The organism is Enterobacter sp. UNJFSC 003 (genome assembly GCF_036903355.1).
Taxonomy (GTDB): Bacteria; Pseudomonadota; Gammaproteobacteria; order Enterobacterales; family Enterobacteriaceae; genus Enterobacter.
Genome location: NZ_JBAKHK010000009.1, coordinates 1 through 56,410 on the forward strand (window position 1 = coordinate 1; position 56,410 = coordinate 56,410).

Here is a 56,410-nt window from a genome sequence, read left to right on the forward strand (position 1 = left end):
GGAATAGCTCAGTTGGTAGAGCACGACCTTGCCAAGGTCGGGGTCGCGAGTTCGAGTCTCGTTTCCCGCTCCAAATTCTTCTCATATCTAAAATATCCACAGCGAAATCATTCGTTGGGGACGTTTTTTGTTGCATGTTAAACACCACTGTAAACAGACTTATCCACAGATTCTGTTGTTTCATCGTATCCGATAGAAACTTCGCAGGGTGAATAATATCTCCGTAATCATTTGAATTTAATTAATAAAATTTGATTTCAAAATGTTATTGAGATCACTTGACCTGTTTGCCAGGCCTTATGGCGCTTGAGTTTTGATTTTTATACACAGGCTGTGAATAATTTAGGCGTCCCGGGTAAGTCCCTTTTCAATCACCCGCACCAGACGCTGTTTCTTTGGTAACTGCACCTCGACCACGCAGGCATTACGCTTCTCGATTTGCTGCGCAATCGCCCACTCTATGTGCTCATCAAGAAGTGGGTGCTCACCTCTACGACTTTCCAGGGCCTGAATATTGGCTTCATCCCATGGCGCATTCCCCAGCGCAACGGCGACATTTCGCAACCAGCGCAGATGGCCGATACGACGAATGGCCGATCCTTCCGTTACCTTCAGGAACCAGGCTTCGGTCCAGGCGAACAGTTCGATAAGCGGAGGCGCGTGTAGCGCTTTACGTGGGCTGAAATCCTCTTCTTCTGTGAGCTGTGAATAGCGATTCCACGGACAAATCAGCTGGCAGTCATCGCAGCCGTAGATTCGGTTGCCGATAAGAGGGCGAAACTCTTCTGGAATTGCCCCTTCCAGCTCAATCGTGAGGTAGGAAATACAGCGGCGCGCATCAACGGTATAAGGTTCAACGATAGCGCCCGTCGGGCAGATGGTCATACAGGCCACGCAGCGGCCGCAGCCTTCCTCGACCGGGCCGTCGACCGGCAACGGTAAATCAATCAGCAGTTCACCGAGGAAAAAGAATGATCCGGCATCGCGGCTCAGGATAAGTGAGTGCTTACCAGTCCAGCCAAGCCCGGCTTTTTCAGCGATCGGGCGCTCAAGAATAGGCGCAGAGTCAACAAAGGGTCTAAAATTCAGCGAAACACAGTGTTGCTGAATAGTTTCCCCGAGTTTTTTTAAGCGGTTACGCAGAAGCTTGTGATAGTCACGCCCCAGGGCATACCGGCTGACGTAACCCAGAGAAGGATTTTTGAGCGTACGCGCAAATGCCGCGTTAGCGGGCAGGTAGTTCATGCGCACGCTGATGACACGCAGTGTACCCGGCAAAAGCTCATGCGGGCGGGCACGCATCATGCCATGACGCGCCATCCACTCCATTTCGCCGTGGTATTGTTTGTCCAGCCACGCCTGCAGTTTAGGCTCGCTGGCGGAGAGGTCGGTGTCGGTTATCCCCACCTTCTGGAAGCCAAGCTCAGCACCCCACTGTTTAATATTTTGCGCTAACTGATTGAGATCGAGGGGCTGTGACATGACGGACCATACAGTGAAGAAAAACCCCACCAGTATACCACATTCCATCTGGCATGCGGATGACCTCCGGCGCGCCGAAAAAGAGGCCGCAGATAGCCTGGGCATTACTCTTTTTGAACTGATGCAGCGCGCGGGTGAAGCCGCGTTCAACGTGGCCCGTATGGCATACCCAACCGCTTCACACTGGCTGATTTTGTGCGGGTACGGCAATAACGGCGGAGACGGCTATGTTATCGCCCGTCTGGCCGCCGCGGCAGGATTGCGCGTCACGCTGCTTGCGCTTGAGGGCGATAAGCCACTGCCGGAAGAAGCCAGAGCGGCGCGCGAAGCCTGGCTAAATGCCGGTGGCGTGATTCACGCTTCAGATATCCCCTGGCCGGAAAATATCGATGTCATTATTGACGGTCTGCTGGGCACCGGGTTACGCAGTGCGCCGCGCGAGAATATTGCCGCACTCATTGAGCGCGCCAACACGCATACCGCACCGATTGTGGCGCTGGATATCCCTTCAGGCCTGATGGCACAGACCGGCACAACGCCGGGAGCCGTGATTCAGGCGTCACACACCGTGACCTTTGTCGCCCTGACGCCGGGACTCCTGACCGGGAAAGCACGGGATGTGGTCGGGACTTTGCACCATAGCGCGCTGGGCCTGGAAAGCTGGCTGGCGGGGCAGGAGACGTCACTCTCGCGTTTTGACGCCTCACAGCTTGCCCTGTGGCTGCCGCCGCGTCGTCCGACATCCCATAAAGGCGATCACGGCAAATTAGCGATCGTAGGCGGCGACCACGGCACGGCGGGTGCCATCCGCATGACGGGGGAGGCGGCGTTGCGAAGCGGTGCCGGGTTAGTGCGGGTGCTGACGCGCAGCGAAAATAGGGCACCGATTCTTACCGCCCGCCCGGAGCTGATGGTCGACGAACTTACGCCACACACGTTAGAAGAGTGCCTCGAATGGGCGGATGTGGTGGTGATTGGCCCGGGGCTTGGGCAGCAAGCCTGGGGTAAACAGGCGCTGCAAAAGGTCGAGAACTTTCGTAAACCCATGCTATGGGATGCCGACGCGCTTAACATTCTGGCAATCAACCCGGATAAGCGTCACAATCGCATTTTGACGCCACACCCCGGCGAGGCCGCGCGGCTGCTTAATTGCAGCGTGGCAGAAATTGAAAGCGATCGCTTACTTTCTGCCCAGCGTCTGGTAAAACGTTACGGAGGTGTTGTCGTTCTTAAAGGGGCGGGGACCATCATCGCTAGCGATGATGCACAAGGCATTATTGATGCCGGTAACGCGGGCATGGCGAGCGGTGGAATGGGCGATGTGCTTTCTGGCATCATCGGCGCATTGCTTGGACAGAAACTTCCCCTTTATGATGCAGCCTGTGCGGGCTGTGTAGCCCACGGAACAGCGGCTGATAAGCTTGCTGCCCGTTATGGTACACGCGGTATGCTGGCCACCGATCTTTTTTGCACGCTGCGGCGTGTTGTTAACCCGGATGTGATTGACGTAGAAAATGACTAATCGAGCGATTTCTTTACCTGATGAACAAGCTACTTTAGATTTCGGCAAGCGCGTGGCGCAGGCCTGTCAGGGGGCAACCGTCATTTATCTGTATGGTGATTTAGGTGCGGGTAAAACAACCTTTAGCCGTGGATTTCTGCAGGCGTTAGGGCATAACGGGAACGTAAAAAGCCCAACGTATACGTTGGTAGAACCCTACACCCTCGATAATTTGATGGTGTATCACTTCGATTTATACCGCCTTGCGGACCCTGAGGAGCTGGAGTTTATGGGGATCCGTGATTATTTCGCCAATGATGCCATCTGCCTGGTAGAGTGGCCGCAACAAGGTGCGGGTGTGTTGCCTGACCCGGATGTCGAAATTCACTTAGATTACCAGGCTCAAGGGCGTGAGGCACGCATCAGTGCTGTTTCCTCATCAGGGTGTTCGTTACTGTCGCGTCTGACAGATTAAGCGTGGGGATGACGGGATGATAAATCGCGTTAAAGGTTGGTTATTAGCGGCCACGGTACTGCTGTGCGCGCAGGCCGGGGCGGCAAGCCTCTCGGATATTCAGGTGTCGAACGGTGACAGCCAGGCCCGGATTACGTTCAGCTTTATGGGCGATCCTGAGTATGCATTTTCACAACCCGACAGCCACAGCGTGGCGCTGGATATCAAGCAAACGGGTGTTATCCAGGGATTGCCGCTGCAGTTTAGCGGAAATAACCTGGTGAAAAGTATTCGTTCGGGGACGCCGAAGGATGCCCAGTCGCTGCGGCTGGTGGTCGATCTGACTGAAAAAGGCAAAACCCAGGCCGTGAAGCAGCAAAACGGTGCGAATTACACGGTGGTCTTTACCATCAAAGCCGATGCGCCGCCTCCACCTCCGCCGCCGGTTGTGGCAAAACGCGTTGAGGAGCCGGTCTATACCCCGCGCCCTTCTGAACCTGCGCGTAATCCGTTTAAAACACAGAACGATCGCATAACTGCGGCAACCAGCAGTAATACGGTGACGCGCCCGGCAGCCAGCGCGCGGCGTGCGAGCAGCGATGATAAAGTGATTATCGCCATTGATGCCGGCCACGGCGGGCAAGATCCGGGTGCGATTGGCCCGGGTGGCACGCGCGAGAAAAACGTCACCATCGCGATTGCCCGTAAGCTGCGGACGTTGTTAAACGACGACCCGATGTTTAAAGGTGTGCTGACTCGCGACGGGGATTATTTTATCTCGGTTATGGGGCGTTCCGATGTTGCACGTAAGCAAAATGCCAACTTCCTGGTGTCGATTCATGCGGATGCGGCACCAAACCGTAACGCAACGGGCGCCTCTGTGTGGGTGCTCTCGAACCGTCGCGCCAACAGCGAAATGGCGAACTGGCTTGAAGAGCATGAGAAGCAATCTGAGCTGTTAGGCGGGGCGGGTGACGTGCTGGCAAACAGCCAGTCAGATCCTTACCTCAGTCAGGCGGTTCTCGATTTACAATTCGGTCATTCTCAACGCGTCGGGTATGATGTGGCCACTAACGTGCTGAGCCAGTTGCAAAGCATTGGTGTACTGCACAAACGTCGCCCTGAACATGCCAGCCTGGGCGTTCTGCGTTCGCCGGATATTCCGTCCATCCTTGTTGAGACGGGCTTTATCAGTAATAACGGTGAAGAACGTTTACTGGGAAGCGACAGCTACCAGCAGCAAATTGCCGAAGCGATTTATAACGGTCTGCGTAAATATTTTGATGCGCATCCGCTGCAGTCCGCGCCTCAGGGCGGGGCGGGCCAGACGGCAAGTGCCGCGCTGCCGGGCGAGATGACCGCAACCAATTAAGGAGAATTCATGCCGATTCAGGTTCTACCGCCGCAGCTCGCGAACCAAATCGCCGCCGGTGAGGTGGTGGAACGCCCTGCATCGGTCGTGAAAGAGCTGGTAGAAAACAGCCTCGATGCGGGGGCCACCCGCATCGATATTGATATCGAACGCGGTGGCGCAAAGCTTATTCGCATTCGTGACAATGGCTGTGGCATTAAAAAAGACGAACTGGCGTTAGCGCTGGCCCGTCACGCCACCAGTAAAATTGCCTCGCTGGACGATCTGGAAGCCATTATTAGCCTCGGATTTCGCGGTGAGGCGCTGGCCAGTATCAGCTCCGTTTCCCGATTAACGCTTACCTCGCGCACCGCTGAACAGCAGGAAGCCTGGCAGGCCTATGCCGAAGGGCGCGATATGGACGTCACGGTGAAACCCGCGGCGCACCCTGTCGGCACCACGCTGGAAGTGCTGGATCTGTTTTATAACACCCCCGCCCGACGCAAGTTTATGCGTACCGAAAAGACCGAGTTCGGTCATATCGATGAGATTATCCGCCGTATCGCGCTGGCGCGTTTCGATGTCACCATCAACCTCAGCCATAACGGCAAGGTGATGCGCCAGTATCGTGCGGTGGCTGAAGGGGGGCAGAAGGAACGTCGTCTCGGCGCCATCTGTGGGACACCGTTTCTGGAACAGGCGCTGGCGATTGAGTGGCAGCATGGCGATCTGGCCCTGCGCGGATGGGTTGCCGATCCGAACGCGAGCAGTGCCGCATTCGCAGAGATCCAGTATTGCTACGTAAATGGTCGTATGATGCGTGACCGCCTGATTAACCACGCTATTCGGCAGGCCTGCGAAGATAAGCTCGGCGCAGACCAGCAGCCTGCATTCGTGCTGTACCTGGAGATCGACCCGCATCAGGTCGATGTTAACGTCCATCCAGCCAAGCATGAAGTGCGCTTCCATCAGTCCCGGCTGGTGCACGATTTTATCTACCAGGGCGTGGTCAGCGTCTTACAGCAGCAAGCTGAGCCGACGTTGCCGCTGGAAAACGACGTGCCTGCGCCGCGCCCCCTACCCGAAAATCGCGTGGCTGCGGGACGCAATCACTTCGCTGAACCTGCCGTTGCGCGCGCGCCGGCAGCACCGCGCTATTCGTCGACGGGGAACGCAAACCCACCTCGCCCAACCGGCGCGAACTATCCCAACGTCCAGCCAGGCTATCAAAAGCAGCAGGGGGCGTTGTACCGCAAGTTGCTGGATACGCCTGCGGTTGAGCGTAAAGCGCATAGTGACGTGTCGTCGCCTTCACTGGACGGGCATAGTCAGAGCTTTGGTCGGGTACTGACGATTGTTGCACCCGATATGGCGTTACTGGAGCGCGAGGGCAAGCTGATGCTGCTGGCATTGTCAGTGGCGGAGCGCTGGCTCAAACAGGCACAGCTGACGCCGGGGGAAAATGCCGCCTGTGCGCAGCCATTGCTGATCCCGGTTCGCCTGAAGATATCCCCTCAAGAAACAAGGGTTTTGCAGCGCGCGACGCCGTTGCTGGCGGAAATGGGTATAGAAATTGTGCTGGAAGCTCAGCATGTGACAATTCGCGCAGTGCCTTTACCCTTACGCCAACAAAATTTACAAAACTTGATTCCTGAACTGATAGGCTACCTGGCGCAGCAAACGTCGTTTGATGCCGCTAATACCGCGCAGTGGATCGCCCGCCATTTGGCAAGCGAACATACGCCGTGGAGTATGGCGCAGGCGATTACCGTGTTGGCAGAGGTTGAACGCCTTTGCCCGCATCTGGTGAAGTCACCGCCAGGTGGATTATTACAACCTGTTGATTTACATACGGCGATGACCGCCCTGAAACATGATTGACGTAAGCAAGGCGAGCCTGCCTAAGGCAATTTTTTTAATGGGCCCCACGGCCTCCGGCAAAACGGCGTTAGCCATTGAGTTACGTAAAGTTTTGCCCGTAGAGTTGATTAGTGTCGATTCTGCCCTCATCTATCGGGGAATGGATATCGGCACGGCGAAGCCCGACGCGGAAGAACGGCGCGCGGCACCACATCGTTTGCTGGATATTCTTGACCCGGCCGAGGCTTACTCCGCAGCGGACTTCCGCCGCGATGCGCTGGCCGAAATGGCCGAGATAACGGCGGCGGGGCGTATCCCGCTTCTGGTTGGCGGAACCATGCTCTATTTTAAGGCGTTGCTGGAAGGACTATCCCCGCTGCCATCAGCGGATCCAGGCGTCAGAGCAAAGATTGAACAGCAGGCGGCAGAGCAGGGTTGGGACGTTTTGCACAAGCAACTGGAAGAGATTGACCCGGTTGCCGCAGCACGGATTCATCCAAATGATCCGCAAAGGCTTTCCCGGGCACTGGAAGTTTTTTTCATTTCGGGTAAAACTTTAACGGAACTGACGCAAACGTCAGGAGAGGCTCTGCCGTATCAGGTGCATCAGTTCGCTATCGCCCCGGCGAGCCGTGAACTGCTCCATCAACGAATTGAGCAGCGTTTTCATCAGATGTTGGCTTCAGATTTTGAAGCAGAAGTGCGGGCGCTTTTTGCCCGTGGAGATTTGCATACGGACATGCCTTCCATTCGTTGTGTGGGATACCGCCAGATGTGGTCGTATCTTGAAGGTGAGATTTCATACGATGAAATGGTTTATCGAGGTGTTTGCGCCACGAGACAGTTAGCGAAGCGCCAAATCACCTGGTTGCGCGGTTGGGAGGGAGTTCACTGGTTAGACAGTGAAAAACCGCAACAGGCGTTAAACGAAGTGATTGAGGTTGTTGGTGATATCGCTCACTGAATGTGTACAATTGAGACGTATCGTGCGCAATTTTTCAGAATCGCAAGGTTCTAAGTACAAAACAAGCATATAAGGAAAAGATAGAATGGCTAAGGGGCAATCTTTACAAGACCCGTTCCTGAACGCATTGCGTCGGGAACGTGTTCCAGTTTCTATTTATTTGGTGAATGGTATTAAGCTGCAAGGTCAGATTGAATCTTTCGATCAGTTCGTGATCCTGTTGAAAAACACGGTCAGCCAGATGGTCTACAAGCACGCTATTTCTACTGTTGTTCCGTCCCGTCCGGTATCTCATCACAGCAATAACGCTGGCGGCGGCACTGGTAGTAATTACCATCATGGCAGTAACGCGCAGGGTTCTTCTGCTCCAGCGCAGGACAGCGAAGACACCGAATAAGGTTTCTTGCTGTTATCCACACGGGGAGCCAGGGATCCTGCGTTCCCCGCTGATTTTTTTTGAGGGTAATACAGCTTGTTTGACCGTTATGACGCCGGTGAGCAGGCGGTTCTGGTACACATCTATTTTTCGCAAGACAAAGATATGGAAGACCTCCAGGAGTTTGAAGCTCTGGTCTCTTCCGCCGGCGTCGAAGCAATGCAGGTGATTACTGGTAGCCGTAAAGCGCCGCACCCGAAGTATTTTGTTGGTGAAGGTAAAGCAGTAGAAATTGCGGATGCCGTTAAAGCAACCGGCGCATCAGTCGTGTTGTTTGATCATGCGCTTTCTCCGGCCCAGGAACGTAACCTTGAAGCCCTTTGCGAATGCCGTGTTATCGATCGCACAGGGTTGATCTTAGATATTTTTGCTCAGCGTGCACGTACCCACGAAGGGAAGCTGCAGGTTGAGCTGGCGCAGTTGCGCCATCTGGCGACGCGACTCGTGCGTGGCTGGACCCACCTGGAAAGACAAAAAGGCGGGATTGGTTTGCGCGGTCCGGGTGAAACCCAGCTCGAAACCGACCGTCGTTTACTGCGTGGCCGTATTACCCAGATCCTCTCGCGTCTGGCAAGAGTTGAGAAACAGCGTGAACAGGGACGTCGGGCGCGAACCAAAGCCGACATCCCGACGGTGTCGCTGGTGGGATATACCAACGCCGGTAAATCCACCCTGTTTAACCAGATCACTGAGGCCCAGGTTTATGCCGCAGACCAACTGTTTGCGACTCTGGACCCCACGTTGCGTCGTATTGACGTTGACGATGTTGGTGAAACGGTGCTCGCAGATACCGTAGGCTTTATCCGCCACTTGCCGCATGACCTGGTGGCCGCATTTAAAGCCACATTGCAGGAAACGCGTCAGGCGACCTTGCTGCTGCACGTTATTGATGCTGCAGATGTACGCCTGCAGGAAAACATTGACGCGGTGAATGTGGTGCTCGAAGAGATCGATGCCCACGAGATCCCAACGCTGTTGGTGATGAATAAGATCGATATGCTGGACGATTTTGAACCGCGTATCGATCGAGATGAAGAGAACAAACCGATTCGGGTCTGGCTTTCTGCCCAGACCGGGATTGGCGTGCCACTGCTTTTCCAGGCTTTAACAGAACGTCTTTCCGGCGAGGTCGCTCAGCATACGCTGCGGTTGCCGCCAGAGGAAGGCAGGCTGCGCAGCCGGTTTTATCAGCTTCAGGCGATAGAAAAAGAGTGGATGGAGGATGACGGCAGCGTGGGGATGCAGGTGCGTATGCCGATCGTTGACTGGCGTCGCCTCTGTAAACAAGAACCTGCGCTGGTCGACTATATCGTCTGATCAGAAAGGGGATGCCTGAATAATTCGCCCTTGCATAACAAATATGGAGCATATACATGGCGTGGAATCAGCCCGGTAATAACGGACAAGACCGCGACCCGTGGGGAAGCAGCAATAATCAAGGCGGCAACTCTGGGGGAAATGGCAACAAAGGTGGTCGCGAGCAGGGGCCGCCGGATCTGGATGATATCTTCCGCAAGCTAAGCAAAAAGCTTGGTGGTCTTGGCGGGGGTAAAGGTTCTGGCTCAGGTGGAAGTTCCACCCAAGGGCCACGCCCGCAAATGGGTGGTCGCATAGTGGGCATTGTTGCCGCTGCCGTGGTAATCATCTGGGCTGCCAGCGGGTTCTACACCATTAAAGAAGCAGAACGTGGCGTAGTCACCCGTTTTGGTAAATTTAGCCATCTGGTTGAGCCAGGCCTGAACTGGAAGCCGACCTTCATTGACAACGTCACCGCGGTTAACGTGGAGTCTGTCCGTGAACTGGCTGCTTCTGGCGTGATGCTGACATCGGATGAAAACGTGGTTCGCGTTGAGATGAACGTTCAGTACCGCGTGACCGATCCTGAGCGCTATCTTTTCAGCGTAACCAGCGCGGATGACAGCCTTCGTCAGGCGACCGACAGCGCCCTGCGCGGTGTGATCGGTAAATACACCATGGACCGCATTCTGACTGAAGGTCGTACCGTTATTCGTAGCGATACCCAGCGCGAACTGGAAGAGACCATTCGCCCGTACAACATGGGTGTTACCCTGCTGGACGTCAACTTCCAGGCTGCTCGTCCGCCGGAAGAGGTGAAATCCGCATTTGATGATGCCATTGCCGCCCGTGAAAACGAGCAGCAGTACATCCGTGAAGCCGAAGCGTACACCAACGAAGTACAGCCGCGTGCTAACGGTCAGGCGCAGCGTATTCTTGAAGAAGCTCGTGCGTACAGAACCCGAACCATCCTGGAAGCACAGGGTGAAGTGGCTCGCTTCGCGAAAATCCTGCCGGAATATAAAGCGGCGCCGGAAATTACCCGCGAGCGTCTCTATATCGAGACCATGGAAAAAGTGCTGAGCCATACGCGTAAAGTGCTGGTTAACGACAGCAAAGGTGGAAACCTGATGGTTCTGCCGCTGGATCAGATGCTGAAAGGCGGTTCTGCACCAGCAGCGAAAGACAACAGCGGTGCTAACAACCTGCTGCGTCTGCCGCCAGCCTCATCGGGCAGCTCCAGCGCGAACACAACGCCTTCTTCGAACGATGGTGACATTATGGACCAACGCCGTGCTAACGCGCAGCGTAACGACTACCAGCGTCAGGGGGAATAAGGATGCGTAAGTCAGTTATTGCGATCATCATCATCGCACTTGTCGTACTTTATACCTCTATCTTTGTAGTGAAAGAGGGTGAGCGCGGGATCAAGTTCCAGTTCAGCAGCGTTGTGCGTGACAGCGACAAACGTCCGGTGATCTACGAGCCAGGTCTGCACTTTAAAGTTCCTTTTATCCAGTCCGTGAAAACGCTCGATGCCCGTATCCAGACCATGGATAACCAGGCCGATCGCTTCGTGACGAAAGAGAAGAAAGACCTGATTGTCGACTCCTATATCAAATGGCGCATCAGTGATTTCAGTCGTTACTTCCTGGCAACAGGCGGTGGTGATGTTTCTCAGGCAGAAGTGCTGCTGAAACGTAAGTTCTCTGACCGTCTGCGTTCTGAAATTGGTCGTCTGGATGTGAAAGATATCGTCACCGACTCCCGTGGTCGTCTGACCCTGGAAGTCCGCGACGCGCTGAACTCCGGTACGGCGGGAACCGAAGACGAAGTAGAAACCCCAGCAGCGGACGACGCGATTGCCAAAGCGGCTGAGCGTGTTCAGGCAGAAACCAACGGTAAAGTGCCGGTGGTCAACCCGAACAGTATGGCTGCGCTGGGTATTGAAGTGGTCGACGTACGTATTAAGCAGATCAACCTGCCGGCTGAAGTGTCGGAAGCGATCTACAACCGTATGCGCGCCGAGCGTGAAGCGGTAGCACGTCGTCACCGTTCACAGGGTCAGGAAGAAGCGGAAAAACTGCGTGCCGCAGCGGACTACGAAGTGACCAAGACGCTGGCGGAATCTGAGCGTCAGGGCCGTATTCTGCGCGGTGAAGGTGATGCCGAAGCAGCGAAACTGTTTGCCGATGCATTCAGTCAGGATCCTGACTTCTACGCCTTTATCCGTAGCCTGCGTGCTTATGAGAATAGCTTCCAGAGCAACCAGGATGTAATGGTGCTCAGCCCGGACAGCGATTTCTTCCGTTATATGAAGTCGCCAGCTAACGCGACGCGATAAACTCAGCTTTGTTTGAGTTTTCAAACCACCGCTCTCAATGGAGCGGTGGTTTTCTTTTATAGGGATTAAAAATGAATTCAACGATCTGGCTGGCACTGGCGCTCGTTTTAGTCCTTGAGGGCCTTGGACCGATGCTTTACCCGCGCGCCTGGCGTCGGATGATTGCGACCATGAGTCAGCTACCGGATAATATTTTGCGTCGGTTTGGCGGGGGTCTAGTGGTTGCAGGCATCGTGATCTACTACATGTTGAGGAAAACGATTGGCTGATCAAAAACTAGCCATAATTGGCGTATTTTGGGGTCAAAAAGTGCTGTATATCTGAAAAAGCGATGGTAGAATCCATTTTTAAGCAATCGGTGATTTTGAAAAATGGGTAACAACGTAGTCGTACTGGGCACCCAATGGGGTGACGAAGGTAAAGGGAAGATCGTTGATCTTCTGACTGAACGTGCAAAATATGTTGTACGCTATCAGGGTGGTCATAACGCAGGCCATACTCTCGTAATCAACGGTGAAAAAACCGTCCTCCATCTTATTCCATCAGGCATTCTTCGTGATAACGTCACCAGCATCATCGGTAACGGCGTTGTGCTGTCTCCAGCGGCGCTGATGAAAGAGATGAAAGGCCTGGAAGACCGTGGTATCCCGGTTCGCGAGCGTCTGCTGCTCTCCGAAGCTTGTCCTCTGATCCTCGACTATCACGTTGCGCTGGATGTTGCCCGCGAAAAAGCGCGTGGCGCGAAAGCGATCGGTACTACCGGTCGTGGTATCGGCCCGGCGTACGAAGATAAAGTTGCACGTCGCGGTCTGCGCGTGGGCGATCTCTTCGACAAAGAAACCTTCGCTGAAAAACTGAAAGAAGTGATGGAGTATCACAACTTCCAGCTGGTGAATTTCTACAAGGCTGACGCTGTTGACTACCAGAAAGTGCTGGATGACGTCATGGCGATTTCTGACATTCTGACCGGTATGGTTGTTGATGTTTCCGATCTGCTGGACCAGGCGCGCAAGCGTGGCGATTTCGTCATGTTTGAAGGTGCGCAGGGTACGCTGCTGGATATCGACCACGGTACCTATCCGTACGTAACCTCCTCTAACACCACCGCAGGTGGCGTGGCAACGGGCTCTGGCCTGGGTCCACGTTATGTGGATTACGTATTGGGTATCATCAAAGCTTACTCCACTCGCGTGGGTGCGGGTCCATTCCCGACCGAGCTGTTTGACGAAACCGGCGAGTTCCTGTGCAAGCAGGGTAACGAATTTGGTGCGACCACCGGTCGTCGTCGTCGTACCGGCTGGCTGGATGCGGTTGCTGTACGTCGCGCAGTGCAGATTAACTCCCTGTCTGGCTTCTGCCTGACCAAGCTGGACGTGCTGGACGGCCTGAAAGAAGTGAAAATCTGCGTAGGCTACCGTATGCCTGATGGCCGCGAAGTGACCACTACTCCGCTGGCAGCAGACGACTGGGAAGGCATTGAGCCAATCTACGAAACCATGCCTGGCTGGTCTGACACCACGTTCGGCGTGAAAGAGCGTAGCGGCCTGCCGCAGGCGGCGCTGGATTACATCAAGCGTATTGAAGAACTAACCGACGTGCCGATCGATATTATTTCTACCGGCCCGGATCGTACTGAAACGATGATCCTGCGCGACCCGTTCGACGCATAATCTTCGTGACTGCTGGCCTGCGGGGAAACCCGTAGGCCGGATAAGCGTCGCGCCATCCGGCGAACGCTATCGGAACCCCGCTTTTTTGCCCCGTCTGTCAAATAAATTAGCCGCCAACTATCTGGCTGGTTTATCATCATTAATGAATATCTCTGCGGTTTAACCGCGTTTTCCCTTTTTCCTGAGGTTGATGTGCAGTTAACAAGTTTCACCGATTACGGCTTACGCGCGCTGATTTACATGGCGTCGTTGCCCGAAGGGAAGATGACCAGTATCTCTGAAGTGACAGAGGTCTACGGTGTGTCCCGTAATCATATGGTCAAAATAATCAATCAACTTAGTCGTGCCGGATACGTTGCTGCCGTCCGAGGGAAGAATGGTGGGATCCGTCTCGGGAAACCGGCACAGAGTATTCGTGTTGGGGATGTGGTACGTGAACTGGAGCCATTGACTCTGGTGAACTGCAGCAGCGAGTTCTGCCACATTACCCCCGCTTGCCGCCTGAAGCAGGCGCTTTCTAAGGCCGTGCAAAGTTTTCTCAAGGAACTGGATAACTACACGCTGGCCGATTTGGTTGAAGAGAATCAACCGCTTTATAAATTATTGCTGGTGGAATGAAGAAAATTTCCACCGGAGCTGACAACGGAGGAACCGACATGTCACATGATCCTTTCCAGGAACGCGAAGCCGAAAAATACGCGAATCCTATCCCCAGCCGCGAGTTCATCATTGAACATTTAACCAAGCGCGAAAAGCCCGCCAATCGTGAAGAACTTGCCGTTGAATTAAATATTGAAGGTGAAGAGCAAATTGAAGCGCTTCGCCGCCGCCTGCGCGCAATGGAGCGCGACGGGCAACTGGTGTTTACCCGCCGCCAGTGCTATGCACTGCCAGAACGCCTCGATCTGGTGAAAGGCATGGTGATTGGGCATCGCGATGGCTTCGGCTTCCTGCGCGTCGAAGGCCGCAAAGACGACCTGTACCTCTCCTCTGAACAGATGAAGATGTGTATCCACGGCGATCAGATCCTGGCGCAGCCGCTGGGGGCAGACCGTAAAGGTCGCCGTGAAGCCCGTGTGGTCCGCGTGCTGGTGCCGAAAACTAGCCAGATTGTGGGCCGCTATTTTACTGATGCAGGCGTAGGTTTCGTGGTGCCGGATGACAGCCGTCTGAGCTTCGATATCTTGATCCCGCCAGAAGCGGTGATGGGCGCACGCATGGGCTTTGTGGTGGTGGTTGAACTCACCCAGCGTCCAACCCGTCGCACAAAAGCGGTGGGTAAAATCGTCGAAGTGCTGGGCGATAATATGGGCACGACGATGGCCGTTGATATGGCGCTGCGTACCCATGAGATCCCGTACGTCTGGCCGAAAGCGGTTGAAGACCAGATTGAAAGCCTGCGTGAAGAGGTTCCTGAAGAGTCCAAAGTGGGCCGCGTGGACCTGCGCGATCTGCCGCTGGTCACGATTGATGGCGAAGACGCCCGTGACTTCGATGACGCCGTTTTCTGCGAGAAAAAGCGCGGAGGCGGCTGGCGCCTGTGGGTTGCGATCGCTGACGTAAGCTATTACGTGCGTCCAAACACCCCGCTGGATAACGAAGCGCGCAGCCGCGGTACGTCGGTGTATTTCCCGTCTCAGGTCGTCCCGATGCTGCCGGAAGTGCTCTCTAACGGCCTTTGCTCCCTAAACCCGCAGGTTGACCGTCTCTGTATGGTCTGTGAGATGACAATCTCAACCAAAGGTCGTTTAACCGGCTTCAAATTCTATGAAGCGGTAATGAGCTCCCATGCCCGTCTGACCTATACCAAAGTCTGGCATATGCTGCAGGGCGATCAGGATCTGCGTGAACAGTACGCGCCGCTGGTCAAGCACATTGAAGAGTTGCATAACCTCTACAAAACGCTGGAACAGGCGCGCGAAGAACGCGGTGGGATTTCGTTTGAGAGTGAAGAAGCGAAGTTTATCTTCAACGCGGAACGTCGCATTGAACGTATCGAACAGACCCAGCGTAACGACGCGCACAAGCTGATCGAAGAGTGTATGATCCTGGCGAATATCTCGGCGGCGCGTTTTGTTGAGAAAGCTAAGGAGCCGGCACTGTTCCGTATTCACGATAAGCCGACGACGGAAGCCATCACCTCGTTCCGCTCTGTACTGGCTGAACTGGGTCTGGAACTGCCTGGCGGTAACAAGCCGGAGCCACGTGACTACGCCGAGCTGCTGGAATCCATTAGCGGCCGTCCAGATGCTGAAATGCTGCAGACCATGCTGTTGCGCTCCATGAAGCAGGCGATTTACGATCCGGAAAACCGCGGTCACTTTGGTTTGGCGCTGCAGTCTTACGCGCACTTTACCTCGCCGATACGTCGTTATCCTGACCTTTCTCTGCACCGTGCGATCAAGTATCTGCTGGCGCAGGAGCAAGGCCACAAAGGTAAGACGACCGAAAGCGGTGGCTATCACTACTCTATGGAAGAAGTGCTGCAATTAGGCCAGCACTGTTCTATGGCCGAACGCCGTGCTGATGAAGCCACGCGCGATGTGGCTGACTGGCTGAAGTGTGACTTCATGCTGGACCAGGTGGGTAACGTGTTCAAAGGCGTGATTGCCAGCGTCACCGGATTTGGCTTCTTCGTCCGTCTGGATGAGTTGTTTATCGACGGTCTGGTGCATGTTTCCAGCCTGGATAACGACTACTACCGTTTCGACCAGGTCGGGCAACGCCTGATTGGAGAATCGGGCGGCCAGACCTATCGTCTTGGCGATCGCGTGGAAGTGAAGGTTGAAGCCGTCAATATGGACGACCGTAAAATCGACTTCAGCCTGATCTCCAGCGAACGCGCTCCGCGCAACGTCGGTAAAACCGAGCGTGAAAGAGCGAAAAAAGGCGGTAACGGCAGCGCAGGGGGGAAACGTCGCCAGGCGGGTAAGAAGGTAAACTTCGAGCCAGACAGCGCCTTCCGTGGCGAGAAGAAACAAAAGCCAAAGGCGGCGAAAAAAGACGCCCGTTCAGCGAAGAAACCGTCCACGAAGACACAAAAAATAGCGGCCGCGACCAAGGCGAAGCGTGCAGCGAAGAAACAGCAGGCGGAGTAATATTCCCCTCACCCTGACCCTCTCCTCTAAGGGGAGAGGGAAAATGCATATTATGAGAACCATCAATGAGTGAAATGATTTACGGCATCCACGCGGTGCAGGCCCTGCTGGAGCGCGCACCGGAGCGTTTTCAGGAAGTATTTATTCTGAAAGGGCGTGAAGATAAGCGTCTGATGCCGCTGATCCATGCTCTGGAAGCCCAGGGCGTGGTGATCCAGGTGGCAAATCGCCAGTTCCTGGATGAGAAAAGTGAAGGTGCGGTTCACCAGGGGATTATTGCCCGCGTGAAGCCGGGCCGTCAGTATCAGGAAAACGATCTGCCGGATCTGATTGCCGAACTGGATAACCCGTTCTTCCTGATCCTTGATGGGGTTACTGATCCACATAATCTGGGCGCGTGTTTGCGTAGCGCCGATGCTGCGGGCGTTCACGCGGTGATTGTGCCAAAAGATCGCTCTGCGCAGCTGAACGCAACCGCCAAGAAAGTGGCCTGCGGCGCGGCGGAAAACGTTCCGCTGATCCGCGTGACCAATCTGGCGCGCACGATGCGTCTGCTGCAGGAAGAGAATATCTGGATCGTTGGTACCGCTGGTGAAGCGGATCACACCCTGTACCAGAGTAAAATGACCGGCCGTCTGGCGCTGGTGATGGGGGCAGAAGGTGAAGGTATGCGTCGCCTGACGCGCGAGCACTGCGATGAGCTGATCAGCATCCCAATGGCGGGCAGCGTCTCGTCCCTGAACGTTTCTGTAGCAACGGGTATCTGCCTGTTTGAAGCGGTACGTCAGCGCGGGTAATACACAGCAAGGCCGTCCTCAGGACGGCCTGTATATTTGCTCTCTCACCTCACTCCTCGAGCGACCGTAAATGGTCATCCTTTCTCAGCGTCATCAGCGCAAATAGGCTCACCACCGCCGTGGCCATCACGTAATACGCTGGAATATCCACATTGCCCGTCTCTTTAATGAGCCCGGTAATGATCAATCCTGCACATCCCGAGAAAATGGCATTCGAAAGAGAATAAGCCAGCCCAAGCCCGGTGTAGCGCACGCGCGTAGGGAACATCTCCGAAAGCATCGCGGGGCCCGGCCCGGCGAGCATCCCCACCAAACCGCCCGCAATCAGTACCACCAGCGCCTTCACCGCTAGCGTGCTGGACTCGGCCTGCAGAATTTTCAGCAGCGGCAGGGCGAGGATCAACAACAATACGGTGGCGATAATCATCACCGTACGGCGTCCGATCCTGTCGCTCAGGAGACCCGACGGAATAATGGTGAGTGCAAAGCCGATATTCGAAATCACCGCAATCAGCAGCGCCTGGTTGAACCCGGTGTGCAGCGCCGACTGAAGATAGGTTGGCATAATCACCAGATAGGTATAACCCGCCGCAGACCAGACCATCACGCGGCCTATCCCCATGACGATCGCTTTAAGCGTCGCGGCGGTATTCGCCTGCGCAACCGCTGGTTTTTGCTGCTGCTGAACAAAGCTTGGCGTCTCTTCCATGCTCACCCGCAGCCACAGCGCGACCACACCCATCGGCAGAGCGAGAAAGAACGGAATGCGCCAGCCCCAGGCGTGAAGGTCTTCCGGCGTGAGCAGTGCGGAGAGAAACGCCACGATGCCTGCACCTGCTAATAACCCCAGCGCGACGGTAAAGGATTGCCACGCGCCGTAAAGCCCGCGCTTGCCGCGGGGGGCAAACTCCGTCATCAATGAAACCGCGCCGCCGTACTCGCCACCGGCGAACAGCCCCTGCAGAATACGAAGCAGCGTGACGATCAGCGGTGCGGCAATCCCGATGCTGGCGTAGACCGGCACGAGGCCGATGGCGGCTGTTGCCAGCGTCATCAGCACCAGCACGACGATCAGCGTTGGTTTACGGCCAATGCGGTCGCCAATGCGGCCAAACATCACTGCACCCAGGGGACGGAAGAAGAAGGCGATCGCAAACGACGCGTAGGTGAGGATCAGGCTAGTCAGCCCTGACTCGCCGTCAAGCTGGAAGAAGTTTTTCGCAATTACGGTCGCCATAAAACCGTATACCGCGAACTCATACCACTCGATGAAATTACCGATGGAGCCTGCAATTAATGCACGCTTGTGCGCATCCTGTTGCATAACGATCCTCACTGAAAGGGATAAGAATAAATTATTCAATAAAACCTCCTGCACGAAATAGTTTATTCTTATGTTCTGTGAGCCATTTCACGAATGAGAAGGGCGGGATCGCCATCGTGTGACCTCACTCCCATGCAGCGTGCGCGCAGTCTGTCCATACTTATCTTCATTGCCACTGAAGGAGGGACACAGCATGCACTGGCAGACTCATACTGTTTTTAATCAACCTTCAACGCTCTCTAACAGCAACCTATTCCTCTCTGATTGTGCCCTGCGCGATGCGGTTGTCCGGGAAGGGGCCGAGTGGGATAGCGATCTTCTCGCCAGCATCGGCCAGCAGCTGGGAACGGCTGAATCACTGGAGTTGGGCAGGCTGGCGAACGTGAACCCGCCCGAGCTATTGCGTTATGACGCCAAAGGTGAGCGGCTGGATGACGTCCGTTTTCACCCGGCGTGGCACCTGCTGATGCAGGGGCTTTGCGCTAATCGCGTACACAACCTTGCGTGGGAAGATGAGGCGCGTAAGGGCTCCTTTGTTGCCCGGGCTGCACGTTTTGTTCTGCATGCTCAGGTAGAAGCGGGCACGCTGTGCCCCGTCACCATGACGTTTGCTGCCACACCGCTGCTACAGCAGGCGCTCCCGAAATCATTTCATGACTGGCTGACGCCGCTGCTAAGCGACCGCTACGATCCGCACCTGGTGCCCGGAGAGCAGAAGCGCGGCCTGTTGATTGGCATGGGGATGACGGAAAAACAGGGGGGCTCTGATGTACTGAGCAATACCACCAAAGCGGAAAAGTGCAGCGACGGCAGCTACCGCCTGGTGGGGCATAAATGGTTTTTCTCTGTGCCGCAAAGTGATGCACACCTGGTGCTGGCGCAGGCGAAAGGTGGCTTATCCTGCTTTTTTGTCCCGCGTTTCTTGCCTGATGGACAACGCAACGCCGTACGCCTGGAGCGTCTCAAAGACAAGCTGGGGAACCGTTCCAACGCCAGCAGTGAAGCGGAGTTTCTTGATGCTTCTGGCTGGCTGTTGGGGGAAGAGGGGGAAGGCGTACGGCAAATCCTTAGAATGGGCGGACTGACGCGTTTTGACTGCGCGCTGGGCAGCCATGGCCTGATGCGTCGGGCGTTATCCGTGGCGCTATATCACGCCCATCAGCGCCAGACTTTTGGCAAGAATCTCATCGATCAGCCCTTGATGCGCGATGTGCTAAGCCGGATGGCGCTGGTGCTGGAGGGGCAAACCGCGCTGCTGTTCCGCCTTGCCCGCGCGTGGGGTAACCAGACAGACCCGCATGAGGCCGCCTGGGCGCGGCTGTTTACGCCAGCAGCAAAATTTAGCGTCTGTAAAGCAGGCATTCCGTTTGTGGCGGAAGCAATGGAGGTATTGGGCGGTATGGGGTACTGCGAAGAGAATGAGCTACCCCGCTTGTATCGTGAGATGCCCGTTAACAGCATCTGGGAAGGCTCAGGCAATATTATGTGCCTGGATGTCCTGCGCGTCCTGACGAAGCAGCCCGGAATTCTTGATGTGCTCGTCGATGATTTTGCGCAGGTGAAAGGGCAAGACAGACATTTCGATCGTAGCTGGCGACAGCTTCAGCAAAAACTACGTAAACCGCAGGAGGCGCAGGGCAGGGAAATCGCTCAGCAATTGTATTTGTTGGGCGTCGGAAGTCAGATGCTGCGGCATGCTTCTCCGCCCGTGGCACAGGCGTGGTGCCGCATGATGCTGGATACCCGTGGCGGAACGCTTCTGCGCGAGCAGGTACAAAATGACCTGCTGCTGCGCGCCACGGGCAGAGTAGTTTAGCCTTTTAACTGAAACAGACTCACCAGATGAGTGAGGTGTGAACCTTTCTCGCGCAGCGTTTGTGCGGTCTGCTCGCTGCGTGAGACGCGGTCGGCGTTGATATGCGACGCTTCGCCAATGTGGGTCATCGCCAGATTAACCTGGCCGATCCCTGCGGATTGTTCCCGGGAGGCGTGGTTAATCTCTGTGACCAGCTGGCTGATGTTATCGATATGAACGATGATGGAATCCATCGCCAGACGCGTTTGTTCTGACAGCGCGTGGCCTTCACTCACTTTGTTCAGCGTATCGCCAATCAACTGCTCAATTTCTTTCACCGCGTTGGCGCTGCGCGCCGCCAGAGCGCGAACCTCTTGCGCTACCACGGCGAAGCCTTTGCCATGCTCGCCTGCCCGCGCTGCTTCAACGGCCGCATTCAGGGCCAGGATGTTGGTCTGAAAGGCGATGGATTCAATCACACGGGTGATGTCTTCGATGCGCTTCGATGCGTCACGAATATCGTCCATGGTCGATACCGCATTTGTCACCGTCTCGCCGCCCTGATGCACCGCGCGGGACGTTTCACCGACCAGCTGCTGCGTCTGTTCCATATTGGCCGCGTTTTGCTGCACGGTGGCCGCCAGTTGCTCCATGCTGGCTGACGTCTCTTCCACGCTGCTGGCCTGCTTGTTGATCTGCTCGGAAATTTCCCCGCTATCGGACGCCAGCGCGTTAGTGCCCATATGGATCTCGCCTGCGGTTTCACGAACTTGCAGAACAATTTTTTGCAGCCCGCCACCAATACCGTTGATGGCGTCAATGAGTTGGCCGACCTCATCCTGGCGCGTAACGGGTAGGCTGGCGCGGAGATCGCCAGCCGCATACTGTCGGGCAAGGTGAATGACATTGCGCAGTGGGCGCGTCAACATACGACGAATGATGACCACAAACAGGCCGGCGAAAAGGGCAGAAAGCACCACGCCAGCCAGAAGGAAACGGTCACGAAGGGTATTGACGCTGGAGAGCAGTATCGATTTATCCACTTCTCCCACAATCGTCCAGTTCCAGCCAGGTAGCGGAGTATAGGCCATTTTGAGCGTACGCCCGTCGGAACTGACGCGCTCCAGGGTGCCGGATTTATCGCTCAAAAGCTGCTGTTGGATACGGCTATCCCAGTCGGGCAGTTGCCCTTCGGCACTGGAATGGAACAGGTATTGCCCGCGGTTTTTACCGTTGCTGCGATCCAGAACAAAGAAATGCCCGCTTTCACCCAAGCGTCGGTTGAGGACTTTCTCGCGCATCACGTTCCATGAATGGGTGATATCAATGCCCACAAAAATAATCCCGATAATCTGCCCTTCCGCGTCTTTTACCGGCTGGTACTGGGTGATGTAGCGCTTGCCGAACAGCAGGGCCAGGCCACGGTATACCTCGCCTTTGGTCACCGCAGCAAAGGCCGGACTGGACATATCCAGAACGGTGCCCATGGCTCGCTCGCCATTCTCTTTGCGCAGGGAGGTCGCAACACGCACAAAGTCGTTGCCGCTGCGGACAAACAGGGTAGAGATCGCTCCGGTGCGGGTCATAAAGTCGTCAGAGAGCGCATTGTTTTCATGCAGCCCCGTTTCACCCCCTTTCAGGAAAGGGACGTTCAGACCGTTAATCGTCCGGATTTGGCTGTTATCGACGTTCAGGGGCTGAGGTAAGAAGGTGGTGAACAGTCGGGTGTAGCTTTCGACCTCTTCACTCAGGCTGGTATTAAACATCTGCACCATGTCGACCATGCCGGTGGACTGGCTGTGCAGGTCTTCTACAGCGAGGGCTTCAAGCTGCTGGCTGGCTTTATGGCTGAGTAGAAAAGTGAAAAGCAAAAACAGCGTGGCGACACTTATGCCGGTAAGCAGCGATAGCTTAGTGCCCAGGCCCGCGCGGCGAAAAACAGTGTTCATAAATTGCTCATTATTGAAAAGGTATGGCTCTTCAACGGCAACGCGGGAATAACATTTATTGAATTAATGTAACTAAATGTTATTTAATTGTTCTGAAAGGATTTATTTGGAGATAAAAGATTTGCAAAAACGAAAAGCCACTAAAAATAAGTGGCTTTTATCTTGCGCTATTATGCATAAAGAATGGCCTGTACCCGCCAGTGATTGACATGGTTATCTTCCTGCATCTGAATAATGCGATACCAGGACGCGCCCTGTTCATCAGCCTTTAACGCTACGACACGCTCAACGTCTTGCGGGCTCCCCGAAATATTATTAACGGAGATCTGGCCGATTTCATTCAGGCCGGTTACACAATCCGCGCTGGCGAATTCAGCTGACTGTGCGGTTGTGCTCAAAAGGCCTGCTGAGAGCAACAGAGAGGTCAAAGCAAGAGTTCGTTTCATCGTCAGCTCCATTTCACATGTCTCCGGTATCCGCCGGGCAATCCTTCGCGAATAAACTCACTTCCATTGGTGCGGGCAAGGAGTTTATTGTGGACAGGAAAATGTCTATGGACGCAAAGCAGTGTAAATGTCGTTCAAATGATGACCATTACTGACGATACAAAATGGCCTGCGAGTACCATTGTCCCGTAATGATAGTTTCGTCGATCATAATAATGACGTAATAATCTGCTTTGGCGGCGCTGGCTTGAGCCTTGATTGCGTCTTCCGCATCATCCGGGGAACCGCGAACCATCGCGGAGACGGTACCCATTCGCTGTAATCCTTCCGTCTGATTACGTCGAATCTCCTGCGGGTGATCGGCAACCGGCGGTGCGGGTTCCGGCGTTCCCTGTAGCGCACTACAGCCACCGAGCAGAAACACCAGCAATAAAGCAGCAAACCTGCGCATAACCATATCTCGTTTCCTGATAGCCATAGTGTAGTTATCTGTGAATTTAGTTTTGGGGGAATGTTCCCGAAGTGTTATCTGGGGCGTAAATTTCGAATGAAAATATCGCGAAACCGTAACCCAGTTCTCAACATTATGAATCATTCATTAGCATGGGATCGACAATGATTGAACTTGAAACACGGCGCCTTGGCGACCATGAAATTCTACATGCATTTCCTGCGGGGAAAGGTGAGCAACCGCTACCTGTCGTGGTTTTTTATCATGGGTTTACGTCATCAAAGCTGGTCTACAGTTATTTTTCCGTGGCGCTGGCACAGGCCGGATTCCGCGTCGTCATGCCAGATGCCCCAGACCACGGAGCACGATTTACCGGCAACGAGCAGGCGCGACTTGGCCAGTTCTGGCACATCCTGCACGCGAGTCTGACAGAGTTTGCCGGGCTTCGCGCCGCACTTTATCAGGCCGGGCTGGTGGCTGACGATCGTCTGGCGGTGGCCGGGGCATCCATGGGCGGCATGACGGCGCTGGGGATCATGACGCATCACCCAGAGGTGAAGTCCGTGGCCTGTCTTATGGGCTCGGGCTACTTTACGTCACTGTCGCAGACGCTGTTTCCACCTCAGGAATCAACGGGTATTGAAGCGTTGCTCGCCGACTGGGAGGTCACCCGGGCGTTACCGCACCTGGCAGATCGCCCGCTGCTGTTGTGGCATGGCGAAGCGGACGATGTGGTTCCTGCTGCCGAAACCTTCCGGCTACAACAGGCCCTTCAACGTGAAGGGCTGGATGGCAATCTGACCTGCCTGTGGGAAGCGGGTGTGCGGCATCGGATCACGCCGACGGCGCTAGAGGCCACGGTTGCGTTTTTCCGCCAGCACCTTTAAACGAGCCGGATTTTTACACCCTGAGCTTCCAGCTTCTGGAGGATCTCCGGGTTTGCGTGTTTACCGGTTATCACCATGTCGATCTGCTCGGCACGGCTGAACAACATGCCTGCGCGCTCGCCGACTTTGCTACTGTCGACTAGCACAACCAGCTTGCCCACGACGTTAAGCATGTTCTGTTCCGCCATTGCGGTCAGCATATCGGTTTTATAGAGACCTTCAGCGGTAAGGCCTTTGCCGCTGGTAAACATCCAGTGTCCGGCGTAGAGGCTATTTTCGCTGTCTTGCGGGCTGAGGGTGATGGACTGGCTCTTGTTGTACTGGCCGCCCATGATCACCACGCTTTCATGCTCCTGGTCGATCAGGTAATTGGCAAGTGGCAAATAGTTAGTGATGATTTGCACCGGCTTGCCGCACATCTCCCGACCCAGAAGAAATGCCGTAGAGCCGCAGTTAATCACTACGCTCTCACCTGCGTTCACCAGCTGCGATGCGGCTCGGGCAATTCGTACTTTTTCATCGTGGTTGAGCGCTTCATGGATGTTCATCGGCGTCCAGCGCGGGCGCTGCTGGCTAATGGCTTCCGCACCGTTGCGGACTTTTTTCAGTTTGCCACTTTCATCCAGCTTATTGATATCTCGCCGTGCGGTCGCCGGAGAAATCCCTAAACGTTCGATCACTTTTTCGACGGTGACAAAGCCTGATTGCGCCAGGAGTTCCAATAAAATTTGATGCCGTTGCGCTTCCGTCATGAGCTATTCCGATAAGAATTGATTTGAAAAGATGATATTTGAAATAGCATGAAATTACTAAAATAAATATGAAATCGCCAGACACATCGGCCTGGCGATTTGTCTGCGCTATCAGAGGAATGATTTGAACGGCAAATCTGGCTCAATGGTGAAACAATCATCAAAGCCGCGCGGGTAGTGGTACTCGAAAGTATCTTTATCCAGTGGCCAGGTGAACTTGCCGCCCACCTGCCAGATAAATGGCTTGAAGCCGTATTTCAGACGGTCTTTTTTCATCTCCCACAGGACGCGGATTTCCTGGGGATCGGCCTGAAAGTTAGACCAGATATCATGGTGGAATGGGATCACCACTTTGGTGTTCAGCGCTTCCGCCATGCGCAGCATATCGGCGCTGGTCATTTTGTCGGTAATGCCGCGCGGGTTTTCGCCATAGGAGCCGAGCGCCACGTCAATCTTATGTTCGTTACCGTGCTTCGCGTAATAGTTGGAGTAGTGAGAGTCACCGCTGTGATACAGAGAACCACCCGGCGTTTTGAACAGGTAGTTCACCGCACGCTCGTCCATACCGTCGGGCAGCACGCCCGCCGCTTTCTGATCTGCTGGCAGGGTAATCAACGCGGTACGGTCAAAGGCATCAAGCGCGTGGATTTCAACATCTTTGATTTTCACCACGTCACCGGGTTTCATTACAATGCAGCGCTCTTTTGGCACGCCCCAGCCGATCCATAAATCCACGCAGGTCTGCGGCCCAATGAACGGCACATCGTCAGCACAGTTTTGCATAACCGCTGCTGCTACGTTTACGTCGATATGATCGTTGTGATCGTGGGTGGACAGTACGGCGTCGATCTGACGAATAGCAAAGGGATCAAGCACAAACGGGGTGGTACGCAGGTTTGGTTGAAGTTTCTCAACGCCTGCCATACGCTGCATCTGATGGCCTTTTTTCATCAGCGGATTACCGTGGCTCTGTTTGCCGGTGCCACACCAGAAATCGACGCAGATATTTGCCCCGCCTTCTGATTTTAGCCAAATACCCGTACAGCCCAGCCACCACATTGCAAACGTGCCAGGAGCAACCTGTTCCTGCTCAATTTCTTCATTCAGCCAGCAACCCCATTCCGGGAAAGTGCTCAGAATCCATGATTCACGGGTGATGGTGTTCACTTTACTCATCGTTTTGACTCCTGGTTTTAATCAAAAGTAATCACATTGTGATTTGTTGTGATTAATGCTGGCACTATTTAATGCGCTTTGCAATGGCTAAATTGCACGGATTTACTCGATTTTCTTCACGTCAAATCCATGTTTCCGCTGTTAAGCGTTCCGCTAATTATGATTAATTCACTGAATTATATAAGTAATTTATTTTTTGTGGTGCAAGGGTGAAAATCATTACTGATAACAGGGAAATAATTTGCGGGATACATCACAAATAATCAAATTCAATCTTGTGGTGATTATTTGTGATTACTAGAGTGATGGCACCAACCACACAGGGATTGCCCCTCGTGTTCTCATTCTGGAGAGAGTTATGGAGATCCTCTACAACATCTTTACCGTGTTCTTTAATCAGGTAATGACCAACGCCCCGCTGCTGCTGGGTATCGTGACGTGTCTGGGTTACATCCTTCTGCGCAAAAGCGTCAGCGTCATAATCAAAGGCACCATCAAAACCATTATCGGCTTCATGCTGCTACAGGCAGGTTCAGGCATTCTGACCAGTACCTTTAAGCCCGTGGTCGCCAAAATGTCGGAAGTGTATGGTATCAACGGTGCGATCTCTGACACCTATGCCTCCATGATGGCTACCATCGATCGCATGGGGGATGCCTATAGTTGGGTGGGGTACGCGGTGCTGCTCGCGCTGGCGCTGAACATTATTTACGTTCTGTTGCGCCGGATCACCGGCATCCGCACGATCATGCTGACGGGACATATTATGTTCCAGCAGGCTGGGCTGATTGCAGTTTCTCTCTTTATCTTCGGTTACCCAATGTGGACCACGATTATCTGCACCGCCGTGCTGGTCTCGCTCTACTGGGGAATCACCTCCAATATGATGTACAAGCCGACGCAGGAAGTGACCGACGGCTGTGGTTTCTCTATCGGTCACCAGCAGCAGTTCGCCTCCTGGATCGCCTATAAAGTCGCCCCCTTTTTGGGTAAAAAAGAGGAGAGCGTTGAAGACCTTAAGCTGCCGGGTTGGCTGAATATCTTCCACGACAATATCGTCTCCACGGCGATTGTGATGACCATTTTCTTTGGTGCCATTTTGCTCTCCTTCGGCATTGACGTTGTCCAGGCGATGGCGGGTAAAACCCACTGGACGGTCTATATCCTGCAAACCGGTTTCTCCTTCGCGGTGGCGATTTTCATCATCACCCAGGGCGTGCGTATGTTCGTTGCCGAACTGTCCGAAGCTTTCAACGGAATCTCCCAGCGGCTCATTCCTGGCGCGGTGTTGGCGATTGACTGTGCGGCTATCTATAGCTTTGCGCCAAACGCCGTGGTCTGGGGCTTTATGTGGGGCACCATCGGTCAGCTGATTGCGGTTGGCATCCTGGTGGCCTGCGGCTCGTCCATTCTGATTATTCCTGGCTTTATCCCGATGTTCTTCTCCAACGCCACCATTGGCGTCTTTGCGAACCACTTTGGCGGCTGGCGCGCGGCGCTCAAAATTTGCCTGGTGATGGGCATGATTGAAATCTTTGGCTGCGTGTGGGCGGTCAAGCTTACCGGGATGAGCGCATGGATGGGGATGGCGGACTGGTCAATCCTGGCACCGCCAATGATGCAGGGCTTCGCCTCCGTCGGGCTGGTATTTATGGCCGTCATCATCCTGATTGCACTGGCTTATATGTTCTTCGCGGGTCGCACGCTGCGCGCTGAAGAAGATGCGGAAAAACAAACAGCAGAACTGTCTGCTCATTAAGGAGTATCGATTATGACCGTACGTATCCTGGCTGTATGTGGCAATGGGCAAGGCAGCTCCATGATCATGAAGATGAAAGTGGACCAGTTTTTAACCCAGTCAAACATCGACCACACGGTGAACAGCTGCGCGGTGGGTGAATACAAAAGTGAATTGAGCGGCGCGGATATCATCATTGCATCTACCCATATCGCCGGTGAGATCACCGTGACGGGGAATAAATACGTGGTGGGCGTCCGTAACATGCTGTCACCCGCGGATTTCGGGCCAAAACTGCTGGAAGTGATCAAAGAACATTTCCCACAAGACGTGAAGTAAGGACGCCATATGAAATTACGTGATTCGCTGGCGGACAATAACGCCATCCTTTTACAGGCCGAGGCCAGCACCTGGCAGGAAGCGGTAAAGCTGAGTGTAGATCTGCTGGTTAAGGCCGATGTCGTTGAGCCGCGTTATTACCAGGCCATTCTGGATGGCGTTGCGCAGCACGGCCCTTACTTTGTGATTGCTCCGGGGCTGGCTATGCCGCATGGCCGTCCGGAAGAAGGGGTCAAAAAAACCGGTTTTGCTCTGGTGACGCTGAAAACGCCCCTGGTGTTTAACCACGAAGATAACGATCCGGTCGATATTCTGATCACCATGGCCGCTGTTGATGCCAACACCCATCAGGAAGTCGGCATCATGCAGATCGTTAACCTGTTTGATGATGAAGCCAATTTTGACCGTTTACGTGCCTGCCGCACCGAGCAGGACGTGCTGGATTTAATTGATAACGCCACTGCGGCGGCAGTTTAAGAGGGATTTGAAAATGTCATTACCAATGTTGCAGGTCGCGCTGGATAACCAGACTTTATCTCACGCTTACGAAACCACCCGCCTGATTGCTGAAGAGGTAGATATCATCGAAGTCGGCACCATTCTGTGCGTGGGTGAAGGCGTTCGCGCTGTTCGTGACCTGAAAGCGCTCTACCCGCATAAAATCGTACTGGCGGATGCCAAAATCGCCGACGCAGGCAAAATCCTCTCCCGCATGTGTTTTGAAGCCAATGCCGACTGGGTCACCGTAATTTGCTGTGCAGATATCAATACCGCGAAAGGTGCGCTGGACGTGGCAAAAGAGTTTAACGGCGACGTGCAAATTGAACTGACCGGCTTCTGGACCTGGGAGCAGGCACAGGAGTGGCGTGACGCGGGCATTCAGCAGGTGGTTTATCACCGTAGTCGCGATGCTCAGGCTGCAGGTGTGGCGTGGGGAGAGGCGGATATCAGCGCTATCAAGCGTCTTGCCGATATGGGCTTTAAAGTCACCGTAACGGGTGGGCTGGCGCTGGACGATCTGCCGCTGTTTAAAGGCATTCCCATCCACGTCTTTATTGCCGGTCGCAGCATTCGTGATGCGGCATCTCCGGTGGAAGCGGCGCGTCAGTTCAAACGCTCAATTGCTCAGCTTTGGGGCTAAGGAGCGGGTATGTTGTCAAAACAGGTCCCGCTTGGCATCTACGAAAAGGCGCTCCCTGCGGGGGAGTGCTGGCTTGAGCGGTTACAGCGGGCAAAGCAGCTGGGTTTTGATTTTGTCGAAATGTCAGTGGATGAGACGGACGAGCGCCTTTCCCGACTCGACTGGAGCCAGGAGCAGCGCCTGGGGTTAGTGAGCGCGGTTGCAGAAACGGGCGTACGCGTGCCGTCAATGTGCCTGAGCGCCCACCGACGTTTTCCGCTCGGGAGCGAAGATGATGCCGTACGCGCGCAGGGGCTGGAGATTATGCGTAAAGCCATTCGCTTTGCGCAGGATGTGGGTATCCGGGTTATCCAGCTCGCCGGGTACGACGTTTATTATCAGGAGGCCAACGACGAGACGCGCCGCCGTTTTCGTGACGGTCTGAAAGAGAGCGTCGACATGGCAAGCCGCGCCCAGGTGACGCTGGCGATGGAGATCATGGATTATCCGTTAATGAACTCTATCAGTAAGGCGCTGGGCTATGCGCACTACCTGAATAACCCGTGGTTCCAGCTCTATCCCGATATCGGCAATCTGTCGGCCTGGGATAACGACGTACAAATGGAGCTGCAGGCGGGGAGGGGGCATATCGTGGCGGTACACGTCAAAGACACCCGCCCTGGCGTATTCAAAAACGTGGCGTTCGGCACCGGGGTGGTGGATTTCGAACGCTGCTTCCGGACGCTCAAGCAGACGGGGTATTGCGGACCGTATCTTATTGAGATGTGGAGCGAAACGTCAGATGACCCGGCAGGGGAAGTGGCAAAAGCACGCGACTGGGTGCGTGAGCGCATGGTGCGAGCAGGATTGCTGGAGGCTGAACATGCGTAAACTCAAGCAACAGGTCTTTGAGGCCAATATGGATCTCCCGCGCTATGGTCTGGTGACCTTCACTTGGGGTAACGTCAGTGCTATCGATCGTGCGCAGGGACTCGTGGTGATTAAACCCAGCGGTGTGGCGTATGACACCATGACCGTTGACGATATGGTGGTGGTCGATCTCGACGGAAACGTGGTGGATGGAAAATGGCGACCTTCTTCAGATACCGCGACACATCTTGCGCTATACCGGCGGTTTCCTTCACTCGGCGGGGTAGTGCATACGCACTCAACTCATGCGACGGCCTGGGCGCAGGCGGGGCGGGCGATTCCTGCGCTGGGAACGACCCATGCCGACTACTTCTTTGGCGACATTCCCTGCACGCGTGCGCTAACCCAGGCGGAAGTGGAAGGCGAATACGAGCTGAACACCGGCAAGGTGATTATCGACACGTTGGGTGAACGCGAGCCGCTGCATACGCCGGGCATTGTGGTGTATCAGCATGGCCCATTTGCCTGGGGAAAAGATGCTCACGACGCGGTGCATAACGCGGTGGTTATGGAAGAAGTGGCTCGAATGGCGTGGATTGCCCGCGAAATTAACCCGCATCTTCAGGGAATGGATGACTACCTGATGAACAAGCATTTCATGCGTAAGCATGGCCCAGACGCGTATTACGGCCAAAAGTAGTGGTTAAAAAAAGCCCCCGGGCAGGGGGCAAGTCAAACGATGGCTATATTCTCTTTGTTGGCTTTCCTGGTGCTAGCGTTATCGGTAAATATCTGCACTGGCGTGCATATTTCCGTTGCTGCCGGGCTCACGCATCAGTATGACGTGATAGTACTTTGCGCCCTGCGCGTCCGTTTCTTCATTAAGTGCCTGATCTGCTTCACTCTCGGTGGCGAAATTGTGATTGATGTAGATTACGCCCAAGCTTTGCACATCATCCATGTTTCTGGCCTGTCGGCCTTCTATCTTAATGGCTGCCAACGCGTTTGCACTAAGCAAAAGCGCAGCCAGTATGATGAATGCGGTTTTTTTCATGATATACGCTCCACGACTGCGTGCTGTGTGACGGTCTAAATTTCTCCTTTGGTTTTTCGATGGGTTCTGATTAAAGTTTAATCCCTTATCTGATGGGCATTGGTGACCATTTCTGATGCAGTTGTTCAAAAAAACAACGCTTCCCAATGCGATTAATTTTAAATCACCCACTTAGACCAGCTTGGCGCTTTGTGCGAATTATTTGCGCAATCAGCTTGAGTTTCCTGGGGGGGGCAAGTATTATGGCGCGTCAATTTTTCAGCCGACCTTTAACACGTTCCTTGCCTCCCCGGGCCTCGGCTGACCCAGACAGGAGGCTGAATAATCCGTAAGGAGCAATTCGATGCGTCATTACGAAATCGTTTTTATGGTCCATCCTGACCAGAGCGAACAGGTTCCGGGTATGATCGAGCGCTACACTGGTGCAATCACTGCAGCAGAAGGCACGATCCACCGTCTGGAAGACTGGGGCCGCCGTCAGCTGGCTTATCCGATCAACAAACTGCACAAAGCTCACTACGTTCTGCTGAACGTTGAAGCTCCGCAGGAAGCGATCGATGAGCTGGAAACTAACTTCCGCTTCAACGATGCCGTTATCCGCAGCATGGTTATGCGTACTAAGCACGCAGTTACCGAAGCATCTCCGATGGTTAAAGCGAAAGACGAGCGCCGTGAGCGTCGCGATGATTTCGCTAGCGAAACCGCAGATGATTCTGATGCTGGGGATTCTGAAGAGTAATTTCTGATGACCAACCGTCTGGTGTTGTCTGGCACTGTGTGCAGGCCCCCCCTTCGTAAGGTCAGCCCCTCAGGAATTCCGCATTGCCAGTTCGTGCTTGAGCATCGTTCTGTGCAAGAGGAAGCCGGTTTTCACCGGCAGGCGTGGTGCCAAATGCCCGTTATTATTAGCGGACACGAAAACCAGGCCATTACTCACAGTATAACGGTCGGCAGTGCAGTGATCGTTCAGGGGTTCATTTCTTGCCACAAGGCAAAGAACGGCCTGAGCAAAATGGTTCTGCATGCCGAGCAGATTGATTTGATAGATTCTGGAGACTAGCCATATGGCACGTTATTTCCGTCGTCGCAAGTTCTGCCGTTTCACCGCGGAAGGCGTTGTTGAGATCGATTACAAAGACATCGCAACGTTGAAAAACTACATTACCGAAAGCGGTAAAATTGTCCCGAGCCGTATCACCGGTACTCGTGCAAAATACCAGCGTCAGCTGGCTCGCTGCATCAAGCGCGCTCGCTACCTGTCCCTGCTGCCGTATACCGATCGTCATCAGTAATCGGCCGCTGTCTATTAACGACTTTAAGAGGATAAGGTAATGCAAGTTATTCTGCTTGATAAAGTAGCAAACCTGGGTAGCCTGGGTGATCAGGTTAACGTTAAAGCGGGCTACGCTCGTAACTTCCTGGTACCACAGGGTAAAGCTGTTCCAGCTACCAAGAAAAACGTAGAGTTTTTCGAAGCACGTCGCGCTGAACTGGAAGCCAAACTGGCTGACGTTCTGGCGGCTGCTAACGCTCGCGCTGAGTCAATCAACGCACTGGGCACCGTTACCATCGCGTCTAAATCTGGCGACGAAGGTAAACTGTTCGGTTCCATCGGTACCCGCGATATCGCTGATGCAGTCACTGCAGCAGGCGTTAAAGTGGCTAAGAGCGAAGTTCGTATGCCGAACGGCGTTCTGCGTACCACTGGTGAGCACGAAGTTGACTTCCAGGTTCACAGCGAAGTATTCGCTAAACTGGTTGTTAACGTAGTAGCTGAGTAATTTTTTACTCTGCTCGCGTCGAAGCGCCGGCCTTGTGCCGGCGTTTTGCTTTTAGAGCCGCCATAAATCACCCTTTCCTCTTGTAGGGTAGCTATTCCTGTCGCATTCTCTGATAATAAATTGAAACGCAATTTTATTTATGAGATTTGCCATGGATACCGCACTGACCACGCCCGTCTTTGCCCGTCGAAATGTGGCCTATGCCTGCGCCACGCTCTGCTGTCTGCTGTGGGGAAGCTCTTACCCGGCCATCAAAAGCGGCTATGAACTCTTTCAGATCGCGACTGATGATATTCCGTCCAAAGTGGTATTCGCCGGCTACCGTTTCCTGTTTGCCGGAGCGCTGCTCCTGCTGTTCGCGTTGGCGCAGCGCAAGCCCATCGCCAGGTTAACGCCCGCACAGTTTGGCCAGTTGACGATCCTGGGGCTGACTCAGACCTCCATTCAGTACACCTTTTTCTACATAGGGCTGGCTTATACCACCGGCGTGAACGGCTCTATCATGAATGCGACGGGCACCTTCTTTAGCGTGCTGCTGGCGCACTTTATCTATCACAACGACAAACTCAGCTATAACAAAACGCTGGGCTGTATTCTGGGGTTTGCCGGGGTGATGCTGGTTAACTTTCACAGCGGGTTAAGCGAATTCCATTTTGTCTGGAACGGTGACGGCTTTGTGGTGCTGGCTGCTTTTATCCTTTCCGCCGCCACGCTCTATGGGAAGCGTATCTCTCAGACGATTGACCCGACGGTGATGACCGGCTGGCAGTTGGCTATCGGCGGTCTTGTACTGGTGTCTGGGGGATATGTTACTGGCGGGACGCTGGAAGTGCATAGCGTCACTGCGGTGGCGGTACTGGGTTATCTGACCCTGCTCTCATCCGTGGCTTTTGCCCTGTGGAGCGTGCTGTTGAAAGTCAATCGCGTCAGCATGATCGCACCGTTCAACTTCGTTGTGCCGGTCGCAGGCACCGTGCTTTCCGCCATATTCCTTGGCGAGAACATCCTGGATATCAAATATGCGATTGCGCTGGTGCTGGTGTGTTCGGGGATCTGGTGGGTAAATAAGCGAAGCATCAAAGGGTAATTGCCGGGCGTCGCTGGCGCTTGCCCGGCCTGCAAGATTAACGTGCTCTGATAAAACTGCCGTCTGGCTGGCGGGTAAACAGTACCTGCTGGCCATTTCCCGTATCAATTGTAAGCCCGGTAACTACGCCGCTGGCATTCTGGCGAATCTGGACCATCTGGCCGTTCTGGAGGTTGCTCAGCGGCTTGCCCGCACCTTCGACCTGCGCCATGGCATACACGTCGGTCGGAGGAAGGTTGTGGTCGCGGAACATTTGAGCAAGTGTTTTACCCGGCTCTACGCGATAGGAGCGCCACTGCTGCTCGATACCGGTGGGCTGCTGCGCCTGTGGCTCTGTGGGGGCAGCTGCCTGCTCCTGCGGTTGTTCTTCCTGCACGGGTTCTGGCTCGACAGGGGCAACCTGACCCGGGTCGTTTGACGGGGTGACCAGCTGCGTTTGCATCGGCTGGGAATCAGGCTGCGGCTGCGTTTGCGACCGGATATCCAGCTGCGCATTACGCGTAACAGGAGCGTTATCGACATCATCGCCGCCGGAAGGAAGCAGGAAGCCGACGATCACCAGCAGTGCCCCTATAATAATGCCGCGGCGGTGCAGGGGCGGTAGCGGGTCCATAATGCGAAAATTGTCCGGCGCCTGCCAGATTTTCGCCAGGGTAGGTTTCAGTTCAAATCGCCCGGGCATGGCTTTCCTCCTGCTCCGCGTCTTTTTATCCTGTGCTCCGAAGTATAGTTCGCTAACTGCCTGAACGACGTAGCAAACCCGACATCCGTGACATCAGTTCGGGATTAATCCTGGTTCTCTCTATTGTTTCTGTTTCGCTGCGGTTTGTCACCTTAACTTAAGACAAAGTTTTACCCATAAGGGCATGGCTGATATGCTGCCCGCTACTTTAAATGTGATGGAAGGAAAACCCATGACCACCCCGACTTTTGACACAATCGAAGCGCAGGCAAGCTACGGCATCGGCTTGCAGGTAGGACAGCAGCTGAGCGAATCCGGCCTGGAAGGTCTGTTACCTGAAGCGCTGGTGGCGGGTATCGCTGATGCGCTGGAAGGTAAGCAACCGGCTGTTCCGGTAGATGTGGTGCACCGTGCGCTGCGTGAAATCCACGAACGTGCAGACGCCGTGCGTCAATCGCGCTTCGAAGAGATGGCAGCAGAAGGCGTGAAATATCTGGAGGAAAACCGCGAACGTGAAGGCGTGAACAGCACAGAATCTGGCCTGCAGTTCCGCGTGATCAACCAGGGCGATGGCGCAATTCCTGCTCGCACTGACCACGTTCGCGTTCACTACACCGGTAAACTGATCGACGGTACCGTGTTCGACAGCTCCGTTGCGCGCGGCGAGCCGGCTGAATTCCCGGTTAACGGCGTTATCGCTGGCTGGATTGAAGCGTTGACCCTGATGCCAGTAGGGTCTAAATGGGAGCTGACTATCCCTCAGAATCTGGCTTATGGCGAACGTGGCGCTGGCGCGTCCATCCCGCCATTCAGCACCCTGGTGTTTGAAGTCGAGCTGCTGGAAATCCTGTAATCGACTTTTCTTATTTCCTCTCTCCGTGCGGGGAGAGGAAAAGAGTGATAAAACCTATAGTTACGACGGAATCAACATTTTATCTTGCAAACGAAACTGTTGCGTGTATTTTTGTGAGCTGTTTCGCGCTGTATGAGTGATATGACACTCACTTTCAACATATTATTAACATAATATCCAAATCATAGTATTCATCCCGCCGATTCTTACCTAATATCGATTAGCCCTATACAGGGTCCGTCATCTTTTGACGTATTTAAAGGCCAGAAGAGCCTTAACAACACAGACAGGCATAAACAGGAAAATATCACATGGTAGATCAGGTCAAAGTCGCCGCCACAGAAGAGGCGTCGTCTGAACAGTCGCTGCGGCGAAATCTCACAAACCGTCATATTCAGCTTATCGCCATAGGCGGTGCCATCGGTACCGGGCTGTTTATGGGGTCAGGCAAAACCATCAGTCTTGCCGGGCCGTCGATCATCTTCGTTTATATGATCATCGGTTTTATGCTCTTTTTCGTGATGCGCGCAATGGGTGAATTGCTGCTCTCGAATCTCGAATACAAATCCTTTAGCGACTTTGCTTCTGACCTGCTCGGGCCATGGGCGGGCTATTTCACTGGCTGGACCTACTGGTTCTGCTGGGTCGTGACCGGCATGGCGGACGTGGTCGCCATTACCGCGTATGCGCAGTTCTGGTTTCCCGGCCTCTCTGACTGGGTCGCCTCGCTGGCGGTTATCGTGCTGCTGCTTAGCCTGAACCTTGCCACCGTTAAAATGTTTGGTGAGATGGAATTTTGGTTCGCGATGATCAAAATCGTGGCGATTGTGGGGCTGATCGTCGTGGGTCTGGTGATGGTTCTGACTCACTTCCAGTCGCCAACCGGCGTTCAGGCCTCGTTTACCCATCTGTGGAATGATGGCGGCTGGTTCCCGAAAGGCATCAGCGGCTTCTTTGCCGGTTTCCAGATTGCGGTATTTGCGTTTGTCGGGATTGAGCTGGTGGGCACCACGGCTGCGGAAACTAAAGACCCGGAGAAATCGCTGCCACGCGCGATTAACTCCATTCCCGTGCGTATTATTATGTTCTACGTCTTCGCGCTGATCATTATTATGTCCGTGACGCCGTGGAGCTCCGTGGTTCCAACCAAGAGTCCGTTTGTTGAGCTGTTCGTGCTGGTAGGGCTGCCAGCGGCAGCGAGCCTGATCAACTTCGTGGTGTTGACGTCAGCAGCCTCGTCGGCGAACAGCGGCGTGTTCTCGACCAGCCGCATGCTGTTTGGTCTGGCGCAGGAAGGCGTAGCGCCGAGCGCGTTTGCCAAACTGTCTAAGCGCGCGGTGCCGGCGAAAGGGTTGACCTTCTCCTGTATCTGTCTGCTGGGCGGCGTGGTGATGCTCTATGTGAATCCGAGCGTTATTGGCGCGTTCACCATGATCACCACGGTCTCTGCAATCCTGTTCATGTTTGTCTGGACCATTATCCTGTGCTCGTATCTGGTGTACCGCAAGCAGCGTCCGCATCTGCATGAAAAATCGATCTACAAGATGCCGCTGGGCAAGCTGATGTGCTGGGTGTGCATGGCGTTCTTCGTGTTCGTGCTGGTCTTGCTGACTCTCGAAGATGACACCCGCCAGGCATTAATCGTCACGCCGCTGTGGTTTATCGCGCTGGGGCTGGGCTGGTTGTTTATCGGTAAGAAACGCATGGCAGGTATGCGTTAATAAAAAAGGCCACATAGGCTGTGGCCGAAACAAACGACATGAAGGCGCTCTTGGGCGCCTTTTTTATTCGCCTGCGAGGGCTCGCGGGAACAGAACGTTGTTCTCAAGACTGATGTGCTCCATCAGGTCGTCGATCATGTCATTAATACCGTTGTACATCGCTTTCCACGTGGTACAGGCCTCAGGCGGCGGCGTGACGTTATCGGTAGCGTGTTTAATCACTTCCAGCAGCTCGCCCGCATCATCATGTTCGCTTTCCATCACGCTGATTGGCCCCATTGCCTGGCTGCCCATTCCCTGTTTAATCATCGGAAAGAGGATCTGCTCTTCTTTCATCATGTGGCTGGACAGCTCCTCGTGCAGCATGGTCAGGTATTTTGCCAGACCGCGCGGTACCGAAGGTTTATCGGCATGAACGCGCTCAACTTTTGTTGCCTGCAGGATCAGCTCCGGCAGTTGCTCGCGGTGGCGGTCGTGGTAACGCACAAGGATGTGGTCGATGATTTCTGCCAGCGGTGCGGTGCGCCAGTCTTTGTCGATAGTCTGCTCGGCCAGCTTCGCCAGTTCCGCTTCGATAACGTCGACATCCAGCTCTTTGCGCGAGGCCGCACGCGCCAGGGTTTGCCTGCCGCCACAGCAGTAATCCATATCGTATTTACGAAACAGCGCAGAAGCGCGAGGGATGGAGAGCGCCAGCTCGCCCAATGGTTGGTCGCGGAAGGCCATAGCAGTTACCTCGTCATGAATAATATAAAGTGCATATTAAATGCATCTTTACGGAGGCGCTATAACCCTTTAGTGGCAAGGGTGAAAATGAGAGGTCTGTCACAAAAAAATAGTTCGTTTAACTTACTGAATGAATTTAGAAAATGGCTTACGAAAGTTATTAAAGACGGAGAGACCGTAAACAACCCGCCGCGCCTGCCGATAGATACACGTCAGACAATACCTGCATATAAAAAAGGCAAAGCATGTTTAAGCGTATAAAAGTTATAACTCTTCTGATTTCGGTGCTGCTCGTACTCGGCATCATGCAAGTGATTTCCGCCGGCATTTTCATCAATGCCCTCAATAACGATAAAGAGAACTTTACGGTCTCTCAGCTCTCCAGCCAGAACGTGGCGGAATTTACCGATGCGTGGATCAGCCTGAACCAGGCGCGTGTAACCCTGAACCGCGGCATGCTGCGTCTGCAAAGCAGCATGGCCTCGCAGATTAACGGCGGGCAACTGAACGAGCTGGTTAATACGGCGAAAAACCTGCTGGCAAATGCACAGGCGCACTACGACAAATACTACGCGCTGCCAGAAACACCGGGTCTCGACGAAAAGCTAACGAACCAGCTTGAAGAACAGTATCGAATCTACTCTGCGACGCTGACCCAAATGAACGTTTTACTTTCTCAGGGTAACCTGGAAGATATGTTCAAACAGAATGCGGAACAGAAGCAAAACGCGATGCAAAAAGTGTATCGAGAGTGGCGCGAGGCGCAGGCTGCCCTCACCGATAAAGGCATCAAAGATAATGAAAGCGACTATAAGCGCATTCTGTGGATCCTCTCTGCAGTCATGCTGCTGGTGATTGCGGTGATCATCTCCAGTTGGATAGCGATGCGTCGCGTGCTGCTACTGCCGCTGGAAGAGGTGATCAACCATATTCGCGCCATTGCGGCGGGAGATTTAACCCAGCCCATTCATGCGCAGGGCAAAAATGAAATGGCCATTCTTGCGCGTAACGTTCAGGAAATGCAGACCTCTTTGGCGAACACGGTCGGCGTGGTGCGTGAAGGTGCTGATACCATTTACACCGGTGCGGGTGAAATTTCCGCAGGCAGTAACGATCTCTCTTCCCGTACCGAGCAGCAGGCTGCTTCTCTGGAAGAGACGGCAGCCAGCATGGAACAGCTGACCGCCACCGTGAAGCAAAATGCCGATAACGCACGTCAGGCTTCCCGTCTGGCGCTTGATGCCTCTTCAACCGCGAAGAAGGGCGGCAGCGTGGTGGAAGGCGTAGTGCGAACGATGGACGACATTTCGACCAGCTCCAGTAAAATTGCCCAAATCACCAACGTGATCGACGGCATTGCCTTCCAGACCAACATTCTGGCGCTGAACGCGGCGGTTGAAGCGGCGCGTGCGGGTGAGCAGGGCCGTGGCTTTGCGGTGGTGGCGGGTGAGGTTCGAACGCTTGCCCAGCGTAGTGCCCAGGCGGCGAAAGAGATTAAAGCGCTGATTGATGATTCCGGCGAGCGCGTGAACGCGGGTTCTCAACTGGTGAACGAAGCGGGCGCGACGATGGCCGAGATTGTTAATGCGGTTACCCGCGTGACCGACATCATGGGTGAAATTGCCTCGGCCTCCGACGAGCAGAGCCGCGGTATCGACCAGGTGGGCCAGGCGGTAGCGGAGATGGATCGCGTCACCCAGCAGAACGCCTCACTGGTGGAGGAGTCTGCGGCAGCAGCGGCGGCGCTGGAAGACCAGGCTGCCCGTCTGAACGACGCGGTGGCGGTGTTCAAAATCACCCGCAACCAGGCCGTTAAGGCAGCCCCGGTAAAAACCTATGCTTCAAAGACACCGCCCGTAGCGGCTGCTTCTGAAGCCAACTGGGAAACGTTCTAACTCTCCGAGGCCGGAACGACCAGCGGTTTTTCCGGCTTTGCTTTCACCGCAATCACCACGCCAACGACCAGCATCAGGATCCCGCCTACCGTGAGCAAAGGGGGCACGCTCTGGCGAATCAGGAAGGTGTACAGCAGGCCAGCCAGAGTTTCAAAGACGATCAGCGGGCCTAAAATCACCGTCGGCAGCTTCTGGCTGGCGATATTCCAGCACAATGCCCCTACCCAGGAACAGAGTACCGCGATGGCGACCATCAGCCCGACGAAGATCCACGGGCGCGGTCCGAAGGGTAAAGCGAATGCCGGTTGCTGCTGGCCTAACCAGATGCACGCACCCGCATACCCCATTACGGAGACAGGCAGCGTAACCAGCGCTTGCGCCGTTGCCCACATCATCGGATGTTTATCCGGGTTTTCCCGGAGCCAACGGGCGTTGCGTAGGGCATACCATGCCCAGCACGCCACGGAAACGAACGCCAGCAGGATGCCAGAACCGTAACGCCACACGTCGAAATCGCCCAGGCCGTTTCGCAGCTCGGCAATGTTTACGCACACCAGTCCTGCGGCTATACACACCAGCGCGGGCACCATTTTTGACCATGCCAGTTTGCCATCCCGGTGGCTGTAGAGCAGATTCGCAAAGACCGGGATCACCACCGGCAGCGTGCCGATAATCATGGTGGAAACGGAGGCCCCCGTGCGCTGAATGGCGCTTGCCAGGCAGACGTAATAGATGAGGTTACCCATCATGGTCAAGCCCAGCGCGGTAAGCCAGTCCTGGCGGGTGAGCTGACGAAGACGAGCGCGTCCCAGCCAGGCCAGAGGCAGGGCTATCAGCCCCAACGCCAGATAACGTCCGGTGGACTGCAATATCGCCGGGTATTCCGGCACGATCAGAGGGCCGACAAAAATCAGCCCCCACATCAAACCTGCAAGCAGGGCATACAACACGCCGCTAATCATTTTTCCATCCGTCTTTGTTTACTCTGCCATCAGTGTAGGAGGGGAAAATGGGCGCGTATTGTATGAGATTGCGCATTAGCGCTTCAGCACCTGCTTCTGGTAACGCACGGGGGTGATGCCGTAGCGGCGGGTAAAGGCGCGGGTCAAATGCGACTGGTCGGTCAGCCCGGTTGCGGCCGCCACGTCTGCCGCGGGCATGCCGTGCGTGAGGAAGGCTTTGGCGCGCCACAGACGGATAGCCATCAGCATCTGATGGGGCGTGACGTGGAAATGCGCTTTGAACTGACGCTGGAAATGGTACGGACTGAGGGAGACCACGTTGGCCAGCTCGTCCAGCGTAAGTGGCTGCATATAGTTGTCGTGAAGGTACTCGCGTACGCGCTCAAACCGATGCGCGCCTTCCTGAATTACCGGGGCGTGGTGCGCCAGCGGCTGAAAGGTCTCTATCAGATCCAGCAACAATCCTTTTTGCGCCAGCGGATCGTGCGTGTGCCACAGGCCGTAAATCAGCTGGCCAATTTTTAGCGAACGCGTTGGGTCGTAGCGGGTGACGTCGCTGAACCACCAGTGACGCAGGCCGGTCACCTCTTCCAGCAGATCGGGTTCGATATAAACCATCCGATACCGCCAGCCGTCTTCCGTGGCGGATTCACCGGTGTGGATCTCGTCCGGGTTCATGGTGACAACCGATTTTTCGGGTGCAAGATGTTGGGTACCGCGATAGCGAAAGCGTTCGGCCCCGGTTTCAATGGTGCCGATACCGAAGGCTTCGTGCGTATGAGGCTCAAAGGCGTATTCAGATATGTGGGCGTGATAGAGTTCGAGACCCGGCAGCTGCGCCAGATGGCGAAAGCGCGCGCTGTCTCTCTCATCAATGAACTGTTCCGGTACGCCTTGCACGGTGATCCTCCTCGCGGGTCATCGTTTCATTATCAGAGATGACCCGAGGGGATGCCACAAAAAATAACCACTTTGTAACAATTACAGAATGGCTTTGACGCTCTCAGCCAGCGAGGTGGTTGGGCGACCAATCAGTTTGCTGAGCGTTTTGCTGTCGTCAAACAAACCACCTTTAGACGCGCCCGTGTCAGAATCCGCCAGCATATCCGCCAGCCCGGCAGGCAGACCAACGCTCTTCAAGGCCGCCGCAAAATCAGCCTCGCTCAGGTTCTGATAGGTCACGGTTTTCCCGCTCTGTTTGCTGAGTTCAGCGGCCAGTTCGTTCAGCGTCCAGCCATAGTCGCCCGCCAGTTCGTATACCTTGCCAGCATGACCTTCTTCGGAGACCACTTTTGCTGCCGCAGCGGCGTAATCCGCACGGGTTGCAGAGGCAATTTTGCCTTCACCCGCAGCACCAATGAACACGCCGTGTTCCAGCGCAGGCGGCGCGCTCGCCAGATAGTTTTCGGTATACCAGCCGTTGCGAAGCAGGGCATAAGGAATGCCCGACTCGGCCAGCGCTTTTTCGGTGTCGACGTGTTCAACGTGCAGGCCAAGCGGGGATTTATCCGCATGCAGCAGGCTGGTGTAGGCGATGAATTTCACACCAGCCGCGCGGGCTGCGTTAATCACATTTTGGTGCTGGGTCGCGCGCTGGCCCACTTCGCTGGATGAGATCAGCAGCAGTTTATCTACGCCATTCAGCGCGGTAGTGAAAGCCGCTTCGTCGGTGTAATCCGCCTTGCGAACCACGATACCCTGTTGGCTTAACGCTTCGGCTTTTGCTGGGTTACGGACAATAGCCACAATCTGGTTTGCCGGGACGGTTTTCAGCAGTTCTTCAATAACATGTTGGCCAAGTTGGCCGGTAGCGCCGGTAATTGCGATCATGTTGGATCTCCTTCATGTTTGTCTGGTGTTGTGGCACACTATCACCTTAACTAACTTTAAGTAAGTACGTACAAAAAGGTAAGTATGAAAAAGCAGACGCTCAGTGAACAAATGCGGGATGGCAATCTCTTCGCGGAGCAATGCCCTTCAAGAGACGTTCTGAAGCACGTCACTAGCCGCTGGGGCGTACTGATTCTGGTGGCATTACGTCAGGGAACACACCGCTTTAGCGATCTCCGCCGAAAGATGGGCGGGGTGAGCGAGAAAATGCTGGCGCAGTCACTCCAGGCGCTGGAGCAGGACGGGTTTGTCGATCGCGTTTCGTATCCTGTCGTGCCGCCGCACGTAGAGTATAGCCTTACGCCGTTAGGGATAGAGGTGAGCGAGAGAGTGGCCGCACTGGCAGACTGGATTGAAATCAACACGCCGCAGGTGCTGGCTAACCGGGATGAGCGTGCGGCGTAAAAGGCGGGTAAGTGCGGTCTGATGCCCTCATCCTAGCCCTCTCCCACGGGGAGAGGGAACAACCCTTCAAAACGGCAACGCGCGTTGCCGTTTTGCTTTTACCTGCTCAAATCCACCTGATAAATCGCAAAGCCAATATCGTCGGTAGCGACTTTGTGCATCGGATACTGTGCCTTCTCCTTAATAAACGCGGCCGCCTTCTCGGACGGGGACGTTTCAAAACGGATATCCAGCTTTGTATCGCTGTGGATCGGGGCCAGGCGCCAGTTGTTGTCGACTTGAGGATGAATTTCACCCGCCTTTTTCGACTCTGCGCCGATCCACGCCGACAGCACGGAGCGGTTCTCGTCCGGTGAGGCAAAGGCAATGTGGCTATCGCCCGTTCCGGCAAACTTGCCGCCGTAGGCGCGGTAGTTATTCGTCACCACCAGGAAGGTGGCTTCCGAGTCAATTGCCTTGCCGTTGAAGGTCAGGTTTTTGATGCGCTCTGCCTGCGGGTTGATGGCCTGACACTCGCCGTCATATTTCGCGGGCTGGGTAACATCAATCTGATACTTCACGCCGTCGATGACGTCGAAGTTATAGGTGCGGAATCCGTCCCAATTAATCAGCGACTGCGGCTCGCTGCTCGTAGGATCGATCTGGTTAAACTGCCCGGCAGAACACTCCAGCCACTCCTTCACCTCTTTTCCCGTCGCTTTTACCACCACCAGCGTATTCGGATAGAGATAAAGATCGGCGGCGTTGCGGAAGGTTAGCTGGCCTTTTTCAACTTCAACATAGCTTGCCGGATCGTTCTTACGGCCGCCCACTTTGAATGGCGCTGCGGCTGAGAGTACAGGCAGTTTTGCCAGATCCGGATCGCCCTGAATAAAGTGTTCGGCATAGGCCTTCTGCGCCATGTTGACGACCTGTACGGTGGGGTCATCCTGCACCAGCGCCAGGAAGCTGTACATGTTGTCGGCCGTTTTGCCGATCGGCTTGCTGACAAAGGCGCGCGTGGCGTCGTGGTCATGCTTCAGCACGTCGACCAGTTTTTTATCTTCGCTGACCAGCGATTTTTTCGCTGCGGCATCGTAAATTGGGCGCGCTTCCGCTTTCGATTGGGTCACTTTCCAGCGACCGCTATCGTTTTTGAGCACCAGATCCACCACGCCAAGATGGTCGCCCCACATGCCCGGCATTACCGACGGTACGCCGTTGAGCGTCCCTCTCTCAATGTCGGCCCCTTTTATGCTGGCGAAATCTTTGCCCGGGAAGACGGCATGAGCGTGGCCAAAAAGAATGGCATCGACGCCCGGGATTTCACTGAGGTAGTAAACCGAGTTCTCGGCCATCGCCTGATACGGATCGGCGGAGAGGCCGGAGTGGGCAACGACCACCACCAAATCCGCCCCTTTTTCACGCATTTCCGGCACGTATTTACGCGCCGTCTCGGTAATGTCGTTAACGGTCACTTTGCCGCTGAGGTTGGCTTTATCCCACGTCATAATCTGCGGCGGTACAAAGCCGATATAGCCGATTTTCAGCGTTTGCTTTTTACCGTCCTTGTCGACGACCTCGGTTTCTTTAATGAGATAAGGGGTAAATAACGGTTTTTGGGTTTTAACGTCGATAATATTGGCGTTAACGTACGGGAACTTCGCACCGGCGAGCGCATCGTGAAGGTATTTCAGACCGTAGTTAAATTCATGGTTACCGAGGTTGCCGACGGCGTAATCCAGGCTATTCATAGCCTTATATACCGGATGGATCTCGCCTTTTTTCAGCCCCTTCGCCGCCATGTAGTCACCAAGCGGACTACCCTGAATGACATCGCCGTTGTCGACCAGTACGCTGTTTTTGACTTCACTTCGCGCGGCATTGATCAAACTTGCCGTACGGACCAGTCCGAATTTCTCCGTAGGGGTATCTTTGTAGTAGTCGAAGTCCATCATATTGCTGTGCAGGTCGGTGGTTTCCAGAATACGGAGATCGACCGTTGCCGCCTGAACGCTGGCTGCAATCAGCGTCGCCAGGAGCGTTGCGCTAAACTTAATCATCAGAGGAGTCCTTTTTTCGATCCAAGCCACAAAAGAATATGTATGTATATTTTATTGCTTACAGAAGTGTGAATCCTGACAGAAAAAAGGGCATTGAAACCGGAATTGCTTCACAGATAGCGGAATTGTTCACATTACGATATAAATAAAACAACGAGTTACGCCCACTGCGTTAACGAAGAGGTGGAGAATGTTAGAGAAGATTTGTCAGCTCGCGCGGGAAGCGGGTGATGCCATTATGCAAGTGTATGACGGTACAATCCCGATGGATGTCGTCAGCAAAGCGGACGACTCGCCGGTGACGGCGGCCGATATCGCGGCGCACGGTGTGATCCTGAAAGGGCTACAGGCACTAACCCCGGACATTCCCGTTCTGTCAGAAGAGGCGCCACAGGGCTGGGACGAAAGACAGCACTGGCAGCGTTACTGGCTGGTAGACCCGCTGGACGGCACGAAAGAGTTCATCAAGCGTAACGGTGAGTTCACCGTTAATATCGCCCTGATTGAAAAGGGAAAAGCGGTTCTCGGCGTGGTATACGCCCCGGTGATGAAGGTGATGTACAGCGCGGCGGAAGGGAAGGCCTGGAAAGAAGAGTGCGGCGTACGTAAGCCGATTCAGGTGCGTGATGCACGTCCGCCGCTGGTGGTCATCAGCCGCTCCCACAGCGACAGCGAACTGCAGGAGTACCTGCAACAGCTGGGGGAACATCAGACCACCTCAATTGGCTCATCGCTGAAGTTCTGCCTGGTGGCGGAAGGACAAGCGCAGCTTTATCCGCGCTTTGGGCCGACGAACGTCTGGGATACGGCGGCAGGCCATGCCGTTGCCGCCGCTGCGGGTGCGCATGTTCATGACTGGCAGGGCAAGCCGCTGGACTATACGCCGCGCGAATCTTTCCTCAATCCTGGCTTCCGGGTGTCTATTTACTGAGCCAGCAGCGTGTGCAGCAGCGTCACAACCTGCTGCACTTCTTCCTGGGTCAATGCCCCGTCTTTGGCCCACTGCACGCGACCTTCTTTATCCAGCACGATAACCGCCGAACTCTCTTCTTCAAGCTGCCAGGCCTTACGCGTTACGCCATTGCTGTCGACAATAAACTGCGACCACGGGTAGAGCTTTTTGTTGCTCTCAAGGCTGGAGCGTACAAACATGCCGGAGCCGGGGATGGCGTCGTCGGTATTAACAATCGTTGTGGTCTGGTAGCGGTCATGCGGGAATTTTCCGCTCTTGATCGCTTCAATCAGGGTGGCGTTTTTCTCTTTCGCAGATGTACGGCCCGCAATATGTTGTACAACTCTCACTTTGCCTGCGAGCTGCGCGCTATTCCAGGGTTTGTAGCTAAACTTATCATTGTCGAGAATCAATTCTCCCCGGTCAGCAATACCGACTGGCGGTACACGTTGTCCTTTTTCAATAGTGTGCGCGCAAGCCCACAGAGGCAGAAGCAGGAGCGCAGCTGCCAGGATGTTACGTAGGGTCATGGTGTTTCCTTTTTTTGTTAGCAGGTGATCCGACCACTTGGTCTTACGCTTTTAATCATAAGTGCGATCAATGTGGTTTTCCCGCAATCCCAGTGCCAGTTTGCGGGTGAACGCACATATCCATGAAAAAACGACGGCTTATACTGCTCACGCTCACGGTTTGCAAAGATTATTCTGAATAATTGTAATCAAACGGTAAATAAACTTATGCATACTGGGTATCAAGGTAGTTCTGGTCTATAGTCAATGGGCATCAAAATTTGCGCTCAGGACAGTCGGGCCGATTGTGGCGCCGCAAGAGCGTATGATTCGCAGGAGATACAAGAATGAAAATTTTCCAACGCTACAACCCGCTTCAGGTGGCGAAGTACGTGAAAATCCTGTTCCGTGGACGGTTGTATATCAAGGATGTTGGCGCTTTTGAGTTCGATAAGGGCAAAATCCTTGTCCCAAAAGTGAAGGACAAACAGCACTATTCTGTGATGTCCGAAGTCAACCGTCAGGTTATGCGTCTGCAAACTGAGATGGCTTAACCAACGTGCTATGCAGTAGTTAAAAAAAACGGCTCCCACTGGGAGCCGTTGATGTATCTGGGCCTTTATGCCGATACTTTTTCTTCCGCATCCGGCAGCTTCGGCACCAGCACGGTCGGTTTATTATCGATACGCGTCACCAGCAGCTGGTCGATGCGATAATTATCGATATCCACCACTTCGAACTTAAAGCCTGAGAACTTGACCGAGTCGGTACGTTTCGGGATCTTACGCAGCATAAACATCATAAAGCCGCCGATGGTTTCGTAATTGCCGGACTGCGGGAATTCGTCGATATCCAGCACCCGCATCACGTCCTCAATCGGCGTACCGCCGTCAATCAGCCACGAGTTCTCGTCACGCTGAACAATCTGCTCTTCCATCCCCTGGCCGACCAGGTCACCCATCAGGGTCGTCATCACGTCGTTGAGGGTGATAATGCCCACCACCAGCGCGTATTCGTTCATGATAACCGCGAAGTCTTCACCGGCGGATTTGAAGCTTTCGAGGGCTTCGGAGAGCGTCAGGGTATCCGGCACAATCAGGGTATTGCGGATTTGTACGCCGCTGTTCAGGGCCAGGCTCTGGTTCGCCAGCACGCGGTTCAGCAGGTCTTTGGAGTCCACATAACCGATGATGTGGTCGATATCTTCGTTACAGACCAGGAACTTAGAGTGCGGATGTTCCGCAACTTTGTTCTTCAGGCTCTGCTCGTCTTCATGCAGATCGAACCAGATCACGTTTTCACGGCCGGTCATGGAGGAGGGAACGGTACGGGATTCCAGCTCAAACACGTTTTCAATCAGCTCATGTTCTTGCTTACGCAGAACGCCCGCCAGCGCCCCCGCTTCCACCACGGCATAAATGTCATCAGAGGTGATGTCATCTTTACGCACCATCGGCAGCTTAAAGAGGCGGAAGATCACGTTCGCCAGGCCGTTAAAGAACCACACCAGCGGGCGGAACACGTACAGGCAGAAGCGCATCGGGTTGATGATACGCAAAGCCACGGCTTCTGGCGCAATCATACCGATGCGTTTCGGGGTCAGGTCGGCGAACAGAATAAACAAGCCGGTAACCAGCGAGAAAGAGAGAATAAAGCTCAGCTGCTCGGCCAGCTCTACGGACACATACTGCACAAAAAGGCTATAGAACACCGGAGAAAACGCCGCATCGCCGACAATACCGCCCAGGATGGCGACCGCATTCAGGCCAATCTGTACCACGGTGAAGAACATGCCAGGATTTTCCTGCATCTTCAAAATGCGTGATGCGTTGATGTTGCCTTCGTCGGCAAGCAGCTTGAGTTTGATTTTACGGGAGGCGGCCAGCGAGATCTCAGATATCGAGAAAAATGCACTGACGGCAATAAGGCAAAGTATTACTAAAATACTGTTTAACATAGTTTATCCGGCTTCTCGCCAGATCCTCGGAAGGGAAGTTGATACCATTTGTGTGAAGACACATTGAACGTCAGCTCGTAGCGTTGAGCCGATTATTTCAGCGGTAGTATAGCGTAAAGAGATGTAAATCTGCCAGAGGTCACGTTTTCGGCAAAAAAGAGGCCGGACGGGCAGGATGCCGGTCCGGTGTAAGAGGTTACTCTGCGGGGGATAAGCTGATGTTTTTAGCGGCTCGGCGGGTGGCTTCGCCGCCCCAGACCTGGTCATATTCGTAACCCGTGAGCTGCTTGATCACCACGCGGGTGTTATCGTCGCAGTCGCGGTAATCTCCGCCCAGCTTGCGGCGCGCAATCTCCTTGAGCAGCACCTTGTGCGTCTCGCGCGTGAGCTTGAATTTATAGGTCGCAAAGAAACTCACGGCCAGCAGGGCGGCTGTCGCGAATATCATCAGGCCGATTATGGCGCCCAGCGCGCTTTCAGGCTGCGCGCCGCTCCCCTTCACGAAGCCGGATTCCTGCAGCACTAGGCCAATGATCATGATCGCAATCGCAACGGTACTTTTGCGGGTTAATACCATCACACCGGCAAAAATCCCCTCCCGGCGCTGCTGCGTCACCATTTCGTCGATATCCGGAATGAAGCTGTAGATATTCCACGGTATGTAATACAGGCCGGATCGCGCGGCGCCCAGCAGAATAAAGACCGCCGAGAACAGAAGCGTTGGCACCTGCGTTTTGGTGAGATAAACCGTAAACAAGAAGGCCAGCACCAGGAGGATGCACCCGTAGGAAAGCCGCAGCGCGGCGGAGGGCGTCATATTGAGTCGGTTCAACAGCAGCATAAATCCATACGTGCCCGGCACCGAGGCAAAGGCCGCAATGCTCAGCCAACCGGACACCGCAGCCGTATCCTGACTGAGGCAATACACGACGTAATAGGTAAATACCGAGCCAAAGACGTCCATCGCGGTAAACGAGAAAATATAAATCAGGATATGCAGGCGAAACGCGCGAATACGGAAGGATGAAAAGAGATCCAGCACCAGATATTTCAGATGATTGCCTATTCCGCCGCTGCGCGAGTTATCGACCTTAAAATCATATTCCTGATGGACATCTTTCGCCTCCCAGGTGGTGTACCAGGTAATAAATACCGCAAGACAGAAAACGCAGGAAAATATTAGCCCGGTCAACGTATAGGTAAAGGGATTATCCTTGCCGGTGAACTGCATAATGACGCCGGGAACGGAAACCGCAAGAAAACCGCCCAGCTGAGAGCAGATCATACGCACCCCAGAAAGGCGGCTACGCTCTTCGTAGCGGTTCGTCATTTCTGCTGCCAGGGTTTCCCACGGCACCAGCACCATTGCCGACAGCAATTCAATCGACAGATAGGTTCCCAGGTAATACCAGTACCCCATATCCGTCATCCACAGCAGGGCGTACAGGAACATCAGCGGGGAACTGAGTAATAAAAAGAAGCGGCGACGACCAAATTTCCGCCCAAGCCAGGTATCGCCGAAGTTATCGGTGATATAACCCATAATCGGGCTTAATAACGCGTCAATAACGCGGGCGATGGCAAATATCGAACCTGCTTCGACGACAGACAGCCCGCAGTAAGTGGTGTAAAAAAATAACAGCCAGGTGCCGATAATGGCGAAAGCGCCTCCGCCAAACAGATCGGTTATGCCGTAGCCAAGCGCCACGCCATAACCAACTCTACGTTCAGTTGGTTTAACCATAATAATATCCAGTGTAGGGTAGCTATAAACCCATTTACGGGTCGTTTTTTATTTCACTGCTGGAATACACATTACGTTTTAATTATTGATATCTATCCATTGCCGAAGTTGAGATGACCGATATATTGCCTCCACAAGGGTGAGTGATTTTCCGGCTTCACAAATACCGACGTAATCCGTATTTTCCGGGTGATGAATCGCGTGATAAAAGCGGCGAATTGCCTGCTGGTGTCCCAGCCCCCAATAACTTTTAACCGAGCCGTCGGGGGAGCTGTCGCTGGCCAGTTTGGTGCGCTCGTCCGGCGTCACGCGCCAGAGGGTGTTGTCGTTCAGCAGCAGCGAGCCATTTTCACAGTGGATCTCCATCATCAGCGGGGAATCTGTGGTGTGGCAGTTGCTGGCATAAAAAATACCGCGCGCGCCGTTGGCGAAGTGCAGCGTGGCCATCGCACTGTCTTCCCCTTCGGTGACGTCTGCCAGTTCACCGCTATCGACAACGCCTTTCAGCCGCGTCACGCCTCCGGCGAACCACTGCATCAGGTCGAGCGTATGGATTGCCTGATTAATCAGCAGGCTTCCGCCTTCCGTTGCCAGGCGTCCACGCCACGGGCTTTCGGTGTAGTACGCGCCGCCGCGGGACCATGTCAGCACGGCTTTGATGCTCAGCATCTTGCCTAAGCCACCGTCGGCCAGCGCCTTACGAATGTTCAGGCTGGTAGGGTTGAGCCGGTTCTGATAGCACACCCCCAGTTTTCCGGGGGCACGATGCGCGGCACGGGTAATATCAATAATTTCTCCGCCGTTCATGCCCACCGGTTTTTCGCTAAACACATGCTTCCCGGCGGCGAGCGCCGCCAGGATCATGCTCTTATGCTCGACGTGGGGCGTGCAGATGTGGACCACGTTGATGGCGTCATCCAGCAGCATTTCCCGGTAATCCTGATAAAACCGGCACTGGTAATTCATCGCCAGCTTCAGTCCTTTTACGCTGTCGATGTCTACCAGCGCGCGCAGCGCCACGTTGGGGATCTGGCGCAGCGCATCCACATGACATTTGTGAATCGCGCCAGCACCGATAATTGCCGTGTTCAGGATGGTCATCATCGCCTCCCGTTATTCCGCCGCGTTCGCAAGCATCTGTGCCTTCACGCACAGTTCCGCGGCCTTGAAAGCATGCGCCTGCGTCATGGCATTTTCGGTTCGATGCAGGCAGTCGAGGATCAGTTCGCCAAAGAACGGGAATCCAACCTGCCCGGCCACCGGATAGCGGAACTCCCCCTCGTGATTGACCAGATACACCACATCCTGCTCGCCGCGGGTTAAATCGACATATTTACGGATTTCGATATACCCGTCGGTGCCGAGCAGCGTCAGACGGCCATCGCCCCAGGTTGTGAGCCCGTCCGGGGTGAACCAGTCGCAGCGAAAATACCCGCTGGCACCGTTTTCCCCTTTGAGCATTGCGTCCCCGAAATCTTCGAACGCCGGATACTGTGGATGGTTAACATTCCGCGCCTGGCTGGCAACCACGACGGCATCGCGGTTGCCGGTATAAAACAGGAATTGCTCAATCTGGTGGCTGCCGATATCACACAAGATGCCGCCAAAATAGCGACGATCGTAAAACCACGCCGGGCGACCCTGACCTTCACGATGCGGACCCGTTCCCAGGGTTTGAACCACGCTTCCAATAGCGCCTTGCTGCACCAGCTGTCCGGCGAAGACCGCGCTCTCTACGTGCAGTCGTTCGCTGTAGTAAACCGCGTATTTCTTGCCGGTTTTTTCAACCATGGCTTTGGCATCTTCCAGCTGCTCAAGAGTGGTGAGCGGCGCTTTGTCTGTGAAATAGTCCTTGCCGGCCGCCATGGCTTTCAGCCCCAGCGCGCAGCGCTCGGACGGGATAGCTGCGCCCGCCACCAGATGCACCTCGTCGTCGGCGAGGATCTCGTCCAGCGACGCTGCGACTTTTGCCTGCGGGTACTGCTGCACAAACGCGTCCACTTTGGCGGGATCGGGATCGTAAACCCATTTCAGCGTCGCCCCGGCTTCAATCAGTCCGTTGCTCATGCCGTAGATATGGCCATGGTCGAGCGCGGCGGCGGCAAAGACAAATTCGCCTGCCTTAACGACCGGCTGCGGTTTTCCGACCGGCGCGTAGTTCATTCCGTCATTTTTATTCATGGTTAGAGTCCTCGATCCAGATCTTTGCCCAGGGAGATAGCGCCGACTTCGCTGAAGTTGGCGACGCTGGCGGATTTTTCGTAGAAACGGGGGGCGAGAGCGTTCGTCCCGCCGGTGCGGTAAAACGGGTCGTCACGGTCAATCGGCAGCGAGACAACGGTGCGGGTGATGCTCGATTTATAGATTGCGGTAATCAGCTCCAGCGACCGCTTGCCCTGAAGCCCGTCCACTAACGGCGTCGTGTCATGCTCGATGGCATAAAGCAGGTCGTTAATCTGCCCGGCGTGCAGCGTCCACTCGAGCTTCGGCGTCTCCTGAAAAACGGCGTTGAGCTGTGCTTCACGCTGCAGATCGTTTGTCGCCTCCGGGAAGCCGTTATCCGCGCTCACGCTGGCGAAGGCTTGCCATGGTGCGGAAATCCGAGCTTTGTCGCCCTGAATAATGATTTTCTGATCTTCTCCGTGATGCACGACCGAGGCGGTAAGCTGAGTGAGCGCGCCGCTGGGATATTTGAAAATGGCGGCGCTCAGGTCTTCCACTTCGGCATTGTCATGCGCCACGTTGGTCATCATCGCCACCACCTCGGTTGGAAAACCCAACATCCACTGGATGGCGTCGATATGGTGTACCGCGTGGTTAAGCGTGCAGCCGCCGCCCTCTTTTTCCCAAGTGCCGCGCCACCACAGATCGTAGTACGAGTGCCCGCGCCACCAGAATGAATCCACCTGCGCATGGCAGATATTCCCCGCGAGGCCGGAATCCAGCGCCGCTTTTAAACGCCAGAAGGCGTCGGTAAAGCGATTCTGCGCAATGATGGCGAGCGTTTTACCGCTGGCCTGCTGAGCGGCAATCATGGCGTCACACTCCTCAAGAGACGCAGCCATGGGTTTTTCGCACAGCACATGGCAACCGGCGCGCAGTGCGTCAATGCTAATCTCCGCATGGACGTACGGTGGCGTGCAGACGTCGACGATATCGATACCGGGCTCCTGCTCCAGCATCTGCTGGTGGCTTTCATACACGTGGGCGTCCGTCAGGCCGTAGCGCGCTTTTTTCTCTTCGGCTTTCTCGGGATAGATATCCACCAGCGCGACAATCCGGCAGCGCTGTCCGAACTGCAAATAGCCCTGAATATGGTTATGCGAGATATTCCCTGTTCCCACAATGGCGACATTTAACATCGTTATTTCTCCGGGGGTTACCAGCTGCCAGAGGCATCCAGCGTGACGCTGGTGGCTTCTTTTTCAACCGAGTGGGTAATGCGTTGCTGAAGCAGGCGCAGATACTGTTTTTCGTTGAGCGGCAGCTCGACCCAGTCGTCTGTCCAGGTAGAAAGATGCATGGCATTAGAGAGCGTTAATCCGTGGATCCCTTCAAGACCCGGCGCAATCAGCGGCTCGCCGCGCAGGATGGCCGCACAGAAGTTCGCGGTAATGACAGCGTGCTCGCTACATTCCGGCGCGACGGGCACGGTGACTTCCCAGCACTCAGGCTCACCAAAGCCGTTCTGCCAGCGGGCGTTAAATTCAGCTTCGGATTCGCGCAGTCGCCAGTAGCGCAGCGTGCCCTCTTCAACAACCACTTTGCCGCGATCGCCGGCGATCTCCAGACGATTGGTGCCCGGCGTTTCTGCGACCGTGGTAATAAATACGCCGGTTGCGCCATTGGCGTACTCCGCGTAGGCAGTCACCTCGTCTTCCACTTCGATGTTGCGGTGTTTACCGAACTGGCAAAACGCGCGCAGCCGAATGGGCATACCCACCAGCCACTGCCAGAGATCGAGCTGATGCGGATCCTGGTTAAGCAATACGCCGCCGCCTTCGCCTTTCCAGGTGGCGCGCCAGCCGCCGGAGTTGTAATAGCTCTGCGAACGATACCAGTTGGTGATGATCCAGTTAGAGCGGCGGATCTCGCCCAGCTCGCCGCTGTCGATCAGATCTTTCACTTTTTGATAGAGCGGATTAGGCCGCTGGTTGTACATCATGCCGAAGACCACGTCGCACGTGTGCGCGCAGGCGTTCATCTCCTGCACCTGTGCGGTATACACGCCCGCCGGTTTTTCGCAAAGCGTGTGGATACCGTTGCGCATGGCCAGCATCGACAGGCGCGGGTGATCGTAATGGGGCGTGGCGACGATGACCGCATCGATAAGCCCGCTCTCGAGCATCTCCTGCGCGTCGCTGAAAAGAGGAATTGTGCCTACCCGCTGGCGAATGGCCGGATGCTTTTCCGGCGCATTATCGCAAACCGCGGTGAGGCAAGCGTCACTGACGGTGCCTGCCAGTAAATAGCGGGCGTGGACTGTACCGATATTACCCATACCAATAATGCCAAAACGTACCTTCTCCATGTCACACCTTAATTTCAGTAAAAAGAGTGATGACCGGAAAATAGGAAAGCTAAGACGCAGGGACAATGTGTTTTTGTGAGAATACTCGCAAGGTCAATAAGTAAACACCAACGAATCTGAAATTTGGTTTTAAAATCAACGCGCTGTTTCTGCAAATATTTGCAAAAACTGAATGCGAGCGAGGTCACACTATGGCGGGCAAGCTAAAAATGGAGGAAATCGCCTCCCTGACGGGGTATTCCGTTAGCACGGTGTCGAGGGTGTTAAGCGGTAAGTCTTACACCAGCGACAAGGCCCGGGAAGCGATTGTCCATACCGCGCGGCAGCTGGGCGTGCTGGAGTCGATGGCGAGCGGTAGGCTGCTGATTAACGGTATCGCTGTTTTTGCGCCGGAAAGAACCTTTCAGGGACGCGGCGATATTTTTTATCTTGAAGTGACCAAAGGGGTAGCCGAAGCCAGCGCGCCACATAACGTGTGGGTCAGCTATTGCGGATTAGAAGAACAGCATGCCGACGTGAAATTATTTCTTGAGAAGGCCAGCCATAAAAATATCAACGCGATCATTATCATTGGCACTGATGATTCCACCATCTTTAAGCTGGCCAGTACGCTCAATAAACCCTGCGTATTAATTAATTCCGTCGACCGGGATCGGGTGCTGGATTCTGTTTCGCCCGACCATCGCGCCATTGGTTTTACCGCCATGCAATATGTCTTTGAGCAAGGGCATCGTCGGGTACTGACGTTAACCTGCCTGAGGCGGGACACGCTCTATGCAAGACTGGACGGAATCAAAGAGGCCTATCGCCACTTTCACGTTACCTTTGAGCCGCAGCGGGATTTGCTGGTGACCGAGTGGTTTACCGCAGAAGAAGCCGAGCACGCGCTGGATCGCTGGCTGCTAAGCCACGACAGAGCGCAGTGGCCGGAGGTGATTTTTCCCAACAGCACCAGCATGACGGAAGGGGTGATCCGGGCACTGCAGCGCCACGGGCTGCGTATCCCGGAGGATATCTCACTCATCACGACCGATTTTGCCTGGAATTTAGCGCACCGGCTGGAAAAACCGGTCACGGGTGTGACCGTGCCCTGCCGAGAACTGGGGATAGAAGCGGTGCATCTGCTGCAAACGCGGCTCAACAGACCGCAGGCGCCGGTCTATAACCTGCTGCTGCAGGGGAAGGTGATGGATTACGGGTCGGTGAGCAATGCAACGCGCCACGCGGCTCGCGTGGCGCTAAACGAATAATCATCAGGCCAGCTGTGGGGGCAGGCATACGCCAATCCCGCCGATACCGCAGTAGCCGTACGGATTTTTATGCAGATACTGCTGGTGGTCGTCCTCGGCATAGTAGAACGGCTTCGCGGTGGCGATTTCGGTTGTCACCTCACGCGTATCGCCTGCGTCACGCATGGCTTTCTGAAAACGTTCCAGGCTGGCGCGCGCAGCGGCGTCCTGCTCAGGGGTGAGCGGATAGAGGGCAGAGCGGTACTGAGTGCCGTGGTCGTTGCCCTGTC

Annotated in this window: 56 protein-coding genes (1 of these 56 cut by a window edge); 34 read left to right on the plus strand and 22 right to left on the minus strand. The window is 54.7% G+C overall.

All coding sequences use genetic code 11. The features are described from left to right. Window positions 1–342: 342 nt before the first annotated feature. Window positions 343–1,482 (minus strand): tRNA epoxyqueuosine(34) reductase QueG, encoded by a 1,140-nt coding sequence (queG, locus tag V5P19_RS17940; RefSeq protein WP_334405703.1) that lies wholly within the window; start codon window positions 1,480–1,482, stop codon window positions 343–345. Here queG and nnr point away from each other — a divergent pair. From nnr to rlmB, 14 genes are all read left to right on the plus strand, one after another. Further along, the gene (gene nnr / locus V5P19_RS17945; protein ID WP_334405706.1) at window positions 1,481–3,004 is read left to right on the plus strand and encodes a bifunctional ADP-dependent NAD(P)H-hydrate dehydratase/NAD(P)H-hydrate epimerase; all 1,524 of its coding nucleotides are present in this window, start codon (window positions 1,481–1,483) and stop codon (window positions 3,002–3,004) included. The two genes, queG and nnr, sit on opposite strands and share 2 nt — an antisense overlap. Further along, entirely contained in the window at window positions 2,997–3,458 is a 462-nt protein-coding gene (gene tsaE, locus V5P19_RS17950; RefSeq protein ID WP_334405708.1) for a tRNA (adenosine(37)-N6)-threonylcarbamoyltransferase complex ATPase subunit type 1 TsaE, read from the plus strand. Before nnr ends, tsaE begins: the two co-directional genes overlap by 8 nt. A 16-nt stretch (window positions 3,459–3,474) precedes the next feature. Beyond that, window positions 3,475–4,809, plus strand: coding sequence for an N-acetylmuramoyl-L-alanine amidase AmiB (gene amiB, locus V5P19_RS17955; protein ID WP_334405710.1), 1,335 nt, complete (start codon window positions 3,475–3,477; stop codon window positions 4,807–4,809). A 9-nt stretch (window positions 4,810–4,818) separates the two neighbouring features. Continuing rightward, complete coding sequence (mutL, locus tag V5P19_RS17960; protein WP_334405712.1) at window positions 4,819–6,669, plus strand: DNA mismatch repair endonuclease MutL; 1,851 nt, start codon at window positions 4,819–4,821, stop codon at window positions 6,667–6,669. Further along, a complete protein-coding gene (gene miaA, locus V5P19_RS17965; RefSeq protein WP_334405714.1) occupies window positions 6,662–7,612 on the plus strand; it encodes a tRNA (adenosine(37)-N6)-dimethylallyltransferase MiaA in 951 nt (316 codons plus the stop codon). Before mutL ends, miaA begins: the two co-directional genes overlap by 8 nt. Window positions 7,613–7,697: 85 nt before the next feature. Next, on the plus strand, window positions 7,698–8,009 hold the full coding sequence (gene hfq, locus V5P19_RS17970) for an RNA chaperone Hfq (protein ID WP_045284414.1): 312 nt from the start codon (window positions 7,698–7,700) through the stop codon (window positions 8,007–8,009). Between the two features lie 75 nt (window positions 8,010–8,084). Then, window positions 8,085–9,365, plus strand: coding sequence for a ribosome rescue GTPase HflX (gene hflX / locus V5P19_RS17975; RefSeq protein WP_334405720.1), 1,281 nt, complete (start codon window positions 8,085–8,087; stop codon window positions 9,363–9,365). A gap of 56 nt (window positions 9,366–9,421) precedes the next feature. After that, the gene (hflK, locus tag V5P19_RS17980; protein ID WP_334405722.1) at window positions 9,422–10,681 is read left to right on the plus strand and encodes an FtsH protease activity modulator HflK; all 1,260 of its coding nucleotides are present in this window, start codon (window positions 9,422–9,424) and stop codon (window positions 10,679–10,681) included. A gap of 2 nt (window positions 10,682–10,683) precedes the next feature. Beyond that, window positions 10,684–11,688 (plus strand): protease modulator HflC, encoded by a 1,005-nt coding sequence (hflC, locus tag V5P19_RS17985; RefSeq protein WP_334405724.1) that lies wholly within the window; start codon window positions 10,684–10,686, stop codon window positions 11,686–11,688. Window positions 11,689–11,759: 71 nt separating this feature from the next. Then, a complete protein-coding gene (locus V5P19_RS17990) occupies window positions 11,760–11,957 on the plus strand; it encodes a DUF2065 domain-containing protein (RefSeq protein WP_003855996.1) in 198 nt (65 codons plus the stop codon). A 102-nt stretch (window positions 11,958–12,059) separates the two neighbouring features. Continuing rightward, window positions 12,060–13,358 carry an adenylosuccinate synthase gene (locus V5P19_RS17995; protein WP_334405726.1) on the plus strand — a complete coding sequence of 433 codons (1,299 nt, stop codon included), beginning with the start codon at window positions 12,060–12,062 and terminating at the stop codon, window positions 13,356–13,358. Window positions 13,359–13,550: 192 nt separating this feature from the next. Next, window positions 13,551–13,976 carry a nitric oxide-sensing transcriptional repressor NsrR gene (gene nsrR, locus V5P19_RS18000; protein ID WP_334405728.1) on the plus strand — a complete coding sequence of 142 codons (426 nt, stop codon included), beginning with the start codon at window positions 13,551–13,553 and terminating at the stop codon, window positions 13,974–13,976. Window positions 13,977–14,014: 38 nt separating this feature from the next. Further along, entirely contained in the window at window positions 14,015–16,456 is a 2,442-nt protein-coding gene (gene rnr, locus V5P19_RS18005; protein WP_334405730.1) for a ribonuclease R, read from the plus strand. A gap of 65 nt (window positions 16,457–16,521) precedes the next feature. Then, the gene (rlmB, locus tag V5P19_RS18010; protein ID WP_334405732.1) at window positions 16,522–17,253 is read left to right on the plus strand and encodes a 23S rRNA (guanosine(2251)-2'-O)-methyltransferase RlmB; all 732 of its coding nucleotides are present in this window, start codon (window positions 16,522–16,524) and stop codon (window positions 17,251–17,253) included. A gap of 49 nt (window positions 17,254–17,302) precedes the next feature. On the opposite strand, the gene V5P19_RS18015 is transcribed toward rlmB, so the two are convergent. Then, on the minus strand, window positions 17,303–18,577 hold the full coding sequence (locus tag V5P19_RS18015; protein WP_334405734.1) for an MFS transporter: 1,275 nt from the start codon (window positions 18,575–18,577) through the stop codon (window positions 17,303–17,305). 193 nt (window positions 18,578–18,770) lie between these two features. Between V5P19_RS18015 and V5P19_RS18020 the strand changes: the two genes are divergently transcribed. Further along, window positions 18,771–20,393, plus strand: a complete 1,623-nt coding sequence (locus V5P19_RS18020; RefSeq protein ID WP_334405736.1) for an isovaleryl-CoA dehydrogenase — start codon at window positions 18,771–18,773, stop codon at window positions 20,391–20,393. Here V5P19_RS18020 and V5P19_RS18025 read toward each other — a convergent pair. The 3 genes from V5P19_RS18025 to bsmA all read right to left on the minus strand — a co-directional run bounded on the left by V5P19_RS18025 (window position 20,390) and on the right by bsmA (window position 23,245). Next, entirely contained in the window at window positions 20,390–22,321 is a 1,932-nt protein-coding gene (locus V5P19_RS18025) for a Cache 3/Cache 2 fusion domain-containing protein (protein ID WP_334405738.1), read from the minus strand. The two genes, V5P19_RS18020 and V5P19_RS18025, sit on opposite strands and share 4 nt — an antisense overlap. 170 nt (window positions 22,322–22,491) lie before the next feature. Next, complete coding sequence (yjfN, locus tag V5P19_RS18030) at window positions 22,492–22,767, minus strand: DUF1471 family protease activator YjfN (RefSeq protein ID WP_334405739.1); 276 nt, start codon at window positions 22,765–22,767, stop codon at window positions 22,492–22,494. 148 nt (window positions 22,768–22,915) lie between these two features. Further along, entirely contained in the window at window positions 22,916–23,245 is a 330-nt protein-coding gene (gene bsmA / locus V5P19_RS18035) for a biofilm peroxide resistance protein BsmA (RefSeq protein WP_334405741.1), read from the minus strand. 137 nt (window positions 23,246–23,382) lie between these two features. Here bsmA and yjfP point away from each other — a divergent pair, with 137 nt between their 5' ends. Continuing rightward, entirely contained in the window at window positions 23,383–24,105 is a 723-nt protein-coding gene (gene yjfP / locus V5P19_RS18040; protein WP_334405743.1) for an esterase, read from the plus strand. On the opposite strand, the gene ulaR is transcribed toward yjfP, so the two are convergent. Both ulaR and ulaG read right to left on the minus strand, forming a co-directional pair. Continuing rightward, on the minus strand, window positions 24,102–24,857 hold the full coding sequence (ulaR, locus tag V5P19_RS18045; RefSeq protein ID WP_334405745.1) for an HTH-type transcriptional regulator UlaR: 756 nt from the start codon (window positions 24,855–24,857) through the stop codon (window positions 24,102–24,104). The two genes, yjfP and ulaR, sit on opposite strands and share 4 nt — an antisense overlap. 111 nt (window positions 24,858–24,968) lie before the next feature. After that, window positions 24,969–26,033, minus strand: a complete 1,065-nt coding sequence (ulaG, locus tag V5P19_RS18050) for an L-ascorbate 6-phosphate lactonase (protein ID WP_334405747.1) — start codon at window positions 26,031–26,033, stop codon at window positions 24,969–24,971. 358 nt (window positions 26,034–26,391) lie between these two features. Here ulaG and ulaA point away from each other — a divergent pair, with 358 nt between their 5' ends. Genes ulaA through V5P19_RS18080 form a run of 6 tightly spaced genes read left to right on the plus strand, consistent with a single transcriptional unit; the run spans window position 26,392 to window position 30,800 of the window. Continuing rightward, on the plus strand, window positions 26,392–27,792 hold the full coding sequence (gene ulaA / locus V5P19_RS18055; RefSeq protein ID WP_334405749.1) for a PTS ascorbate transporter subunit IIC: 1,401 nt from the start codon (window positions 26,392–26,394) through the stop codon (window positions 27,790–27,792). A gap of 12 nt (window positions 27,793–27,804) precedes the next feature. Further along, complete coding sequence (gene ulaB / locus V5P19_RS18060; RefSeq protein ID WP_000218362.1) at window positions 27,805–28,110, plus strand: PTS ascorbate transporter subunit IIB; 306 nt, start codon at window positions 27,805–27,807, stop codon at window positions 28,108–28,110. Window positions 28,111–28,119: 9 nt separating this feature from the next. Continuing rightward, window positions 28,120–28,587: a PTS ascorbate transporter subunit IIA gene (ulaC, locus tag V5P19_RS18065; protein WP_334405751.1), complete on the plus strand. Its 468-nt coding sequence runs from the start codon at window positions 28,120–28,122 to the stop codon at window positions 28,585–28,587. A gap of 13 nt (window positions 28,588–28,600) precedes the next feature. Then, complete coding sequence (gene ulaD / locus V5P19_RS18070; RefSeq protein WP_219290224.1) at window positions 28,601–29,251, plus strand: 3-keto-L-gulonate-6-phosphate decarboxylase UlaD; 651 nt, start codon at window positions 28,601–28,603, stop codon at window positions 29,249–29,251. A gap of 9 nt (window positions 29,252–29,260) precedes the next feature. Further along, window positions 29,261–30,121, plus strand: coding sequence for an L-ribulose-5-phosphate 3-epimerase (locus V5P19_RS18075; RefSeq protein ID WP_334405756.1), 861 nt, complete (start codon window positions 29,261–29,263; stop codon window positions 30,119–30,121). Beyond that, a complete protein-coding gene (locus tag V5P19_RS18080; protein WP_334405758.1) occupies window positions 30,114–30,800 on the plus strand; it encodes an L-ribulose-5-phosphate 4-epimerase in 687 nt (228 codons plus the stop codon). The genes V5P19_RS18075 and V5P19_RS18080 overlap by 8 nt, the downstream gene beginning before the upstream one ends. 78 nt (window positions 30,801–30,878) lie before the next feature. Here the strand turns inward: V5P19_RS18080 and yjfY are convergent, their stop codons facing one another. Next, window positions 30,879–31,154: a DUF1471 family protein YjfY gene (gene yjfY / locus V5P19_RS18085; RefSeq protein ID WP_334405760.1), complete on the minus strand. Its 276-nt coding sequence runs from the start codon at window positions 31,152–31,154 to the stop codon at window positions 30,879–30,881. A 343-nt stretch (window positions 31,155–31,497) separates the two neighbouring features. On the opposite strand from yjfY, the gene rpsF reads away from it, so the two are divergent. The 5 genes from rpsF (at window position 31,498) to V5P19_RS18110 (ending at window position 34,022) form a co-directional block, all read left to right on the plus strand. Next, window positions 31,498–31,893, plus strand: coding sequence for a 30S ribosomal protein S6 (gene rpsF, locus V5P19_RS18090; RefSeq protein ID WP_334405762.1), 396 nt, complete (start codon window positions 31,498–31,500; stop codon window positions 31,891–31,893). A 6-nt stretch (window positions 31,894–31,899) separates the two neighbouring features. Continuing rightward, window positions 31,900–32,214 carry a primosomal replication protein N gene (priB, locus tag V5P19_RS18095; protein ID WP_334405764.1) on the plus strand — a complete coding sequence of 105 codons (315 nt, stop codon included), beginning with the start codon at window positions 31,900–31,902 and terminating at the stop codon, window positions 32,212–32,214. A 4-nt stretch (window positions 32,215–32,218) separates the two neighbouring features. Further along, window positions 32,219–32,446: a 30S ribosomal protein S18 gene (gene rpsR / locus V5P19_RS18100; protein WP_002210155.1), complete on the plus strand. Its 228-nt coding sequence runs from the start codon at window positions 32,219–32,221 to the stop codon at window positions 32,444–32,446. A 39-nt stretch (window positions 32,447–32,485) separates the two neighbouring features. Beyond that, window positions 32,486–32,935, plus strand: a complete 450-nt coding sequence (gene rplI / locus V5P19_RS18105) for a 50S ribosomal protein L9 (RefSeq protein ID WP_334406072.1) — start codon at window positions 32,486–32,488, stop codon at window positions 32,933–32,935. Between the two features lie 151 nt (window positions 32,936–33,086). Continuing rightward, window positions 33,087–34,022, plus strand: a complete 936-nt coding sequence (locus V5P19_RS18110) for a DMT family transporter (protein ID WP_334406074.1) — start codon at window positions 33,087–33,089, stop codon at window positions 34,020–34,022. 37 nt (window positions 34,023–34,059) lie between these two features. Here V5P19_RS18110 and V5P19_RS18115 read toward each other — a convergent pair whose 3' ends face one another. Then, window positions 34,060–34,704: an OapA family protein gene (locus V5P19_RS18115; protein ID WP_334406076.1), complete on the minus strand. Its 645-nt coding sequence runs from the start codon at window positions 34,702–34,704 to the stop codon at window positions 34,060–34,062. 232 nt (window positions 34,705–34,936) lie between these two features. On the opposite strand from V5P19_RS18115, the gene fklB reads away from it, so the two are divergent. Further along, window positions 34,937–35,557 (plus strand): FKBP-type peptidyl-prolyl cis-trans isomerase, encoded by a 621-nt coding sequence (gene fklB / locus V5P19_RS18120; protein WP_334406078.1) that lies wholly within the window; start codon window positions 34,937–34,939, stop codon window positions 35,555–35,557. 311 nt (window positions 35,558–35,868) lie between these two features. Then, complete coding sequence (gene cycA / locus V5P19_RS18125; RefSeq protein WP_334406080.1) at window positions 35,869–37,278, plus strand: D-serine/D-alanine/glycine transporter; 1,410 nt, start codon at window positions 35,869–35,871, stop codon at window positions 37,276–37,278. 63 nt (window positions 37,279–37,341) lie between these two features. Here cycA and ytfE read toward each other — a convergent pair whose 3' ends face one another. Further along, window positions 37,342–38,004, minus strand: a complete 663-nt coding sequence (ytfE, locus tag V5P19_RS18130; protein WP_334406082.1) for an iron-sulfur cluster repair protein YtfE — start codon at window positions 38,002–38,004, stop codon at window positions 37,342–37,344. A gap of 245 nt (window positions 38,005–38,249) precedes the next feature. Between ytfE and V5P19_RS18135 the strand changes: the two genes are divergently transcribed. After that, window positions 38,250–39,899: a methyl-accepting chemotaxis protein gene (locus V5P19_RS18135; protein WP_334406084.1), complete on the plus strand. Its 1,650-nt coding sequence runs from the start codon at window positions 38,250–38,252 to the stop codon at window positions 39,897–39,899. Here V5P19_RS18135 and V5P19_RS18140 read toward each other — a convergent pair. The 3 genes from V5P19_RS18140 to V5P19_RS18150 form a co-directional block, all read right to left on the minus strand. After that, window positions 39,896–40,861, minus strand: a complete 966-nt coding sequence (locus tag V5P19_RS18140; RefSeq protein WP_334406087.1) for a DMT family transporter — start codon at window positions 40,859–40,861, stop codon at window positions 39,896–39,898. The two genes, V5P19_RS18135 and V5P19_RS18140, sit on opposite strands and share 4 nt — an antisense overlap. A gap of 75 nt (window positions 40,862–40,936) precedes the next feature. Then, the gene (locus V5P19_RS18145; RefSeq protein ID WP_334406089.1) at window positions 40,937–41,761 is read right to left on the minus strand and encodes an AraC family transcriptional regulator; all 825 of its coding nucleotides are present in this window, start codon (window positions 41,759–41,761) and stop codon (window positions 40,937–40,939) included. A gap of 81 nt (window positions 41,762–41,842) precedes the next feature. Further along, window positions 41,843–42,691 carry an SDR family oxidoreductase gene (locus tag V5P19_RS18150; protein WP_334406091.1) on the minus strand — a complete coding sequence of 283 codons (849 nt, stop codon included), beginning with the start codon at window positions 42,689–42,691 and terminating at the stop codon, window positions 41,843–41,845. A gap of 84 nt (window positions 42,692–42,775) precedes the next feature. On the opposite strand from V5P19_RS18150, the gene V5P19_RS18155 reads away from it, so the two are divergent. Next, window positions 42,776–43,156, plus strand: a complete 381-nt coding sequence (locus V5P19_RS18155) for a helix-turn-helix domain-containing protein (protein WP_334406093.1) — start codon at window positions 42,776–42,778, stop codon at window positions 43,154–43,156. A gap of 98 nt (window positions 43,157–43,254) precedes the next feature. On the opposite strand, the gene V5P19_RS18160 is transcribed toward V5P19_RS18155, so the two are convergent. Beyond that, the gene (locus V5P19_RS18160) at window positions 43,255–45,198 is read right to left on the minus strand and encodes a bifunctional 2',3'-cyclic-nucleotide 2'-phosphodiesterase/3'-nucleotidase (protein ID WP_334406095.1); all 1,944 of its coding nucleotides are present in this window, start codon (window positions 45,196–45,198) and stop codon (window positions 43,255–43,257) included. Between the two features lie 190 nt (window positions 45,199–45,388). Here V5P19_RS18160 and cysQ point away from each other — a divergent pair, with 190 nt between their 5' ends. Then, on the plus strand, window positions 45,389–46,129 hold the full coding sequence (cysQ, locus tag V5P19_RS18165; RefSeq protein ID WP_334406097.1) for a 3'(2'),5'-bisphosphate nucleotidase CysQ: 741 nt from the start codon (window positions 45,389–45,391) through the stop codon (window positions 46,127–46,129). Here the strand turns inward: cysQ and V5P19_RS18170 are convergent. Next, window positions 46,123–46,680, minus strand: coding sequence for a YtfJ family protein (locus tag V5P19_RS18170; protein WP_334406099.1), 558 nt, complete (start codon window positions 46,678–46,680; stop codon window positions 46,123–46,125). The two genes, cysQ and V5P19_RS18170, sit on opposite strands and share 7 nt — an antisense overlap. Before the next feature lie 326 nt (window positions 46,681–47,006). Between V5P19_RS18170 and V5P19_RS18175 the strand changes: the two genes are divergently transcribed. After that, window positions 47,007–47,213: a DUF1107 domain-containing protein gene (locus V5P19_RS18175; RefSeq protein ID WP_004387562.1), complete on the plus strand. Its 207-nt coding sequence runs from the start codon at window positions 47,007–47,009 to the stop codon at window positions 47,211–47,213. 65 nt (window positions 47,214–47,278) lie between these two features. Here the strand turns inward: V5P19_RS18175 and V5P19_RS18180 are convergent, their stop codons facing one another. From V5P19_RS18180 to V5P19_RS18205, 6 genes are all read right to left on the minus strand, one after another. Continuing rightward, complete coding sequence (locus tag V5P19_RS18180; RefSeq protein WP_334406106.1) at window positions 47,279–48,616, minus strand: hemolysin family protein; 1,338 nt, start codon at window positions 48,614–48,616, stop codon at window positions 47,279–47,281. A gap of 196 nt (window positions 48,617–48,812) precedes the next feature. Then, a complete protein-coding gene (locus V5P19_RS18185; protein WP_334406108.1) occupies window positions 48,813–50,360 on the minus strand; it encodes an MFS transporter in 1,548 nt (515 codons plus the stop codon). Window positions 50,361–50,438: 78 nt separating this feature from the next. Then, the gene (locus V5P19_RS18190) at window positions 50,439–51,461 is read right to left on the minus strand and encodes a Gfo/Idh/MocA family oxidoreductase (RefSeq protein ID WP_334406211.1); all 1,023 of its coding nucleotides are present in this window, start codon (window positions 51,459–51,461) and stop codon (window positions 50,439–50,441) included. 12 nt (window positions 51,462–51,473) lie between these two features. Next, window positions 51,474–52,541: a Gfo/Idh/MocA family oxidoreductase gene (locus tag V5P19_RS18195; protein WP_334406110.1), complete on the minus strand. Its 1,068-nt coding sequence runs from the start codon at window positions 52,539–52,541 to the stop codon at window positions 51,474–51,476. A 2-nt stretch (window positions 52,542–52,543) separates the two neighbouring features. Further along, the gene (locus V5P19_RS18200; protein ID WP_334406111.1) at window positions 52,544–53,722 is read right to left on the minus strand and encodes a Gfo/Idh/MocA family oxidoreductase; all 1,179 of its coding nucleotides are present in this window, start codon (window positions 53,720–53,722) and stop codon (window positions 52,544–52,546) included. 17 nt (window positions 53,723–53,739) lie between these two features. Beyond that, entirely contained in the window at window positions 53,740–54,891 is a 1,152-nt protein-coding gene (locus tag V5P19_RS18205) for a Gfo/Idh/MocA family oxidoreductase (protein ID WP_334406113.1), read from the minus strand. 191 nt (window positions 54,892–55,082) lie between these two features. On the opposite strand from V5P19_RS18205, the gene V5P19_RS18210 reads away from it, so the two are divergent. After that, window positions 55,083–56,141 (plus strand): LacI family DNA-binding transcriptional regulator, encoded by a 1,059-nt coding sequence (locus tag V5P19_RS18210; protein WP_334406115.1) that lies wholly within the window; start codon window positions 55,083–55,085, stop codon window positions 56,139–56,141. Window positions 56,142–56,144: 3 nt separating this feature from the next. Here the strand turns inward: V5P19_RS18210 and msrA are convergent, their stop codons facing one another. Continuing rightward, window positions 56,145–56,410 carry the 3' end of a peptide-methionine (S)-S-oxide reductase MsrA gene (msrA, locus tag V5P19_RS18215; RefSeq protein ID WP_334406117.1) on the minus strand. 376 nt of this gene lie beyond the right edge of the window, so only the last 266 of its 642 coding nucleotides appear in the window; its start codon lies off the right edge, out of view; it ends in the stop codon at window positions 56,145–56,147.

Bases quoted from the DNA above. Each gene is read 5' to 3' on its own strand.
- nnr (WP_334405706.1), top strand. From the start codon at position 1,481: ATGACGGACCATACAGTGAAGAAAAACCCCACCAGTATACCACATTCC.
- queG (WP_334405703.1), bottom strand. From the start codon at position 1,482: ATGTCACAGCCCCTCGATCTCAATCAGTTAGCGCAAAATATTAAACAG.
- tsaE (WP_334405708.1), top strand. From the start codon at position 2,997: ATGACTAATCGAGCGATTTCTTTACCTGATGAACAAGCTACTTTAGAT.
- amiB (WP_334405710.1), top strand. From the start codon at position 3,475: ATGATAAATCGCGTTAAAGGTTGGTTATTAGCGGCCACGGTACTGCTG.
- mutL (WP_334405712.1), top strand. From the start codon at position 4,819: ATGCCGATTCAGGTTCTACCGCCGCAGCTCGCGAACCAAATCGCCGCC.
- miaA (WP_334405714.1), top strand. From the start codon at position 6,662: ATGATTGACGTAAGCAAGGCGAGCCTGCCTAAGGCAATTTTTTTAATG.
- hfq (WP_045284414.1), top strand. From the start codon at position 7,698: ATGGCTAAGGGGCAATCTTTACAAGACCCGTTCCTGAACGCATTGCGT.
- hflK (WP_334405722.1), top strand. From the start codon at position 9,422: ATGGCGTGGAATCAGCCCGGTAATAACGGACAAGACCGCGACCCGTGG.
- hflC (WP_334405724.1), top strand. From the start codon at position 10,684: ATGCGTAAGTCAGTTATTGCGATCATCATCATCGCACTTGTCGTACTT.
- V5P19_RS17990 (WP_003855996.1), top strand. From the start codon at position 11,760: ATGAATTCAACGATCTGGCTGGCACTGGCGCTCGTTTTAGTCCTTGAG.
- V5P19_RS17995 (WP_334405726.1), top strand. From the start codon at position 12,060: ATGGGTAACAACGTAGTCGTACTGGGCACCCAATGGGGTGACGAAGGT.
- rnr (WP_334405730.1), top strand. From the start codon at position 14,015: ATGTCACATGATCCTTTCCAGGAACGCGAAGCCGAAAAATACGCGAAT.
- rlmB (WP_334405732.1), top strand. From the start codon at position 16,522: ATGAGTGAAATGATTTACGGCATCCACGCGGTGCAGGCCCTGCTGGAG.
- V5P19_RS18015 (WP_334405734.1), bottom strand. From the start codon at position 18,577: ATGCAACAGGATGCGCACAAGCGTGCATTAATTGCAGGCTCCATCGGT.
- V5P19_RS18020 (WP_334405736.1), top strand. From the start codon at position 18,771: ATGCACTGGCAGACTCATACTGTTTTTAATCAACCTTCAACGCTCTCT.
- V5P19_RS18025 (WP_334405738.1), bottom strand. From the start codon at position 22,321: ATGAACACTGTTTTTCGCCGCGCGGGCCTGGGCACTAAGCTATCGCTG.
- yjfN (WP_334405739.1), bottom strand. From the start codon at position 22,767: ATGAAACGAACTCTTGCTTTGACCTCTCTGTTGCTCTCAGCAGGCCTT.
- bsmA (WP_334405741.1), bottom strand. From the start codon at position 23,245: ATGGCTATCAGGAAACGAGATATGGTTATGCGCAGGTTTGCTGCTTTA.
- yjfP (WP_334405743.1), top strand. From the start codon at position 23,383: ATGATTGAACTTGAAACACGGCGCCTTGGCGACCATGAAATTCTACAT.
- ulaR (WP_334405745.1), bottom strand. From the start codon at position 24,857: ATGACGGAAGCGCAACGGCATCAAATTTTATTGGAACTCCTGGCGCAA.
- ulaG (WP_334405747.1), bottom strand. From the start codon at position 26,033: ATGAGTAAAGTGAACACCATCACCCGTGAATCATGGATTCTGAGCACT.
- ulaA (WP_334405749.1), top strand. From the start codon at position 26,392: ATGGAGATCCTCTACAACATCTTTACCGTGTTCTTTAATCAGGTAATG.
- ulaB (WP_000218362.1), top strand. From the start codon at position 27,805: ATGACCGTACGTATCCTGGCTGTATGTGGCAATGGGCAAGGCAGCTCC.
- ulaC (WP_334405751.1), top strand. From the start codon at position 28,120: ATGAAATTACGTGATTCGCTGGCGGACAATAACGCCATCCTTTTACAG.
- ulaD (WP_219290224.1), top strand. From the start codon at position 28,601: ATGTCATTACCAATGTTGCAGGTCGCGCTGGATAACCAGACTTTATCT.
- V5P19_RS18075 (WP_334405756.1), top strand. From the start codon at position 29,261: ATGTTGTCAAAACAGGTCCCGCTTGGCATCTACGAAAAGGCGCTCCCT.
- V5P19_RS18080 (WP_334405758.1), top strand. From the start codon at position 30,114: ATGCGTAAACTCAAGCAACAGGTCTTTGAGGCCAATATGGATCTCCCG.
- yjfY (WP_334405760.1), bottom strand. From the start codon at position 31,154: ATGAAAAAAACCGCATTCATCATACTGGCTGCGCTTTTGCTTAGTGCA.
- rpsF (WP_334405762.1), top strand. From the start codon at position 31,498: ATGCGTCATTACGAAATCGTTTTTATGGTCCATCCTGACCAGAGCGAA.
- priB (WP_334405764.1), top strand. From the start codon at position 31,900: ATGACCAACCGTCTGGTGTTGTCTGGCACTGTGTGCAGGCCCCCCCTT.
- rpsR (WP_002210155.1), top strand. From the start codon at position 32,219: ATGGCACGTTATTTCCGTCGTCGCAAGTTCTGCCGTTTCACCGCGGAA.
- rplI (WP_334406072.1), top strand. From the start codon at position 32,486: ATGCAAGTTATTCTGCTTGATAAAGTAGCAAACCTGGGTAGCCTGGGT.
- V5P19_RS18110 (WP_334406074.1), top strand. From the start codon at position 33,087: ATGGATACCGCACTGACCACGCCCGTCTTTGCCCGTCGAAATGTGGCC.
- V5P19_RS18115 (WP_334406076.1), bottom strand. From the start codon at position 34,704: ATGCCCGGGCGATTTGAACTGAAACCTACCCTGGCGAAAATCTGGCAG.
- fklB (WP_334406078.1), top strand. From the start codon at position 34,937: ATGACCACCCCGACTTTTGACACAATCGAAGCGCAGGCAAGCTACGGC.
- cycA (WP_334406080.1), top strand. From the start codon at position 35,869: ATGGTAGATCAGGTCAAAGTCGCCGCCACAGAAGAGGCGTCGTCTGAA.
- ytfE (WP_334406082.1), bottom strand. From the start codon at position 38,004: ATGGCCTTCCGCGACCAACCATTGGGCGAGCTGGCGCTCTCCATCCCT.
- V5P19_RS18135 (WP_334406084.1), top strand. From the start codon at position 38,250: ATGTTTAAGCGTATAAAAGTTATAACTCTTCTGATTTCGGTGCTGCTC.
- V5P19_RS18140 (WP_334406087.1), bottom strand. From the start codon at position 40,861: ATGATTAGCGGCGTGTTGTATGCCCTGCTTGCAGGTTTGATGTGGGGG.
- V5P19_RS18150 (WP_334406091.1), bottom strand. From the start codon at position 42,691: ATGATCGCAATTACCGGCGCTACCGGCCAACTTGGCCAACATGTTATT.
- V5P19_RS18155 (WP_334406093.1), top strand. From the start codon at position 42,776: ATGAAAAAGCAGACGCTCAGTGAACAAATGCGGGATGGCAATCTCTTC.
- V5P19_RS18160 (WP_334406095.1), bottom strand. From the start codon at position 45,198: ATGATTAAGTTTAGCGCAACGCTCCTGGCGACGCTGATTGCAGCCAGC.
- cysQ (WP_334406097.1), top strand. From the start codon at position 45,389: ATGTTAGAGAAGATTTGTCAGCTCGCGCGGGAAGCGGGTGATGCCATT.
- V5P19_RS18170 (WP_334406099.1), bottom strand. From the start codon at position 46,680: ATGACCCTACGTAACATCCTGGCAGCTGCGCTCCTGCTTCTGCCTCTG.
- V5P19_RS18175 (WP_004387562.1), top strand. From the start codon at position 47,007: ATGAAAATTTTCCAACGCTACAACCCGCTTCAGGTGGCGAAGTACGTG.
- V5P19_RS18180 (WP_334406106.1), bottom strand. From the start codon at position 48,616: ATGTTAAACAGTATTTTAGTAATACTTTGCCTTATTGCCGTCAGTGCA.
- V5P19_RS18185 (WP_334406108.1), bottom strand. From the start codon at position 50,360: ATGGTTAAACCAACTGAACGTAGAGTTGGTTATGGCGTGGCGCTTGGC.
- V5P19_RS18190 (WP_334406211.1), bottom strand. From the start codon at position 51,461: ATGACCATCCTGAACACGGCAATTATCGGTGCTGGCGCGATTCACAAA.
- V5P19_RS18195 (WP_334406110.1), bottom strand. From the start codon at position 52,541: ATGAATAAAAATGACGGAATGAACTACGCGCCGGTCGGAAAACCGCAG.
- V5P19_RS18200 (WP_334406111.1), bottom strand. From the start codon at position 53,722: ATGTTAAATGTCGCCATTGTGGGAACAGGGAATATCTCGCATAACCAT.
- V5P19_RS18205 (WP_334406113.1), bottom strand. From the start codon at position 54,891: ATGGAGAAGGTACGTTTTGGCATTATTGGTATGGGTAATATCGGTACA.
- V5P19_RS18210 (WP_334406115.1), top strand. From the start codon at position 55,083: ATGGCGGGCAAGCTAAAAATGGAGGAAATCGCCTCCCTGACGGGGTAT.